The sequence below is a fragment of the Actibacterium sp. 188UL27-1 genome (genome assembly GCF_016901225.1).
Lineage (GTDB): Bacteria > Pseudomonadota > Alphaproteobacteria > Rhodobacterales > Rhodobacteraceae > 188UL27-1.
In genome coordinates, this window is the sequence record NZ_JAFEUL010000026.1 from 1 (window position 1) to 43,928 (window position 43,928).

The following is a 43,928-nucleotide window of genomic DNA, read 5'->3' on the forward strand; positions in this document are numbered from 1 at the left end:
ATCCTCGCAAACGCGCGCGTCTCCATCAAGGAATGGCACAGCTTCCTCGATGACTTCGTCGCCGAGCCAGACATCATCGCACGCCTCAAAAACCAGTCGCTGCGGTAAAAACCGGGCGCTTACCCTCTACCTGCACTCTTCATTTTTACATAAAATATGGGCGAAGCTCTCCTTGGCAGTAAAATACACTTAGCTGAGGTTGCGCACCCATCCAGCTCCGCTTCCGCACACACGAATTAGTGTGAGATAAGGATCAAATCTCGTAGCTCCTGTCGCGATTCATGACGGGGACGGATCCATTGAAATCGGCGTTTTCCATCAGGAACTCTGTTATCGACGATCCCACGATCTCCCATAGGTGATGTTCACATCATGGCTGGATGACCGCGGTGTTTGGGGGTGTTTTGGCGTCAGACGGTCTTTCCGTTTGCAACGGCGTCCTCCACTTCGGCGATGTCGGCTGAAATATAGCCGCGCGCAAGGTCGGGTTTGACCTGGTCATAAGGGCGTTCGGAGGGGTCACCATACCCGCACCACCGGGAAAGGCCATCACGACCCGCCCCTTCTGCCGGGACAAGATCTTGTCAAAGGCGTCATAGACCGCATCGGGCACGAAATGTCTCACGATATGGCGTAACGCCACGGGCGCAGGATGCATTGCATGTACGATGGAGTTTTCGGGCGCAACCACCTCAAATGGCGTAAGAGAGTCTGCGTTGTTGGGGATTTCCGGCGCAATCGCGACCTTCAAGGCGTAGCAGGCATAGGCTTTGGTATAGACCAAGGGGCAGCTGATCCCCTTCTTGTCCAGCGGCGATGTTCCAGAAAAATCGGTGACGATCCGGCCCCCGCAACGGACACCTTTACCTTCAGCGTGATCGCCACATCAAAGCCGTCCATCGTCATCTCGCCCAAAGCAGAGGTTTGCGGCAGCGCCGCGATCCGCGCGATGGTGGCACGGCGGGAGTCATCCAGGATAGAGGTGGCGATCCCGTCCAGATCGCTCAGGTCAAATTCGTTCATCATCGAGATCAAGCGACGGTGGCCGATCTCATTACAAGTGCTCAACGCATAGATATCTCCGATCAGTTGATCAGGCTCACGCACATTGCCGCGGATGATCCGCATCAGCGTTTCGTCGACCTTGACCCTGTCGGCGAATTTCATGATCGGGATATAAAGACCTTCTTCATAGACGCTGTGCGCATCCGCGCCAAAGCCGCATCCCCCGATATCCACGGCATGCGCCGTGCAAGCGAAAAACCCGACCAAAACGCCCCCTCGGAAGGACGGCGTGACCATGGTTATGTCATGCAGGTGGCCTGCCTCCTCCCAGGGGTCATTGGTGATGTAGACATCGCCTTCCGCGATATTGTCACGCCCGATCCGGCGGATGAAATGCGCCACGGCATCGGCCATCGCGTTCACATGGCCCGGCGTGCCCGTGACGGCTTGTGCAAGCATGTTGCCGTGGATGTCATAAACGCCCGCCGACAAATCGCCAGCCTCGCGGACCGAGGTTGAAAATGCGGTCCGCACCAGGGCCTGCGCTTGCTCCTCAATGACTGAAATCAGGCGGTTCCACATGATCTGAAAGGCGACATTCGAGTGCTCATTGGCCATCGGCTGATCCTTTTACCACCACGTCGATGCAGCCGTCGGGTTGGCGGATCGCATCACGACTGGCGGGGATGATAATTGTGGTTTCCGCCTCCGTTACTGCTGCTATGCCAAGCGCCCGTTGGCCGGGCTGCATGGCATCGCGCAGCACGATGGTCGCATCGGTATAGGCACCCTGCGCTGCGTCGAACAGCCGACGGGTTCCGTCCATCGATGCGGTACCTGTACCTTTATTGGTCTCGGTCCGCGCCACGTCCTCCGATGGTGTGGTGGCATTGACCGACCAGACGGTGATTTCGATGTCCATCCCCGCCACAGGCCGCGCGAAGAGCCTTGTATAGTCCTCCCCGAAACGTGCCTGGAAGGTGGCTGCATCAGGATCGATGGCCTGTGCCGTGGTAAGGTCGATGGGGATTTCCCATCCTTGCCCGCTATAGCGCATGTAGACCTTGAACTCTGACAAGACGGGACTGTCAGCGTCGCCGGCGCGCACAAACCCGGTGGCTTCGGCCTGCAGATCGCTCAGCAGGGACTTGATCCGCTCGGGGTCAAAGTCCGACAGTTTCATATAGACGGACTGGTTCGCCTCGAACTAAAACGGCGCGCGCAGGAACCCGACACCAGCCCCGGCCGGACCAACAAGCGGTCAACGCCCAGCTTTTCGCATAACCGCCCAGCATGGAGCGGGGCCGCCCCGCCAAAAGCAATCATTGTGTATTCTGACGGGTCCTCCCCATTTTCAACGGCATGAACCCGGGCCGCGTTGGCCATGTTCTCATCCATCACCTCCGCCACGCCAAAGGCTGCTTCTCAACCGCATCCATATCCAACGTGGTGCCCACATGGGTGGATAGCGCGGTCTTTGACTGCTCTGGATACAGCTTGATCGACCCACCGGCAAAGTTATCGGGGTCAAGTTTGCCCAAGACCAGATCGGCATCTGTCACGCCAGGCCGCGCGCCGCCGCGCCCATAACAGGCTGGGCCGGGCTCTGATCCCGCGCTCTCCGGACCAACCCGGATCTGGCGCAGCGCATCCACGTGCGCCAGGCTGCCGCCGCCTGCACCAATTTCGACCATGTCGATCACAGGGATCGAGATCGGCATTCCGGAACCTTTCTTGAACCGGTAGGTCCGTGCGACCTCGAAGACGCGGCTGATTTTAGGTGTTTGGTTCTTGATCCGGCAGATCTTGGCAGTGGTCCCACCCATGTCAAAGCTTAGCACCGTGTCTAACCCGTAACGTGCGGCGATGTCGGCCGCGAAAACAGCACCACCGGCAGGCCCCGGCTCAACCAAACGTCCAGGAAATTCAGCCGCGTTCTGGATAGAGATGATCCCGCCCCCGGAATGCATCAGGAAAACCCGGCAATCGACGCCGTCATCTTTTAGCCGGTCTTCCAGCCGCCCCAGATAAGACGCCATTAACGACTTGATATAGGCGTTCGCCACTACCGTGTTGAAGCGGTCATATTCCCGCATCTGGGGCGAAACCTCAGACGAGATCGAAACGGAAACACTGGGTGGTTTTTCGGTCAACACCTCACGCACAAGCTCCTCATGCGTCGGGTTCAGATAGGAATGGATCGGTCCCACCGCGACCGAGGCGAACCCAGCCTCCGCGATCCGGTCCACGATCGCCTCAACATCCGTGCGGTTCAGGGGCACAAGGATCTGCCCGTTTGCATCAACCCGCCCCGGACCCGTAAAACGCATTTGGTGGGGCAACAGGGGCTCAGGCAAGTTCAGGTTCAGATCGTATTGCTCAAACCGGCTTTCGGTCCGCATTTCGATAACATCGCGAAATCCTTCGGTCGTGATCAACGCCGTCTTTGCCCCGCGGCGTTCGATCAGCGCATTTCTGGCCAGGGTGGTACCGTGAATGATCTGATCAACTTCGGATGCTTGGATGCCGGCCTTCCGTCGATGATGGCTTTTTCCGGCGCGGCATAGGTGGTTAGCACCTTGGTTGAATAGGACCGGCCTTTCCGCTCCAAGACAACGTCGGTAAAGGTTACCCCGATATCAACACCCAGCCGCGTGTCCAAAGTTGCAATTGAGTTCCCCGTCACACATGAATTCCCAACACAGGATGGCTGTCTGGCTCAAAGATCAAATTGATTATCTTTGTCAGGTCGATCATTTTTCTGATGGCCACCCATCCGGCCCGCAGCGAACCATCGGCGCACGGCCCTAGAGCGAATTGGACTGTACGACCCGCCCCGCATCCATCCCTTACCCCTCGGCCATGTCATGCACGGCAAAGCCAGTCTGGATGTTGGGGATCCGTTGGCTAAGCTTCGTGTGACGGTGAGCTCGCGCTTGGATGCATAGTTCGGGTCGCACGTCGCCGCACATATGAAACAAGGGCTTGAACAATCGCGCTGAAGCATCGGACAGGCACACGCGATAACGGGAAAACGTCCCTCTCATGGTTTGCGATCAAACCATGAGAGGGCACTGGCTGGGCCGGTTCAAATCGCCTCGGCAGACGCAAATGCCTCTGTCTGTCCATGACCAAACCGTCGTTCTGTTGCGCCCAAACGTCACACGCTTCCTTCTGCATATCCCCGGTCAACCTGACAAAGCCCGTCATTGTGCCGTCGCTTGCAAAACAGATGTGGATTTACCGGATGACCATTATCCGCGTGATCCTGCTGATGTGTTCCCAAAAGTGTACACAATCGGCGATATCTGGACCAATGAACAACGCTGGAGAGGTCGCGCACATGACAATCGTAATTCCTTTTGATGAGGGTGAACGCTGCCTCGACTGGTTGGCGCTGATCGATGCCTTTGTGGCAGGGCACAAGCTGTCCAAAGCCGAAGTCGCGGACGTATTCCTGTACCAGGGCGACAACACGCTGCTCAACCGCTCTGCCTGGATCAAAGGGATGGGGTTGGCCGTCAAATGCGCGACGATCTTTCCCGGGAATGCCGCAACCGGCCAGCCCACGATTGGCGGGGCGGTGAACCTATTTTCGGACCGTGATGGCACGCTTGAGGCCATTGTCGATTTCCATCTGGTGACCAAGTGGAAGACCGCCGGGGACAGTCTGCTGGGTGCGCGCCAGTTGGCCCGTGCAGATAGCCGCCGCATCCTGATTGTCGGCGCGGGGACGGTAGGGCATTCGCTTGCTGCGGCCTATGGCGCCTTGTTTCCTGCTGCAGAGTTTTCGATCTGGAACCGAACCCTGGCCGGGGCGCAGGCCTTTGCGGAAACGCATCCCGGTATTTGGGTGGAACCCAGCCTGCCTGAGGCGGTCGCACAAGCCGACATCATCACCTGCGCCACCATGTCGACCGATCCGGTGATCAGGGGCGAATGGCTGCAGCCCGGTCAGCACGTTGATTTGATCGGTGCCTACCGGCCAGACATGCGCGAGGCGGACGATGATGTGTTGCGGCGGGGACGGTTGTTTGTCGACAGCCGCGCATCGACCATCGAGCATATTGGCGAACTCAAGACGCCCATCGCCAAGGAGGTGATCACCCCAGATGACGTGATCGCTGATTATTACCAGTTGGACCAGATGAAACGCCAAAGCGACGATGAGATAACCGTTTTCAAGAATGGCGGCGGCGCTCATCTGGATCTGATGACCAGCCGTTTCATACTGGATGCGTGGAAAGAAACGACGCCAGCTTAAATCCTTCGCGGAGTGGATGCTTGCAGCCTTAAACCGTCCCGTCGTCGCGATCCAAGTGGAGGACGCCAACCTTCGTCCTACAAGGGGCAGACAGGATCGGGCGTTGTGACAGGCAGTATGCAGGTCGTCACTTGCAGACAAGCGGTGACGTTTTGGGCGAAACAGAGCAGCGGTTTGACCATCGTCTCTAAGCGCACCCGCGAACTGCCCCAATCGGATTGTGATCTCGCACCTCTCGAACATTGAAACGGTTGCAAATGTCCGATTGGAGAAAGACGAGGCTTCGGGCCACCTAGACCAACATTCTGCCGTCAGTTCCGTTGGATCGTGATGCCCACATCGGCCAGGATCCGCACCAGCGTTTGCTCGTTGAGATAGCCGGTGATGTCCAGCGACCGATCCCGCTGAAACCGGCGGATCGCCTTGCGGGTATTGTCGTCGAAGGTCCCATCTGCAGGGCCAGGTTCCAGCCCAAGCTGGTCCAGCCGTTTTTCGATCAAAACGCGGGAGATGCCGGGCAGGTGTAGCGCGCTTTCACCCTTTTCGGCAGCTTGACGTTCCGAACTGTCATCCTGGCGCAAAGCGGCCAGGCTTGCCTGGGCGTCGGCCACAAACGCACCACGCGGGAAGGAATTGAGATAGCGTTGATAGGCGTCCTCGGTTCCAGCCTCGCGTGCGGCTTCCCAGGCTGCGCGCTCTTCCGCCTCGGCGGCGGCCCGTTTTTCCGCCTCGAACTTATCGAGCCCCTGTTGCGCCACGTCAGAGAACAGCCCGTCGGGATAGCGTTTCAGGTACGTGCGCAAGCCGGCCTCATCGCCAGCCCGCCCTGACGCATTCCAATAGGCCGTATCTTGGCGCTCCGCATCCAGGCGCCGGCGTTCGGCCTCTGCCTCCAGTTCCGCCGTGCGTTGCTCAGCCTGCAGTGACAGGCGGCGGATCTGCAGATCGTTCAGAAAGCCCGTCTTGGGAAAGCCGTTCTTGGTTTGAAAGCGCTCCACCGCGGCGCGGGTGCCGTTGCCAAAGATTCCATCGATGCCGCGCGGCTTGTAATTCAGGATGGTCAGGTCGCGCTGGATCTCGCGCCGTGCATCGCGGTTCAGGTTCAGCCCCTCTTCGGCCAACCGTTCCACGCGAAAGGGTTCCGCCTCAATCGCTGCAATCAGCTTGCGCGCTTCATCGGCGAATTGACCATTGGGGTAGCGGCGGACGTAACCCTCATAGGCTTCGACCGTATCCTGTGCCTGGGTCGCTTCCCAAATGGCGCGCTCCACTTCAGCCGCTTGGGGCGCCACCGGGGGGATCTCTCCGCCACTGATACCCGTCTCGGTAATGGCCACAACCCGGTCCGAAACAAAGCCACGCACCGTCAGGCCATCCGCGCCGTCAATCGCCGTTTTCAGCCCGACTTCGGCATCCAGCAACCCGTTCGAGGCAAAGCGCGCGATATCATCGGCGCGCCCTTGGATCACGCTAACCCCCTGCGGTATGTCAAACCGGGCAAAGCCTTCGACCAGCGCGTCGCCCAGATCCGGGGCATCCTCGGTATCGCCTAGCAGCACGATGGCGCCACCGGGGATGCGCGCCGCAATCTCAAGCACCGTATCCACGGACAGGCCATATCGGCCGATGGTGGCCAGATCGGGCCGGTCATTTGTATTGCCCGCGATCAGCCAGGTCTGGTTGCCCGACCGCACGAATGAACCGTTCAGGTAGAACAGCACACGCTGCTCGTCATCGATCCGGTTCAACATCCGGCTGAGCGTTTCATGCATGACATTGATCGAGCGTGCATCGGCCTCGATCACCGTGTAGCCCCCATCGCGCAACGTACCAGAGATGTCGCCAATGCGGGTGCCCAGCACGCGGGTCCGGTCTTCTGGTACGCCTAACAGCAGCGCCTTGTCGGCCAGCGCGGTTGTGCCCATCAGACTCGCCAGAGCGACGGTCGCCATAAGGTGTTTCAGGATCTGCATGGGCCTGTCCTTTCAGTCGTAGCTGCGCTGGTCGTCGATCACCTTACCATCACGGGGCAGGGAACCGGGGGCGGCCAGTTCGATGGCGCCTTTCAGTTTCAGCGTATCGATCACCGATTGCAAAAAGGCATCGGCATCGGTGGCATCGGTTTCGATCTGCACCGTCATGGCGTCCTGATCCCCGTCCCGGGTGGCGATGACCCGGGCACGGTCAATCTCGGGGTGGCGCGCGACGAGGGCCGCGACCTGTTCGGGGCGCACGAACATGCCCTTGATCTTGGTCGTCTGGTCGGCACGACCCATCCAGCCCCTGATGCGCATATTGGTGCGACCGCAGGGGCTGGTACCCGGCATGACGGCACTCAGGTCGCCGGTGGCAAAGCGGATCAGCGGGTAGTCGGGATTCAGCGTGGTCACCACGACCTCGCCCACCTCGCCCTCTGGCACGGGGTCACCGGTGCCGGGGGTCACAATCTCCACGATGACACCTTCATCAACGATCATCCCCTCCATCGCCGGGCTTTCATAGGCGATATTGCCCAGATCGGCGGTGGCATAGTTCTGCATGCATTGAATACCACGGTCTGCATAGGCCTGGCGTAGTGCGGGGAAGAGTGCGCCACCCCCAACCGTGGCCTTGGTAATGCCAAGCGCCACACCCATCTCGTCGGCCTTGTCGAGGATGACCTTCAGGTAATCCGGCGTACCCGCATAGGCCGTGGTGCCTATCGCCGCCGCGGCCTGGACCTGCATCTCTGTCTGGCCCGTCCCCGCAGGAACGACGGTAGCGCCCACCGCTCGCGCCCCGTTTTCAAAGATCATGCCAGCAGGTGTCAGATGATAGCTGAAACAGTTCTGAACGATATCCCCTTTTCCCACACCGGCGGCATGAAGAAACCGCCCCACCCGCCACCAGTCATGGGAGGCCATGCCAGGCTCGTAGATCGGCCCAGGCGACTGAAAAACATGGTCGAACCCCGTCACCGGAGGCACCGCAAAACCCCCCAGCGGGGCGGCCTTCCCCTGTGCCTCCCCCAACGCAGCTTTCCGCAGCACCGGCAACTGCGCCAAGGCCTCCATTCCGGTCACAACCGCAGGATCCACCTCAGCCAAAGTCGCCCCATACCCAGCCAAACCCTTGGCCGTCGAGACCTGAGCCGGAAGGCACTGCGCCAAGCTGTCCGCCCGCTCATCCGCGCTTCGTGTTTCCAGATTGTCGAAATAAGATGTCATCGTGCATGTCTTTCCAGGCTTAAGCTCAAATCACTATGGCGGAACTGCCGCGGTTATCCGATAGCCATCTGACAAGCGGGCCATGTTGGCCGGGTCTATGCCGAAAGTTGGCGGGCGAGACGGGTTTGAGGTTCCGCAACATTCGAGGTCGGCGGTTGGTTGCCAGATCATAAGCGCTTATCGACGCCCCGAACGATGTAATCCATGGCGACGGGACGCCACAGTTCCCCATTGTTGCGCAGGAAATCTGCCAGCCAGCGACGCTCTTCATCACTCTCAACCAAATCGTCGTAGAACTTAACGGCCAAGGCCTCGGCAAGTCTGGCCGCGCGCGCGGGATCGTCCCCAATCGCCGCTCGCAAGATGGGAAGCGGTGTAACCGCGATGATAAGGTCCTCATCTTGTATCATAAAAACTAAGCTCTCATCAGCGAACCACGCTTCTAGAAGCTCCAGGTCGATGTCAGGCAGGCTGTGACGAGAGAGTTTTGGCCTCTGACCGCAATGGGGACAGTGCGTGTCGATGTCCAAGCTGTCGAAAAAGGCCGCCTCATATTTCGAAAGCGCCCGCGTATATTCCGCGTGACAGGAGCCACAGGCCGCCGAGAATGTATATTCAGCCATTTTGTCTCACGCGCGCCCTTTGCGGGCTTAACCGATCAACTCAGCCAGCGTTTGCGGCGGCGGTAGCTGCGGACGTCTCGGAAGCTCTTGCGGCCCTCTTCGCTCATGCCGAGGTAGAACTCCTTGACGTCGGGGTTCTCGCGTAATTCGGCCGCCGGGCCGTCCATGACGATGCGGCCGGATTCAAGGATATACCCATAATGCGCAAACCGCAGGGCGACATTGGTGTTCTGCTCGGCCAGCAGGAATGACACGCCTTCGCGCTCGTTCAGATCCTTCACGATGCCAAAGATCTCTTCCACCAATTGCGGGGCCAGACCCATGCTGGGCTCATCCAGCAGAATGGTCTCGGGTTTGGACATCAGCGCGCGCCCGATGGCGCACATCTGCTGCTCTCCGCCCGATGTGTAGCCCGCCTGGCTTTTGCGCCGCTCTTTCAGGCGGGGAAAGTAGGTGTAGACCTTTTCCAGATCCTCGGCGACCGTCCCACCGCCCGCGCGCCGGGTATAGGCACCGGTCAGCAGGTTTTCCTCGACCGTCAGATGCTCAAAACAGTGTCGGCCCTCCATCACCTGAATGACCCCACGCTTCACCAGATCCGCCGGATTCTGCGCCGCAACAGGTTCACCGTGATAGAGGATCGATCCCTTGGTGACCTCGCCCCGCTCCGAATGCAGCAGGTTCGAGATAGCTTTCAGCGTCGTTGTCTTGCCCGCACCATTGCCACCCAAAAGCGCGGTTATCCCACCCTTGGGCACCTTCAGGCTGACGCCCTTCAGAACCAGGATCACGTGGTTGTAGATCACCTCGATATTGTTGACCTCCAGCAGGGTGTCGGTCTCTGTCCTGGCGTCAAGCATCGTCGCTCTCCTCTTGCGGAGGCCGGGCCCACCAAACGGGTCCAGCTCCCAGCGCACGGTCATGGATAACGGCCTGATCCAGCCGCGTGATCGAATACCCCCGCCACGCCCGGCGCGGCAGGGGAAAGGTCTTTACGAACACCCTTCGGCGATGTTGTTCTCCGCGGCAAAGGCCTGGCTGTCTTCTTCGACCAACGGATCGATTACCGATTTGTCGCTGTCGATCCAGTCGGTCACGACATTCCAGGTTTTGGCAGTGGCATCCCATTGCTGCACCTTGGCCTGTCCGGATCCGCCGTGGTTTTCACAGCTGACGGCGAAAGCCGGGCCAAAGTTTGGCATGCCCAATTCGGCCATCGTCTCCTCGGTGATCTCAAGCGCCTCCATACCGTCGCGCATCATCGCGGCGGTGATCTCCTCAACCCCGTGGATCTCTTGCGCCTTCTTGGCCGCCTCGGCCGCCAACATCGCCGCATAAAGGCCGCGGTTGTACAGAACCGTACCGGTCTGATCGCCGGAACCCGCAGCCTTACCCGCGTCAAAGACATGGGTTTTCAGGTCGTCATAGATCGGGAAATCGGCGCCGATATTGTGCATGTTCAGTGATTTATAGCCATCGGCGGCAGCCCCTGCAGGGATCACGTCATTCTCGGATCCGGCCCACCAATTGCCGATGAAGTTCTCCATGGGGAAGCGGATATTTGCAGCTTCCTGCACGGCGACCTGGTTCATCACGCCCCAGCCCCACATGACCACGTAATCCGGACGCTCGCGCCGGATCTGCAACCACTGGGATTTCTGCTCCTGGCCCGGGTGATCCACGGCGATGGCGGTGAACTCGTAACCATGCTTTTCCGACAGCTTCTCCAGCGTGCGGATCGGCTCCTTGCCATAGGCAGAGTTGTGGTAGATCAGCGCGATCTTCTTGCCGTCCAGGCTGCCACCATTCTGCTCCAACAGGTAATTCACGGTGATCGATGCCCCATCCCAATAGTTGGCGGGATAGTTGAAGACATTCGAAAAGATCTTGCCATTGGCGGCGGAGGTCCGGCCATAGCCCATCGTGTGAAGTGGGATACCATCAGCGGTGGCTTTCGGGATCAACTGATAGGTGATGCCGGTGGACAGCGGCTGATAGACCAGCGCGCCCTCACCCTTGGTGGATTCGTAGCATTCCACGCCTTTTTCAGTGTTATAGCCGGTTTCGCATTCCAGAACGCGCGCCGGAACGCCCCCGATGCCGCCGTCACGTTCGTTCAGCAACGTGAAATAATCGGCATAGCCATCGGCAAACGGAATACCGCCCGCCGCATAGGGGCCCGTCCGGTAACTGAGCGACGGAAAGACCAGGTCCGCCAGGACCGGCGTCGCCATCAAAAGGCCGGTCAGGGTCGCGGTTGCGAGTTTAAGTTTCATGCATGTTCTCCCTAGATATATTTGGTTTTTAGTGGGCCGCCGCCTAGTGCGGGAACGGCCAAAGGCGCAGTTTCTCCTTTGCCAACCGCCAAAGCTGCGCCAGGCCGTGGGGTTCGACGATCAGGAAAAAGATGATCAACGCGCCGATGATCACAAATTCCAGATGCGCCGCCAGATCCGTGGGCCAGCCCAAGCCGCCCACCAGAATGTTTTTCAGCAGCACAGGCAGCAGGACCAGGAATGCGGCACCGGCCAGGCTGCCAAAGATGCTGCCCAACCCGCCGATGATGATCATAAAGAGCACGAGGAAGGATTTCTGGATGCCAAAAACCTCCCCCACCTCGACCGCGCCCAGATAGACGGAAAAGAACAGCGCCCCCGCAATGCCGATGAAGAACGAGCTGACGGCGAAAGCGCTGAGTTTTGCGCGCAGGGGGTTCACCCCAATGATCTCGGCTGCGATGTCCATGTCGCGGATCGCCATCCAGGTCCGGCCCGTCGTGCCGCGGGTCAGATTGCGGGCAATCCAGGCTACCCCGATCAAGAAGATCAGGCAAAACAGGTAGCGCAGCCACGCATCGGCATTGGGCCCGGTCACTGCCATGCCCAGCAACGTGCGCTCTGGCGCGCTGATCTGGCCGGAGGCGGAATAGTTGTAAAACCACGGCACCCGGTTGAAGAGCCAAACCAGAAAGAACTGCGCCGCAAGCGTCGCCACAGCCAGGTAGAACCCCTTGATCCGCAGCGATGGCAGGCCAAACAGGATCCCCACACAGGCCGTCACGATCCCACCAGCCAGAACGTGGAACAGGATGTTCACATCCGGATAGGCCGTCATCAGCTTGTAACAGGCATAGGCGCCCACAGCCATGAACCCGCCGGTTCCCAGGCTGACCTGCCCGCAATATCCCGTCAGGATGTTCAGCCCGATCGCCGCGATCGAATAGATCAGGAACGGCAGGAACACAGCGTTTACATAGTAGTCGTTGATGAACAGCGGGATGATCGCCAGTGCCACCACCAGAACGGCATAGTACCTGTAGCGGTCAAACGCGATGGGAAAGGTCTGCCCGTCGGCGACATAGGATGTTTTGAAATCTCCGGCCTCACGGTACAGCATCAGTGCCACCCCACCCATTTGTCACGACAATCTGCGATTATTGCCATTTTTGTGTCATTGTCATTGCCCACCCTCACTGTGTTACGTCGAAGGGAGCGCCGCATGTCCATCCAGTCAGATCTCAAAACGTTGACCTCTTTGCATGAGGATGGAACGATTGATGATGCACAATTCGCACAAGCGCATGCGAAATTGATGCAGGACCAGGCCGAGGCCGAACATGTCCGCAAGTGGTGGATGTGGTACGTCGCCGAATACATCGTCACGCAGGTCTTCTTCCTGGCCGGTGCCGCTGTCGTCTTTGCGGGCTTGGCCCTCATGATGTTTGGCACGATGTCCGCCGTATATGTCGCGATTGGATGTGTTTCGATCGCAGCCGTTGCCGCCTCGTTCCGGCGGGGCCGAGCGTCGTAGCAATTAACCAAAGCCCTACTTTTCAGGGGGATTGCCACATTCGTACCCCAAAGCCGCGGCATGTTCATCATGCGAGGACAGGGGGTAGGGACCATGCCAACCATCGATGAACTACGCCGTCTGGCCCAATTGCGGGAAGACGGCGTACTAAGCCCGGACGCATTCGAGGTGACCCGAAACGCGATCCTGGAAGACATACCAGAAGCCGAAGAGGCCGAACCGCAAAGCCCCGCACGCGAGGGAGAGGCGCTGCCATTACTGACCGTCGTGGTCCTGTTTGCGCTGGTTCTGGGATGCCTCGGGATGCTGGTTTTTGGCCTTAGCCTGTTTACCGGCGCCGTGATCGGTGTGGTGGCCCTTGGGCTGATCACCCTCAAGCTCCATTCAGAGATCGAGGATACCCGATAAGCGACCTTACGTAACTCCCGGAAATGATCTGTTAACGAATTGACGCTCAATCGGGCCGCCCGGCGCCCCGTTTCTGCCTCAAAGCTCCAGCAATTTGTAGACAATTGTACACTGTTAAAAGGGTCCGCGGTATGGACATCAAACAACCACAGGCGGCGATCCTGTCCGCCACACGCGAAATCGCATTCTTTCAACGCATCGGAACCAGGATCGCCAAGGCGGTTCGCCCGGTCTACTGGTACATCATCGGTGGTCTGTGCCTGGTCGAGGTCGTGGCAACCCTCCTCGGTGTCAGCCCAATCCTGGCCCTGTTCCTCAGCTGTCTGGTCGTGGTGTGGTCGGCTGTGATCGCGGCGGCCAATTCCTGACCATCCGCAAGGTGATCGCCCGCCTTTTCGGTCAGACCCGTTCAATGATCTTCTCCCCAAACAGGCCTTGTGGGCGGAAAACAAGAAACAGCAGGGCCAGAACATAGGCAAACCAGTTCTCGGTGGCACCACCCACCAGGGGGCCCACCAGGAACTCGAACAGCTTTTCGCCAACCCCAATGATCAACCCGCCCACGATGGCACCGGGGATCGAGGTGAACCCACCCAGCATCAACACTGGCAGCGCCTTCAGCGCGATCAGGCTGAGGGAAAACTGAACACCCGATTTCGCCCCCCACATGATGCCCGCAACCAAGGCAACGAACCCGGCCAGCGACCAGACCAAGACCCAGATCACATTGAGAGAGATACCGACAGACAAGGCCGCCTGGTGATCGTCGGCCACAGCACGTAATGCGCGACCTTGCTTGGTATATTGCGAAAACAGGACCAGCGCGATCACAAGGATCGCGGCAACAACCGTGGCCACGATGTCCAACTGGTCGATGAAAAAGCCGTAAAAGCTCTCCCCGCCCAGCCAGGCTGTGTTTTCCTCAACCCAAAGGCTGGCACCCTGGGGCAGGCCCACATCCAGCTTCTTGATCTCGGACCCCCACATCAGGTCGCCGAACCCTTCCAGGAAATAGGCCAGACCGATGGTCGCCATGAACAGGATGATCGGTTCCTGATTGACCAGGTGCCGCATGACGAATTGCTGGACCGCCCAGGCCAGCGCGACCATCACCAATATCGTCAGAATGATCGCCGCCACGGCAGGGACGTGCCAGCCAAAATGGTGCACCTCCGTTCCAAAGATCGCGTTGATCAGATGGGCAAAGGGGACCTGACCTTCCATGATGCCCACCAGCGTCAAGGCGGCAAACAAGGCCATCACGCCCTGGGCGTAGTTAAAGATACCCGATGCCTTGAAAATCAGGACAAAGCCCAGCGCCACAAGGGCATAAAGCACCCCGGCCATCAGGCCGTTCAAGACGACCTCCACGCCATAAAGGAACTGGTCAGGCATGGGTCACCTCGATATCGGAAGGGTTGTGAGAAACGCGAGCGGATCGGTCTCGACAAAAGCCGGGCCCTGGGCATCCGTCCAATCCGCGGCCAAGGCCGGTGGGGCCGCCGGCGAAAGTGACGGGATGATCCAGCGCACCGTCATCACTGCATCGTCGCGCTCGGACGCAACTGATATCCAGCCGCCTCGACAGCGTTGCGGAACGGGGTCAGACCAGCCGTGATCATCTCAATCCGCCGGGGCGACAGCTTTGAGATCTGGCGGTCATTCATATTCGTCAGCGGTTGGGGCGCATAATCCTTCACCTTGACCCGGACCTCCTGTTCGATGCCGTCCAGGATCGGGCAGACCTTTTTTAACCGGTCGGCCGTGCCGGGCACATCTTCGATGATCCCCTCATAGGACAATGCCAGATCAACACGGTCGGACAAATGCTGCATAAACTTCAACCGGTAGCCGCATATCATGCCGACGGTCCAGTAAAACGCCTCATCCTCATTCAGCCCCTTTGGTTGCTGCGGCGGATCTATGATCCAGGAAGACTCAGTATTCATACCCGGATACCGCTTGGCCCAACTCGCGCAAATGGCGTAAGGATCGCGCGTCAGCGAAACGAGCGTGCATTGGGACGGCGCAAACCCCGCAATCATCTCTTTCATCCGCACGATATTGGTGGGTGACTTTTCCACCACCACACAAGGCTTTGGCGCCTTCTTGGCAATTCGGTTGGTCCACACGGCTTTGATCTGGTGATAGTTCAGCGGCAGATCGGGGTTGGATCGTTCCGGACCATGCAGCGCCGGGATCATCCACGCCCCCTCGCCATTGCTGGTCAGGGACACCGCTGCGGGGGCAGATGCCAAGAGCTGCGCCAGTGCGGTCGACCCCGAATTCGGCAACGTCGCGATGAAAAGCCAGTGAATGTGGTCTTCGTATCCCGTCGGCACCAAGCGAGATCGCAAATGGATCGCCTTGTTGCGCAGCTCGTTCAGCGTCGCTTTGACCGGGTGAATATTGTCCATCGAAGTCGTCCCACCAGTTGGTTGATGGCACAAACCTACCTCGGCAGCGCGTCTCGGCAATTGCAAAGGTGTGTGAACACCTCCCACAGCCTGGTTTGGGCAAGTCCATGCCAAACCGCAATCCGCCTGCACATCGCCTGCGCGGATCATGTCCGACACCCCCGTCACGCGTGGCGCGCCTCAGTCATGGGAGACACCCAGATAGGCATCGATGACATCCTGGTTGTTGCGCACCTCGTCCGGTGTGCCATCCCCGATCTTCTTGCCGTAATCCATAACCACCACCCGATCCGACAGATCCATGACCACGCCCATATCGTGCTCGATCAGGGCGACGGTGGTGCCAAATTCATCATTCACGTCAAGAATATAGCGGGACATGTCCTCTTTCTCCTCGACATTCATCCCAGCCATCGGCTCGTCCAGCAGCAGCAGCTTGGGTTCGGCTGCCAGGGCGCGCCCCAACTCGACCCGCTTTTTCAGGCCATAGGGCAGACGCCCCACCGGGGTCTTGCGGATGGCCTGGATCTCAAGAAAATCGATGATCCGCTCAACCCGCTCCCGGTTCGCGGTTTCTTCCTTTTCGGCAGCACCCCACCAGATCGCCTGCTGGATAATGTTGGATTTCATTTGGGTCAGGCGACCGGTCATGATGTTGTCCAGCACGCTCATCCCCTCAAACAAGGCGATGTTCTGGAATGTCCGGGCGATGCCCAGCCGGGCCACCTGATAGGGCCGCATCGACGGGCGCCTTTGCCCCCGAAACCAGACCTCCCCCTCCTGCGGATGGTAAAAGCCGCTGATCACGTTCAACATGCTGGACTTGCCCGCACCATTCGGGCCGATGATCGCGCGGATCTCCCCCTCGCGGATGTCAAAGCTGATATCCTTGATCGCGACCACCCCGCCAAAGCGCAGGGTGATGTTCTTCATCTCCATCATCACACCGCCAATGGTCCGTCCATCCGCAGTCACATAACTGTCGACCGTATCCTTCATGCGGTGCTCCCCGGCGATAACCCAGCGTGGCTTGTCGTAACCTCGACCTGGTTCAACCCCAGGATCTCCCGCACAACCGGGCGGACAACCAGCAAAACGGCCAACAGCAAAACCGTGACCAGCGCCAGTAATCTGTGCCCGCCCATCGGTGCGCCTGCGGGCCCGGCATTCACAAAATACCATCCCAGCGAGGCGCGCATGCGGTCCGCGGTGAACCGCCCGTCTTCCAACCAGAACAACAAACCAATGGCCGTGACAAACAAAACCACCATCACGATCAAGGCTACGAGTGCTGCCGCGTTGTACTCCCCGGCGATGACGGCCAGCGCGATCAAGGCCGCGCCGGTCTGCCACAGCCGCCGTCGGATCGACGCGCGGGCCAATAGCGGCACATCGCCCGGCACCGGCAGGGCAAGGGCCAGCAGACCAACCCCTATCGCAAAGACATAGATCACTCTGCCGCCATCCGTTGGGCAACCTGGTGGGTCTTGGCATCGCGCAGCTCCAGGGTTGCCTTGATTGCCCCCTTGCGTCCGTCCTCATAGGTGACCTCGGTCACCGTCGAAACGCTGCTCGACCCATCATAAAGCGCGGCGATCAGGTCGGCGAACTTCTCCTCAACGATCCGGCGACGCACCTTGCGAGTGCGGGTCATTTCGCCGTCATCGGGGTCCAATTCCTTGTGCAGCACCAAAAACCGGTGGATCTGGCAGCCCGACAGCATCTCATCCTCGGCCACGCTGACATTCACCTCTTCGACATGGGCCTGGATGGTGGACAGGACCTGCGGATGGCCGGCCAGTTCCTGATAACTGCCATAGGCAATGTTGTTACGCTCCGCCCAGTTGCCCACCGCCGTCAGATCGATGTTGATGAAGGCCGTGCACATGTCGCGGCCATTGCCAAACACCACGACCTCCAGAATGTTGGGAAAGAATTTCAGCTTGTTCTCAACATATTTCGGGGCAAACAGGCTGCCATCGGCCATTTTGCCGACATCCTTCGCCCGGTCGATGATGCGCAAATGGCCCGTATCAGCCTCAATGAACCCCGCATCGCCGGTAGCGACCCAGCCGTCGGCATCTTTGGTCCCGGCGGTGCTGTCGGCATTCTTGAAATATTCCTGGAACACCCCGGGGGAGCGGTAAAAAACCTCTCCATTCTCGGCGATCTTCAGTTCAACACCGGGGGTCGGAGTGCCCACCGTGTCCGGCCGCACCTCGTGATCCTTTTGTTGGGTGATAAACACGCTGGCCTCGGTCTGGCCATAGAGCTGCTTCAGATTGATCCCAAGGCTGCGGTAAAAATCAAAGATTTCGGGCCCGATCGCCTCACCCGCCGTGTAGCCCACGCGCACCTTGCTCAGGCCAAGGGTGTTTTTCAGCGGGCCATAGACCAGGATCTCCCCCAAACGGTACAGCAATTTGTCAGAGCCGCTGACCGCCTTGCCATCCAGCAATGCGGGCCCAACCCGCTTCGCCACATCCATGAAGTAGTGGAACATGCGCCGCTTCAGGCCACCCGCATCCTCCATCCGGATCATCACATGGGTCAGCTGCGTTTCAAAAATCCGCGGCGGTGCAAAGTAATAGGTCGGCCCGATCTCTCGCAGATCGGTCATCATCGTGTCGGCGCTTTCGGGGCAGTTCACGCAGAACCCGTTCCAATAGGCCTGCCCGATGGAAAAGATGAAATCCCCAACCCAGGCCATGGGCAAATAGGCCAAGACCTCTTCCCCCTGCCCCAGATGGTCGAAGTCACTGGAATTGCGGGAGGTTTCAATGATGTTGTGATTGCTCAGCACCACGCCTTTGGGCTTACCGGTGGTGCCAGAGGTATACAGCATAACGCAGGTGGATTGCATGTCCAGCGCCGCTCCGCGCGACTGCAACACCGGCTTCAGATCGGCTGCGGCTTTGCCTTTCGCGATCAGATCTTTCAACGAATGCAGATGGGTATGGTCGTATTTCCGCAAGCCGCGCGTATCAAGGTAGATCATCTGTTCGATCCCGGTGACGCGCTCGCGCACCTCCAGCACCTTGTCGACCTGCTCCTGGTCCCCGGCGATGACGATCCGTGCACCGCAATGGTCCAGCACATAGGTCATCTCTTCGGCGACGGCGTCCTGGTACAGCGGCACCGGCACGCCGCCCGCCATCTGCACCCCAACCATCGACATATACAGCTCAGGCCGGTTGCGCCCGATGATGGCAACATGCTCGCCCGGCTGCAGGTCAAGCGACAGCAGACCAAGGGCGATCCCCTCGACCTCATCCAGCGCCTCGGCCCAGGTCCAGGCCTGCCAGATGCCAAACTCTTTTTCGCGATAGGCCGGTTGGTCGCCGAATGATTGCGCATTGCGACGCAACAAAGCCGGTATCGAACCCATGTCTGGCACCGTCACAGCATCCTCCCCTGCAGCGCTTCATTGTTGAGCACTGTCGATTTCTTAACGAATATAATCGGCGACAGATCGGAATCGTCAAATAATTTTTGAACACCTGTTCAAATAAAATCGATTGACGTCTCAAAACAGCGGCATGCTACCGGTCCGTGGCGGCGTGTCAGCCGGCCATGATCTGTGGAATCGGCTCCAGGATCTCCCGTCCATCGTCAGTCAGATGCCAAACCGCGTTGCCTTCGATCACGATGGCCGTCAGGGGCCCGCCATAGGCCGCACCGCTATCGATGTTCACGCGGTTGCCGTAATGCGTGACCTGCCGGATCGGTGTATGACCATGGACGATCAACGCGCCGTGGTCCCGCATATCCATCAAAAAGGCATCGCGGATCCAGACCAGATCATCTTCATCCTGCCGATCCAGCGGAAGGCCCGGGCGAATGCCAGCGTGGCACAGGAAAACGTCACCCAGGTGCAAACTGTTCTGCAAACCCTCCAAAAACGTGATGTGGTGTTCAGATACCGCTTCGCGGGCATCGGCATGGATAGCGGCCCTGTCCCGCCTTGGGGAGACATCAACCCCATAGGATGCCAGGGTCGTCTTGCCCCCCATGTTGTCCTGCAGCCAATGGAGGTCGTCGCGCAGTTGGTCTCGCTTGCGCTCCGGCTCCAGAAAGCGGCGCATCATGCGGTCATGGTTGCCCTTCATGAAATGCCACGGGGCCCCCGCCGCTTGCCCGGCAATCAGGTAATCCAGCAGACCCGCCACGTTGGGGCCGCGGTCGCAATAATCGCCGATATGTATCACCGGGGCGTCGTAGTCACCCGTCAGGTCCCGATCCCGGTCGATCCGGTCGTGGGCCGCGCGCGCCAGGTCGAGATGTCCGTGAATGTCGCCGATTGCGTAAAGCCGCATAGGATGTCCTATTTATGGGTCGGATGGCATATAAACAGCATTCCCAGCTTAACACCCCCCATCGGCAAAAAGGCACTGTCCCCGCGGGGACAGTGCCTTTTTCATGTCAGGCCACGTCAAAGATGAGGGGTCGCACCGATTGGAACATGCCGGTCTGGGACAGCTTGTCCAAGACAGGGGTCGGGATCGGATCATCGACGTATAGCAGGGCAATCGCCTCTTTCCCGCGATCGGCACGGCCCAAGGTAAAGTTGGCGATATTGACGCCGTTTTCGCCCATGGTCTGGCCCAACGTGCCGATAATGCCGGGCATATCGGTGTTGGTCGTATAGAGCATATGGCCGCCGATCTCGGCATCGATGTTGATGCCCTTGATCTGGATAAACCGTGGTTTTCCATCGGAAAACACGGTGCCCGCAATGGAACGTTCGCGGTCTTCGGTCACGACGGTCAGTTTGATATAGGCCTCAAAGATGCCGGTCCGTCCCTGGGTGGTGCGACTGACCTTGATCCCACGATCCTTGGCCAGGACGGGGGCGGAGACCATGTTGACCTCGGGGTTGGTGGCCTTCATGAGACCAGCGATGGTGGCGCAGTTCAGCGCCTCAAGATTTAGGTCAGCCACCGTGCCGTCATACAAGATATTGATGGCCTTAACCGGCTCATCGGTCAACTGTCCGACAAAAGCGCCGAGGTGCTCGGCCAGTTTGACCCAGGGGGTCATGACCTTGGCCTCCTCCGCCTTGACAGAGGGCATATTTAGCGCATTGGTGACCGCACCCGTCAACAGGTAGTCCGACATCTGTTCAGCCACCTGAAGTGCGACGTTCTCCTGCGCCTCCGTCGTGGCGGCACCCAGGTGGGGCGTTACCACGACATTATCGAGGTTAAAGAGCGGTGACTCGGTTGCAGGTTCCACGGCAAAGACATCGAAAGCGGCCCCGGCGACACGACCGTCTTTCAGGGCTTCGGCCAGGGCCTCTTCGTCCACCAGACCACCGCGAGCGCAGTTGACGATGCGGACACCCGGCTTGAGTTTGGCGATGTTTTCGCGCGACAGGATGTTCTTGGTCTTTTCGGTCAGCGGGACGTGAAGCGTGATAAAGTCAGCTTTTTCAAGGAGTTCATCCAGTTCAACCTTGCGGACGCCCAGCTTGTCGGCGCGTTCTTCACTAAGGAACGGATCAAAGGCGATCACCTTCATTTTCAGGCCAAGGGCGCGTTCGGCGGCGATGGATCCGATATTGCCGCACCCGATCACGCCCAGAGTCTTGGCCGTCAGCTCAACCCCCATGAAGCGCGATTTTTCCCATTTACCGGAATGGGTTGAGGCATTGGCCTCGGGGATTTGCCGGGCCACGGCCATCATCATCGCGATGGCATGTTCGGCGGTGGTGATGGAATTGCCGAAGGGGGTGTTCATGACGATCACCCCTTGCTGCGACGCCTTTGGAATATCGACGTTATCGACGCCGATGCCGGCGCGACCAATCACCTTGAGGTTGGTCGCGGCTGCCAGCACCTTTTCAGTGACTTTAGTGGCGGAGCGGATGGCGAGGCCATCGTAATTTCCGATGATTTCCAGCAGCTTATCCTTGTCCTTGCCAAGGGCGGGCTGGAAATCGACATCGATGCCACGGTCACGAAAGATCTGAACGGCGGTTTCACTGAGCTTGTCAGAGACGAGAACTTTGGGGGCCATTTTGGGCTCCTATTTACGGATGTGCGGCGGATGCAGAACCGATGCACAAGGCATGCATACGGCATACATACGCGGTTAGCGCACGATAGGGGGTTAAGCGACGGCTTTCTGTGCGGAAATCTCGGCCTCGAACGCCCAGGCGAGCCAAGGCAGCATGGCCGAGATGTCTGATGTCTCGACAGTGGCGCCGCACCAGATCCGCAGGCCCGGAGGGGCATCGCGGTAGCCGCCGATATCCAGGGCCACGCCTTCGGCTTCCAACCGTTTGGCGATGGCTTTGGCAAAGGCCGCGCCGTCATCAATCCGATCATCGGTGAATTTCAGACAGACGGAGGTGTTGGACCGGGTCGCCGGATCCGTCGCCAGATGGTCGATCCATGGGGTCGCGGCCACGAAATCTGCGACCGCCTTGGCATTGGCATCAGCGCGGGCGATCAGGCCCGGGAGCCCGCCGACGGACTCCGCCCAATCGAGGGCCTGCAGGTAGTCTTCGACGCAAAGCATGGAGGGGGTGTTGATGGTCTCCCCCCGGAAAATGCCCTCGTTCAGCTTGCCGCCTTTGGTCAGGCGGAAGATCTTGGGCAGGGGCCAGGGCGGCGTGTAAGTTTCCAACCGGTCCACCGCGCGGGGAGAGAGGATGAGCATGCCATGGGCCGCCTCGCCCCCCAGCACCTTTTGCCAACTATAGGTGACGACATCGAGCTTGTCCCAAGGCAGGTCCATGGCGAAGGCGGCGGAGGTCGCGTCACACAAGGTCAGGCCCGCGCGGTCTGCCGAAATGGCGTCCCCGTTGGCCATGCGGACACCGGATGTGGTACCATTCCAGGTGAAACAGACGTCTTTGTCATAGTCGAGCGCGGCCATGTCGACGATCTGGCCATAGGGCGCGTCATGCACCTGCGCGTCGAGTTTCAACTGTTTGACCGCGTCGGTGACCCAGCCTGCGCCGAAGCTTTCCCAGGCGACCATTTCCACGGGGCGCTGGCCCAGCATGGTCCACATGGCCATTTCATAGGCACCCGTATCCGAGGCGGGCACGATGCCGATTTTGTAATCGGCGGGAATGCCGAGGATCGTGCGCGTGCGTTCGATGGCTGCTTTCAGCTTGTCCTTACCGATGGCGGCGCGGTGGGAGCGACCCAAAGCGGCATCCGACAGCTTGCTGAGTGCGAAGGTTGGAGGTTTGGCGCAAGGACCGGAGGAGAAACGCGGGTTGGCCGGAATGTCCACAGGTTTTATGCCCGGCTGCGTGGCCGGTTGAGGTGTCGTCATTGGTGGTATCCTTACAGATAAGCGCCCTTCGTTGGGGAAGGGTGTCCCACCTGCGGGGATAGCCGCTGACCATGAGTCGCTGCAACCAGGAAATCGATTGCTTTTGAGATGTGAGGCGATTTTGACGGCGCGGCAGGGGCGTATCGGAAACTTGCGTGACTTGGTCTGGCAGCGCGGTGGAAGGCGTGGTTAGTCACAGGTGTCGTTGGGAAGGGAAGCTGCGCGTGTATGTTGTTACCTTGATTGCCGGGCCGGACGGTGGCCCGTCGACCGCAGGATCTGTCGATGCGCTGCATCGGTCATGGGGCGCGAAGGGCGGAATCACGTGGCTGGCCCCGGACGCGGCGGCACGGTTCGTGGTCCCGGATGTACCGCCGGATTTTCAGCAGGCTTGGGAGCGCCGGGATGCGGAGGGCATCGATCTGGTGATCACCCCTGTTGCGGCGGGCAGTGTGAAGAAGCTGCTGCTGGCCGATATGGATTCGACCATGATCGGGCAGGAATGCATTGATGAATTGGCGGATGAGGCCGGGGTCGGTGACCGGGTTGCCGGTATCACGGCGCGCGCGATGAACGGCGAGCTGGATTTCGATGCGGCCCTGCGGGAGCGGGTCGGGTTGCTGAAGGGGCTGGATGTAGACGTGATCGCACGGGTTCTGGCGGAGCGGATCACCTTGGCCCCCGGGGCTGCGACCTTGATCGCGACGATGCGGGCGCGGGGATGCCACACGGCGCTGGTTTCCGGCGGGTTCACGGCGTTTACCGAGGCGATTGCCGGGCGTTTGGGCATGGATGAACACCGCGCCAACATCCTGGTCGCGGCCGATGGCGTGCTGACCGGAAAGGTGGGTGCGCCGATCCTGGGGGCCGATGCTAAGGTGCGGGCGCTGGCAGAGATCCGCGACAGGCTGGGTTTGGAACCGGTGGACGTGATCGCCGTGGGCGACGGGGCCAATGACCTGCCGATGCTGAAGATTGCGGGGCTGGGCGTGGCGGCCCATGCCAAACCGGCGGTGCGGGCGCAGTCACCCATTCAGATCAACCACGCCGATCTGACCGCGCTTTTGTACCTGCAGGGCATTCCGAAGGCCGCGTTCGTCGAGATGTAGCACCGACGCAGACATCTGGTCAGACGGCGGCGGGGCGGAATTTGAGGCTGGCACCGTTGATGCAATGGAGGACCTGGCCCTTGAGCGGGACGAGGTGGCCAAGATGGCTGCCGCAGCGGCGACAATGGGCCTCCATCGCGGTGAGGGATTTGAATTCATCCATCATTTCAGAGCCTTCGGGCCATTCGATACCGGTCATCACGGTGTTGGGGATCGAATGCTGGAAGAAGACCCAACCGATTTCCAGCACGGTCTTCCACTTGGCCTCGTAGATCTCAAGGTCGCAGCCCTTGCAGCTGTAGATCCCCGCCTCTTCGCTGGTTTTCTCCCAATAGGGGTGGGATTTCTTGGCCTCGGTATGGCCTTCGCGGAGGATCATGTATTCGTCATCCGTCAGCGTGGCGCGCCATTCGGCTTCGGTCCGGGTGACCTCGTAGGGGAAGGTATCATCGCCGCTGACCCAGCGCGCCCTGGCCGGTGACGTGGAGACCGTCAGGGCCGCGGCACCGGCGGTTGCATAAAGGAAATGTCGACGTGTCACGGGAGAAATCATCATATCCTCGATGCGTTGGATCGTGGCGAATGTGGTGTGGGGTGCCGCCATGTGACGGCACCCCGGTGATATCGGAACCGGGATCAGTCGCGCTCGCGGGCCCGCTCCAGGATCAGGTTGGCTTGGCCGACCTTGTCGTTCCGCTCGGCGTCGGAGTGGATCAGGTTGTTGAGGCGGGCAACTTCGCTGAGCGTCAGCTTTTCGATGCCATCCGTGGTGATCCCTTCGGAGGTCAGGCTGTTGAACAGCGCGCCGATCATCATGCTTTGGCCGTTGTTGATCGAGGCGGCGTTGTCCTGCGCGAAGGCGCCAGTGGTTGCCGAAAGAGCCAGGCCAGCAGCAAGCGCGATAGCAGTCAGTTTTCTCATGAGTCCATCCTTTGGAAGCTAGTGTTATTTGCGTTCAGTTTCAGGGAGTTGCGATGTCTTCCCGGTCCGCCCTGGCACCCTCTTAATAGCAAGGCGGCCGATCACACGCGCCCAACGAGCCCGTGTAGGGTTTCGTGATCCGCATACTGTCGCATGCCATCTTTGAGGAGTGTCACGCTGGCAAAAACCGCCAGATGCCAAGCGGTTACCCAACCTGTAACATCATCACGGAGTTGCGTGAACGACTGAAATACGCTGTCACATGGCCGTGTTTCGCGGAAACATGCTGCCCTGACGGAAAGACGCGGACCGCATTTCGCCGGTTTTCAGCGCGGGGCGACCCGTGATTTGTGCCGTCACGGACCCTGCCGAACGGCTGCGATTCGAGATCTCAGGGAAATTCGACCCGAATATGGCCCGTGACGAGGTCGCGCCGGTTCAGGATCGGCGCATTCACCCGGCGCAGCACTGCCGGATCATCGGGCGCCAGAACCCCAAGGCGCACCAGCAGGGCCGCCACGACGGCTTCGGCAGCGCGGGTTGTGCCACAAAGCGCCTTGAGCGCGATGCCCTTGCCCAAGCCCGGCAGGATCGCGACGAACACCCCCTCTGCCCCCGTTTTCAATGCGGCCTGCCCCTGGGCGGCGCGCATCAACTCGGTACAGGCCCGTCCTTCACCGGCGACGAGGGCCGGATACGCCATCATGGCATTGCGCAACCGCGCCGGCGCGCTGCCATCCTTGGCGGTCGCGAACCGGGCCATGGCCGTGGCGAGACCCCGCAAGGAGACGGAGAGGTTGGGCGCCGAGCAGCCATCGATCGCGTGATCGGCCACATCCTCCCCCGTGATATCCTCCTGCGCGGCCCGCACGGCGATCTGCACGGGATGATCGGGATCGATGTAGTCAGGCCCGGCACCCAGATGCTGCCCCAGGGTCAGAAAGCCCGTATGCTTGCCCGAACAGTTGTTGTGATATTGGCACGGGCTGTGATCGGCGCGGATCAATCCGGTGCGGGCCGGTTTGTCCGTCGGCAATTGCGGGCCACAGCGCAGGTCGCCATCGCCCAGCGCCAGATCAGCCAGCCAGCGTCGCACCCGGTCGGTATGGATCGCAGCACCTTTATGGGAGGCGCAGGCCAGTGCCAGATGTTCATCCGTAAGACCGCGTTGATCGGCAGCGCCACTATTTACCAGCGGCAATGCCTGGATCATCTTGGAGGAGGAGCGGGGCAGGATCACCGTATCATGGGCGCCCCAGGCCTGTTCCACCGTGCCATCCGCGGCGCAAACCACCGCCTGCACCTGGTGCACGCTTTCCCGATACGCACCGCGCCACACCACAACCTGCGCCAAACTGCCCATAGCCCTTGGCCCCCTTCGATCTTGTTTCATTATTATGCACCATCGGGGGCTTTCCCCATTGGGCGCTTTTGCGTTATTGTCCATGGCAGACTAGGACAGCAATCCCGTTGCCAGACAAGATGCCATTGAAGGCCCGCTGGGGGAACGCGTCGAGGCAGAGACAGCAGAAGGCGTAAATTGTATGATGTCATGGATGAAAGCTGGGATCGTGGCCAGCATCTGTTTGGCGGCCAGTTGGGCCGTTGCACAGGAAAGCACCAACCGCGTGTCAGAGAACACCGATTGGAGCGTGTTTGCCGAACCGGCAGATGGACCCAAGGAATGCTGGGGTGTTTCGGCCCCGAAAGAGACGGTGAACACGCGCGATGGCCGTGTGGTGGCCGTGCGGCGCAGCGATATCCTGCTTTTCGTGACCTACCGTCCCGGCAATGGTGGATCACCTGAAGTGTCGTTTACCGGCGGATATCCTTTTGCTGACGGCTCCACCGTGTCGATGCAAGTGGGCGACAGCACGTTCGAGCTGTTCACCGAAGGTGAGTTTGCCTGGCCCGCACCGGAAGATGACGCCAAGATCGTGGCAGCGATGAAACGTGGCGCCGATTCCGTGCTGACGGCACGTTCTGCCCGCGGAACCCAGACGAAAGATACGTTTTCGTTGCTGGGCTTCACGGCGGCACAGGAAGATGCGGCCAAACGCTGTTCGGGTTGATCGAAGCGGCCGCGCCCACCGGGCAGGTCGAGGTCAGGATATCATCGAAGGCTATTGGTATAGATGATACGGGTCTTGCCCTTGGCAGCCCTGTCATGTGTCATCGTGCTGTAAGCGAGGAAGTCGGATAGAGTATGCGGGGTTTGGATGATGCGGCCTTCCGCCGAATCCGGTGTTGTATCGGTTAACGTGCCGGTCGTCTCAACCCGGACCCGCAGGATCGCATCCGCCAAGGTCAGTTTGAACCGGCTGGTCACCGTGACCCCTGCCATCCGCGTGATCCGTGTCACCATTCGGACATTGGCGGGAGAGGTCTGGAGATCGGCCAGCCACGGCTGGGATGGCGGCGCATCGGATAGGTCGGACGAGACTGCGGGATGCAGTATCCGACCGGTCGGGACATCGATGATCATCAACCCGGTCCGAAGCTCTGCAAAGCCCTGCGCGGTGACCCTATCGCGCTGTCCATTGACCTGCAGGCTGTGGTCAAACGCGATATCGATGATCTGCCGATCTTGTGCCGGAGCGGGCAGTGCAGCCGCAACCCATGCAGTTGTCAGGGTGGTGCAGAAACATCGGCGATCCATTGCGCCTTTCCCGAGAGTGGTTCGACAGGCCGTGCTGCCAGGTCTATCGTTTGACCATGACTATTCCAAAGCGCCTGAGCGAGGCAATGCAGACCACCCCCCAGCTTGAGGTCCTGTGCCTGGCTGGCAGTCTGGGCCGCGGGGCTGGCGACGATTTCAGCGATTATGACTTTGTCGGCGTCGTCGATCCGGCGGAGCGTGCGGAGGTTGCCAAACGGTTTCGCACGGCCTGCGAGATTTTGCAGCCGGTTGTCCTGTGGCGGCAGATGGGGCGCCCGCCCGCCCTGATCAACGCGATCCTGCAGGATTGGACACGAATCGACCTGTTCATGACGGATCGCGCGGCGTTCGAGCGACGCGCACAAACTGATCTGCTGGTGTTGCACGACCCCGACAACATCGTTGCGACCCTGCCGCAGGTGGTGCCCGCGCCTGATCCAAAGGGACGCGTGGCCTATGCGATTGAGGAGTTCATTCGCGTTCTTGGCCTGATCTCGGTCGTGATCGGGCGGGGGGAGTTGCATACGGCGATATGGGGCGTGGCGCTAGAAAAGGATCAGCTGATCACCATCATGCAGGTTACGGGCGGGTTGGATAGTGCAGGCGGCGCGCTGCATCTGTCAAAGACGCTGTTGCCCGCGGATATGGAGGCGTTGATGGCCTTGCCGTATCCCGGTCCCGACCCGGACGAGATTTTGGCGTCCCATTTCGCCATGGCGCGCGCCTTTTTCCCGCGCGCCCGTGCCCTTGCCGCAGAGTTGGACCTGACTTGGCCCACGGCGTTTGAGGCGGCCACCCGCGATCTGCTGGTGGCCCGGTTCGGCCCCGAGGCGGGGGCGTGTTTCGTTACCTGACCTTGTGGAAGGTGCCCAATTCCTCGATCCGGTAACCTTCCGGGTAGGTCGGGCGGGGGACCTGTGTCAGGTACCGGGGTTTGCGTCGCAGCGGGAGCCGCTTGAGAAGGCCAGACCGAAGACGGAGTGCGGCCATGAGCATGCCCCGGACCCAGCTTGGCGCGGGCGCCAATCCCATACTGTCTAATAGCCGCTGATCCAGAAAGGCGCGCACGGCGGGCCGCCCCATCCAGAACAGCCAGCTTGGCACATAAAAGCCCAGCAGCAGAACAGTCGTGGCATCGGCGATCCGCCGGTTCGTGTCGGCAAAACGAAAGTGGGTGGCCTCATATTCGACGTTGAAACGCATCATATCGGTCAGGTCGGTGGGGATCTGTTCAATCCCCATCCGTTCGCCCAAACCGCGGTAGTACAGGAACCAGGCGCGTTTTTCCCGGTTGGTCATGGACCTGCGCCCGAAACGGTCCAGCCAGCGGATCGGTTCGCAGATAAAGGTCGACAAGACGTAAAGCATGTCACCGTTACCGATCCTGAACCGCCCATGCATGGCGTTCATGCGTGCGATGGAACGCTGCCCCTCGGTACTGTCCAACCCATTTTCGATGGTTTCGGCCAGGATCAGTTCGGTATCGTCATAGCGTTTGCGGGGGCGGGTCTCAAACTCTCCGGTTTTTGCCAAAAGGCCCGAGATCGCGGGCACGGCATAGGTACGAAACAGAGCGAATTCCAACGCGCGTTCGATATCCCACGAGAATTCATAGGCGTAGAGCAGGCGGGCAATCTCCTCATAGCTGGCCTCCGGGTCGAGCGCTGCGATCTGATCGGCAGCAGATGGGGGTCTGCTTGGTGCGGTGGTGTCCGTCATAATAAGCGGCCTTTGGTCCATATCGGGCCCGGCTTTTGTAATCACGCCGGGTCCAAGTTGATTGAAATTGGGTCTATGCCGGGCTGCCACCGGCCAAAAGGATCGTGTCTGCACCAATGTCGATGCTGTAAGGGTTACGCGCCAGTGGCCGACTTATTCGCACCTTTTTTCGTGTCGACGGGATTTTGGTGGATTTGCGCCGTGGGTCACCTTTTCTCCTTGCGTCACAGGGACTGTTTTTTGCGGGCCGATTGTCCTATATCGCCGCTTAACCCATTCAATGGATACCGCCATGCCCGCCCCGATCACGCAGGATCTGCTGACCATTCCCCGCAAGCTGCCCGAGGGCGGCCCGATTAATCTGGTCGGGCTCACCCGTGCGCAATTGCGCGACACGCTGGTCGCCGCTGGCACGCCCGAGAAACAGGCCAAGATGCGGGTCGGCCAGGTTTGGCAGTGGATCTACGAAAAGGGTGTTCGGTCCTTCGATGAAATGACCAACCTTGCCAAACCTTACCGGGCCTTGTTGTCGGAGCGGTTTGTGATCGAATTGCCGGAGGTTGTCACCCGGCAGGTCAGCAGTGACGGTACCCGCAAATATCTGGTCCGCATCGCTGGCGGGCACGAGGTTGAGACGGTGTATATCCCCGAAGAGGGACGCGGCACGTTGTGTATCTCAAGCCAGGTGGGCTGCACACTGACCTGTTCGTTCTGCCATACCGGAACGCAAAAGCTGGTCCGCAACCTGACCGCGGGGGAGATTATCGGCCAGGTGATGCTGGCCCGCGATGATCTGGGCGAATGGCCTGAACCGGGGCGGAACCCAAAGGATGAAAGCCGCCTTTTGAGCAATATCGTCCTGATGGGGATGGGCGAGCCTCTCTACAATTTCGAGGCCGTCCGCGATGCGATGAAAATTGCGATGGATCCGGAAGGGATCAGCTTGAGCCGTCGCCGGATCACCCTGTCGACCTCTGGCGTGGTGCCTGAGATTGCACGCACGGCCGAAGAGATCGGATGTCTGCTGGCCGTTAGCTTCCATGCCACGACGGATGATGTGCGTGACCGGTTGGTCCCGATCAACAGGAAGTGGAACATCGCAGACTTGTTGGATGCGCTGCGCGCTTATCCCAAGTTGAGCAATTCCGAGCGGATCACGTTCGAATACGTGATGCTGCGGGACGTCAATGATAGCGATGACGATGCCCGCCGTTTGATCAAATTGATCGAGGGCATCCCGGCCAAGATCAATCTGATCCCGTTCAACCCCTGGCCGGGGGCCCCCTATGAACGCTCCTCAAACAACCGGATCCGGGCGTTTGCCGACATTATCTACAAGGCGGGTTATGCCTCGCCCATCCGGACGCCGCGGGGCGAGGATATCATGGCCGCCTGTGGACAGCTGAAATCAGCGACGGAACGGGCCCGCAAAAGCCGCGCCCAGATCGCGGCCGAGGCCGGGATGTGACCTCATATTCCATCGTCTGCGGATGGCTGGTCACAGTTGGGGGCCAGCCCCCAAACCCCCGGAGTATTTTTACCAATAAGAATGAGGAATGCGGTTTTCCGGGACGACCCCCCTCACTGCCGTTCAAAGATCAGCTGACGTCCGCTTTCATCTGTCAGGATTAGAATGTCACCGCTTACCTCGGCCAATGCCATGGCTTCGAGTGCTTCGAAAAAGATGGTTTCGGCGGGCAGATCGGGGCAGGCCCGGCGGGCGGCGGCGATATCCCGGACCTCGATCCAGGGATAAGGAGCGGTCTGGCGGGCCGTAAAGGTGTTGCAGGGGCCCGCGCCGGTTACTTCTCCCTCTTCTGGAAAAAGCAGGTCAGCGGATGCCTCAAAGGGTTGATCATCGATGCTCACCAAACGCCATTGGCTACCTGTGCCAGCATAGGCCGAGATGGTTTCATCGGGTTGGCAAAAGCTCAGCAATAGGAGGGATATCAAACAGATCGTGCGCATGACTTAGGAATGGCCAATCAGATGCCCCTCTGCAAGCCGATGATCGCAGGCGCAACAATTGCTAAAAAGGCGGCGGCGTCCCGGTCCGCAGGACCCGGCGCCGCCGCCGGGCCCAACGCTTTTAGACGCATCCGTGATGCGGGCAAAAGGGGCGGGAGCGCTCCCTTCGCGGAGGCGCGGCGGATCAGCCTATCGCGACGGCTTTCACATCTTCGTCGATATGGGCGGTGTATTGCGCAAAGTTATTCGCAAACATCTCCACCAGTTTGGCCGCCTGCGCATCATATGCTGCAGGGTCGGCCCAGGTTTGGCGCGGATCCAGCAGTTGGTCGTCGATACCTGCAAGCGCGACAGGGACTTCGAAGCCAAAGTTCGGATCCTTGCGGAACGTGCCTTCGCCCAGCGTTCCGTTCAGCGCTGCGGTCAGCAGGGCCCGGGTCGCTTTGATCGGCATCCGGCTGCCTATGCCATAGGCGCCGCCGGTCCAGCCGGTATTCACCAACCAGCAGGTTGCGCCATGGGCCGAGATCTTGTCGCGTAGCAAGTTGCCATAAACCTCAGGCCGGCGCGGCATGAAGGGCGCGCCAAAGCAGGTGGAGAATGTGGGCTCCGGCTCGGTCACACCACGTTCGGTGCCCGCCACCTTTGACGTGAAACCGGACAGGAAGTGATACATGGCCTGGGCCGGTGTCAGCCGCGCAATGGGAGGCAGCACGCCAAAGGCATCACAAGTGAGCATCACGATATTCTTCGGATGACCGCCCAGCCCGTTCTCGGATGCATTGGGGATGTAATGCAGCGGATAGGCGCAGCGCATGTTGGCGGTGAGGGAGCTATCTTCGAAATCCAGCTCGAAGGTCTCTGGATCGAACACCATATTTTCGATCACAGTGCCGAACATGTCCGTCGTGGCAAAGATCTCCGGCTCAGCCTCTGCCGATAAGGAGATCGTCTTGGCGTAGCAGCCCCCTTCAAAATTGAAGGTGCCGCGATCAGACCAACCGTGTTCGTCATCCCCCAGCAAGGTCCGGTCGGGGTCGGCTGACAGAGTCGTTTTGCCCGTCCCGGACAAACCAAAGAACACTGCGGCATCAACCGGATTGCCGTCCACATGGTTGGCCGAGCAATGCATCGGCATGATGCCTTTCTCAGGCAGCAGATAATTTAGCAGGCTGAAGACCGACTTCTTGTTCTCGCCCGCATATTCCGTATTGCCGATCAGGATCAGCTTGCGGTCAAAATTCATGGCGATCACGGTCTCTGACCGGCAGCCATGCTTGGCGGGATCGGCTTTGAAGCTGGGGCAGTTGATGACGGTGAATTCCGGGATATAGCCATCCAGTTCGGCGCGTTCGGGGCGGCGGAACATGTGGCGGATGAAAAGGTTGTGCCAGGCCAGTTCGGTGACCAGGCGCACATCCAGACGCTGCGCAGGATCGGCGCCCGCATACATATCCTGGACGAAATAGTTCCGCCCCTTCATATGATCGATCATGTCGGCATAAAGCTGATCGAAGGCCGCTTCGGTCATCGGCGCGTTATTCTCCCACCAGATCGTGTCTTCGGTGCTGGCAGACCGCACGACATGTTTGTCCTTGGGAGAGCGGCCGGTGAATTGGCCGGTGGTCACCAGAAAAGCGCCCCCTTTGCCAAGTGTGCCTTCATCCCGCTTCAGGGCTTCCTGAATAATGGCGGGCTCCAGCAGGTTGTAATATACGGTGCCAAGCCCCGTGATACCTTGGTGTTCAAGTGTCTGGGCTGGGTTCACGCGTCCCGTTGTCATGGGGGAATACTCCTTTTGCCGCCTCTGCCGATTGAGGCGATTGTGTCAAAAACCGAACTAATATCCTGCGGTTGCCCCCACACCGTCAGGGACTTTGTAACCTTATCATGCTGCAACATGACGAGAACAGGGCGCGTACAAACGTTAGCGCAACCAAGAGGAACTGTTAGCGACACCAGTGTCTGATTAGCGCCGATGCGCTTATGCCACGTCACGGTAACCAAGGGTAATGTGATGCAAAATCGCCATTTTTTTGCCAGATACCCGGTATGGTCTGCGGTCTGGGCACATCGATTCGTACTTATGAGTTGATTCATTGTGCGCAAAACCGGAAACTATCGAAGCTTTACGCGACGATAATAAACAGTGTGGGGAATACGCGGATGTCAAGAATTGCTCTTGTTGACGACGACCGGAACATTCTGACGTCGGTTTCGATGACGCTTGAGGCGGAGGGTTTCGAGGTCGAGACATATAATGACGGCCAGTCAGCCTTGGATGCCTTTAACAAGAGCATGCCCGACATGGCGGTGCTGGATATAAAGATGCCGCGCATGGACGGGATGGACCTGCTGCAGCGGTTGCGCCAGAAAACTTCCATGCCGGTGATCTTTCTGACTTCCAAGGATGATGAGATCGACGAGGTGCTGGGCCTGCGCATGGGTGCCGATGATTACGTGAAAAAACCCTTTAGCCAGCGTCTGTTGGTCGAACGGATCCGCGCCCTGTTGCGCCGTCAGGAAGTGATGGTCAGCGATGAGGCCGGGGAGGTCGAGACGGCACAGGTGTTGGTCCGGGGCGAATTGTCGATGGATCCGCTACGCCATGCGGTGACATGGAAGGGCAAGGATGTGGCCCTGACCGTCACGGAATTTCTGCTGCTGCAGGCCCTTGCCCAACGGCCCGGTTTTGTCAAAAGTCGCGACCAATTGATGGATGTGGCCTATGACGATCAGGTTTATGTCGATGACCGCACCATCGACAGCCACATCAAACGTCTGCGGAAAAAGATGCGGAGTGTGGATGATGATTTTTCGGCCATCGAAACGCTTTACGGCATCGGATATCGGTATAACGAAGAGTAATCCTCTTTGAAGGGAGCCTGACCGTGCGCGACACGGAGGCAACATATGACGGGGATGTCGTCCTAGGGGAGGACTGGGTCAGCCCCGATGGCTTCGACCGAGAGATGCGCGCAACCCGCGAGCGTCGCGGATATCTCACGCTCAACAGGTCCCCGCTTGCCCGGAAAATCATCACCTTCAATCTGATCGGCCTGTTGATCTTGGCCGCGGGTGTCTTCTACCTCAACCCCTTTCGGGACAGTCTGGCCTCCCAGCGCGAAGCGGCGCTGAAAACCGAAGCTGAATTGATCGCTAAGATCTTTGAGGTCCAGATACCCCCCAACACCGCACCTGTGACCCTGGCCAGCGATGACGGGCTGGATGTGGCCAGCACCCTGGAACGCCTGAACCTGTCCGGCGGTGTGGCCGTTTATGTATTTGATCCCGAACAGGGGTTGGTCGGGCAAATGCTCGCCCCGCGGACCGGCCCCCTGGCGGATGCCAGCAGCACGATCGTGACCAATTTCCTGAACACAGTGTGGGAGGTCATGTCTGCCGTCTTTTATGTCGGAGCAGATGATCCGCCCAGCCTGGACCGGGAAGCGCTGGCCCGCGCCTTGGTCGAGCCAGCCATCGCCGGTCAGACCCTTGTTCGCAGCGGAACGGACCCCGCAGGCAATACGTTGTTTTCGGTCGCGACTCCTATTGTGAAAGACGACAAGGTCGTGGGCATCGTCGCCTTGACTAGTGCCGCTGGTGAGATCGATTTGCTGGTGCGGAGCGAGCGCGAGCAGGTTTTGCAGATGTTCGTGATCGCCATGTTGGTGTCGATCGGGTTGAGTTTGCTGTTGGCCTCCACCATTGCCAACCCGCTAGCCGATCTGGCGGCTGCTGCCGAGATCGGGCGCGACAAGAATTCCCGCAAAGTGGCGCCAAGCCGCGTGCGGATCCCTGACCTTTCGGGCCGCCCGGACGAAATCGGACGGCTGTCTTCGGCACTGCGCGGCATGGTGGCGGCACTTTATGATCGGATCGATGCAAACGAACAGTTTGCTGCTGACGTCGCCCATGAGATCAAGAACCCCCTGGCCTCGCTCCGATCCGCTGTCGTGACCCTGCGGATCGCCAAGCGGGATGATCAACGGGAAAAGTTGCTAGACGTGCTGGACCATGACGTGCGCCGTTTGGACCGGCTTGTTAGCGACATCTCGAACGCATCCCGGTTGGACAGCGAACTGGTGAAGGAGGAGGAGGAGAGCTTTGACCTGATCAAGATGATCGGCAACGTGACCTCCTATCTGGGTGAACAGGCCGAAAAGAAAGGGGTCGAGTTCATCACCGACATGCCCAAGACGCCCATCAGCACCTATGGGTTGGAGGCGCGTCTGGCGCAGGTTTTCGTCAATCTGGTGACAAACGCGATTTCCTTTTGCGAAGACGGTGACGCTGTCCGCGTCTGGGTGCGTAAACGTGAAAACCGGGTGTTGGTCGTGGTCGAAGATACCGGGCCAGGCATCCCCGATCAGGCGTTGACCAAGATTTTTAACCGCTTTTATTCGGAACGGCCCGCAGGCCAGTTCGGTGACCATTCGGGCCTTGGTCTTGCGATCTCGAAACAGATCGTCGAGGCCCATGGCGGTGTGATCTGGGCGGAGAATATCCGCCCGACCGATGTGGATATAACGTCAGAACCTTTGGGCGCGCGGTTCGTGGTGGGTCTGCCTGTCTGATATCGAACGCGAGACCGTTTTGCATGCCAGCACCGTCGCGGTGGCGGGCAAGGGTTTGTTGATCTTGGGTGCATCGGGCGCCGGGAAATCCGCCTTGGCCATCGAGATGTTGGCATTGGGTGCCGCTTTGGTTGCGGATGATCGTACAATTGTGGAACGCTGCGATACGACCCTGATGGCACGGGCGCCTGGACCCATCCGCAATCTGCTCGAAATGCGTGGGATAGGCCTGTTGACGGTGCCGTCGATGGATCAAGTGGTGGTCCACCGGGCCATAGATTTGGACCAGATTGAGGTGGCGCGTTTACCTCAAACTTACGCGATTGAGCTATTAGGAGTGCAATTGCCCTTGTTTCGGCGGCCGGAAGGCTCACATCTGGCGTCAGCTTTGATGCTTTGCATGCAACACGGTCTTTGTGATGGCTCAACCCGCGACCACAATCCCAGCGACTGAACGGCCCGCCGCCACGGCGCCTGCGCGTCGGCTTGTTTTGGTCACAGGACCGTCAGGGGCAGGCCGATCCACAGCGATCCGGGCGCTGGAAGATCTGGATTACGAGACCATCGATAACCTGCCACTCTCCCTGATACCGCGGCTGTTTGACGGGCCGCCCCATGGCCGGTCCCTGGCCCTGGCCCTGGGTGTCGATACCCGGAATCGTGAGTTCAGCGTACAGGGATTTCTGGACTTCCTTGACGGCCCTCTTGGACGTGCGCGGGCCGAGGTGTTCTACGTGGATTGCCGTCCGGATATCCTGTTGCGCCGATATTCCGAAACGCGGCGGCGGCATCCGATGGCTCCGGCGGAGTCGCCCGAGGATGGCATCGCCCGGGAATTGGACCTGTTGGCTCCGATCCGCGAGCGGGCAGAGGTCTTGATCGATACAAGCGAGTTGAGCCAGCACGACCTGCGAGCCGAAATCGACCGCTGGTTCAGCTATGCCACAGCCGTGCGCATGGCGCTGTCAGTGCATTCCTTCAGCTACAAACGCGGGCTGCCCCGCGGCTTGGATATGGTGTTTGACTGCCGATTCTTGCGCAACCCATACTGGGATGATACCCTGCGCACTGGTGATGGCCGCGACAAAGACGTCATCAGCTACATTGCGGCGGATGCTCGCTATTCTGAATTTCTGAACAAAGTCACAGATTTAACCGAATTGTTGCTACCAGCCCATGTGGATGAGGGCAAATCCCACCTAACCATCGGCTTTGGCTGCACGGGTGGGCAACACCGGTCTGTTTGCGTGGCCGAGGCGATTGTGAATCGTCTTGCGGCGGCCAATTGGCAGGTGTCTATTCGACATAGGGAGCTTGAACGGCGCCGGGGGGGCGCAGATGGGCAGGCATCAGGGTTACGGGTTTGATAGGCATAGTCATTGTCGCACATGGCGGATTGGCACAGGAATATCTGTCTGCCGTGGAGCATGTCGTAGGTGCTCAGGAAGGGATAAAGGCGATTGCTATCGCCCCCGACCATGATCGCGCGAAAAAGCAGAACGAGATTTGTGCGGCCGCCGACGAGGTTGATGCCGGGGATGGTGTTGTGGTCGTGACCGACATGTTTGGCGGGTCCCCCTCCAACCTGTCATTGCGTGCATGCAGCCCACAGGACCGCAAGATTGTGTATGGCGCCAATCTTCCGCTGTTGATTAAATTGGCAAAGTCGCGCCAAATGTCGGTCACGGCCGCGGTAGAGCACGCTTTGACCGCCGGTCGGAAATATATCAACAGCTTTGACGGGGGCTAACCCCCGCGGCAGACCGGACAGTGACGACACAAAAAACGCTCGACATAATCAACGAGAAGGGCCTGCATGCCCGTGCCTCAGCCAAATTCGTGGAAACGGTGGAGCGCTTTGACGCAACGGCGCAGGTCCGGCGTGACGGTTTGGAGGCGGGGGGTGACAGTATAATGGGGCTTTTAATGTTGGCAGCCTCAAAGGGAACCTCTATTGAAGTTGAAACCTGCGGATCAGAGGCACACGCGCTTTTGGACGCATTGGAAGCCTTGGTGGCCGACCGGTTCGGTGAGGACTTCTAAGGTAATGTTAAAGAGGGCCAGCTAGCTTGGTAGAAAGCACGCACTACCGCCATACCCCCGTTCGCATTCGTCAGCGGTTGGGCACACAAGGCGATGGCGGAAAATTGGGTGACGAAGCCTATGATCGGCGACGCCTGAGTTATGCCGGCACATTCACTCGTCCGCTTCAAGCCAACATCATTAAAACGATGGAGTTGTTCACCGGCAAGCTGCATTTGCTGCGCCTGATCCGTCGGTTCGAGGCATTGGGGGTACCCGATGGCCAGGGCTTCTGGAAACAGGCGCTGGACGTGATGGGGATCGAGTTGAAAACCCCCCAGGAACAGTCCGACCGCATTCCCGAAGAGGGCCCGCTGGTGATTGTAGCCAATCACCCCCACGGGTTGGTCGATGGCATGGTTCTGGCAGAATTGATCGGACGGCGGCGGCAGGATTACAAGATCCTGACGCGGTCCCTATTGACCGGTGTGGGGGAGATCGAACGGTTCATGATCCCCGTGCCATTCCCCCATGAACATGATGCGCGCGAACAGAATTTGGAAATGCGCCGTTGCGCCATGGAGCATCTCAAAAATGGCGGTGCCACTGTCCTGTTCCCATCCGGTGTGGTGGCATCAGCCGACACCATGTTTGGCCCCGCGATTGAGAAAGAGTGGAACCCGTTCACGGCCAAAATGATCCAGCGGTCCGGCGCGCGGGTCGTACCCATCTTCTTTCCTGGCCAGAATTCGCGTTTGTATCAGATCGCGGATCGCCTTTCGCCAACGATCCGCCAGGGATTGCTGTTGTATGAAGTTGTGCATGCCCTGAACCGGCCCCAGGCCCCCGTTGTCGGACATCCGATCGCGCGTACCGCCATTGAAGAATGGTCAAGCAATCCGCGCGGCTTTGTAAACTGGCTGCGAGAGCAGACCCTCTCCCTCAGGGCGGAAGCGGTGGTCTGACAGTCATCTGTCAACAAAACGTCATCAATCAGTAAGCGAACTGTCAGGTAGGCCTTTTAATAAAGGCATGTTTACCGACAGGGAGCGTTTCGCGATGAAACAAATCATGCTGACAACCACCGCGCTGGTACTGGCCCAGATGGCCTATGCGAAGGACACGACATATATCGGGTCGGTTGAGTTGATTACCGGCGATACGGCGGCGGATGCCGCACGCGGCACGGTCTTTATCGATGAAAACCGCAATTCCAAGCTGGATGACGACGAGGTTGGTCTGGCTGGGGTCCAGGTCTCGAACGGGCGCGAGGTTGTTCTGACAGGAGAAGATGGCACCTATGAGCTGCCAGCCTATGATGACATGAACCTTTTCGTGACCAAACCCGCTGGCCACGCAACGCCAGTTGACGCCGACATGATCCCGCAATTCGCCTATGTCCACAAAGTCGACGGCTCCCCCGATCTGCGGTTTGGCGGCATCGAACCCACCGGCCCGCTGCCCCAGGCCATCAACTTTCCGCTGATCGAAGACGGATCAGGGGATCAGTTCAACTGCCTGATCTTTGGCGATACGCAACCCTATACCAACCGCGAGATCGGATATGTGCGGGACACCGCGGGCAAGATGCTGGCCGCGCGTGACAACTCCAATACGGAATGCTTGATCTTTGCCGGTGACGTGATGGGGGATGACCTGTCGCTTTATCCCCGGTTCAAGAAAATCATCGCCGTCGGGGGTGTGCCGCAATATTATGTTGGTGGTAACCATGACGTGGATTTCGACGCTGCTGATGATGAGGATAGCTTTGACACGTTCCGCCGCGAATGGGGGCCGGAATACTGGTCAGCCGATATCGGAAACGTGCATTTCGTCGGCCTAGACAATGTCAGATATCCTTGCAACGGCGTGGACCCACATCCCTTTTGCGCCGCCAATGAGGACCTGACCTATAACGGTGTCGTCTCGGGGCGCCAGTTGGAATGGCTGAAAAACGACCTGGCCAACGTGCCCCAGGACAAACTGATCGTGATGACAGCGCATATTCCGTTTCAGACTTTCACCGATAATGATGCGGCCAAGCACCAGACAGACAACTTGGATGAACTGGTTGCGGTTCTGGGGGATCGCCCGGTTCTGGGACTGTCGGGCCATACCCACACGACGGAAAACATCGAAAAAGGTGAGTCATTCGATGGATGGGAAGCCAACACCAATCTGGCCGAAGCGCCCTTCCACCAAATCGTAACCGGTGCCGTTTCGGGCAGTTGGTGGGCCGGAGATCTGAATGATCAGGGTGTGCCCCATGCCACACAGCGATTGGGGGCGCCGCGGGGCTACTATCAGCTCGATTTCGATGGGTCGGATTATGTCGATACCTACAAGACGTTCCACCTGAGCGAGGATAATCAACTCCATGCCTCGTTCAGCACACCGCGGTTCCGCGAATGGGCGGAACGGTTGATTGCCTACCGGGAACTATATCAGCGGACCTTTGACCAGAAGCCGCCGGTGGTGCTGCGGGATCTTGGCGATATGTACATGCTGACGCAAGAAGATCTGGCTGACGGCAGCTGGGTTGCTGTCAATGTCTGGAACGGATCGCAGCAAAGCCAAGTCAGTATTTCGATCAATGGCGAGACCCCCATTGAGGCCGCCCGCACCCAGGATGGCACGGGTGAGGCCAAGCTGGAGGGCGTGGACTATGCCGATCCGTTGGCCTTGGCCAAGCAGTCGACACAAGGATCCGTCGCCGCGATCTCGGTCGATGGTGGAGAGGAAACCGCAGGGTTCACCACATGGAAAGGCACGTCCTGGGCGGGCCATGCAGGGCCGTTTCAGAACTGGATGTTGACCGATAGCAGCCATCACCTGTGGCGTGCCGATCTACCCCAAAGCCTGCCCACCGGACTGCACAAGATGCAGGTCACGACAACGGATCGCCACGGACGGACATTTTCGGAAACCTACGCATTTGAGGTGGTGGAAGAGTTGCCGAACCCAGAATGGCAAGACGATTTCTGGAACTGATCCCCGCAAAATTCCGGGCGCAAGTATGTGCGCCCAGGATGCTACGGCAAATGTAACATTTTTTCGAAGCCCCCCTTGCGACTCCCCGATAGACCCTCTACGTCATTTCAATGTTGGCGCGGGATGGAGCAGCCCGGTAGCTCGTCAGGCTCATAACCTGAAGGTCGTAGGTTCAAATCCTACTCCCGCAACCAACGAAAAGTGCAAGGCGCCCCCCGGGGCGTTTTTGTGTTTTTATGATCTGCTGACATGTTTTGTACGTTCCCCGGCGCCTTTTTATGGCGAAAGGTGTCACGAAAACTGGATCGTATCTCCCGGGGCCAGGGTTTGATCACCATGTCGTAGGGTCACCCGTAATTCCCCTTTGCCCATCTCTTCCCCTAAAGGCCGATAGGATGGCCAAAAAGCTGTCCGTCACTGGTCGAGAGCGGGATTTCGTATACCGCACCGCCATCAAACTGTACGGCAGGTTTCCCATCCAGATCGACAACCTTTGCCCCCTGCCCCTGATCGGTCGTCCAGGATGCCAAACCATGACTATGGGGAGACCTTGAATTCCATGATCGTCCGATCTGCCAGTCGAAGTTCAAGCAGGGCATCGCCGCGGAACCTGATTGTAGATGATGCCAGCAATGCCAATGCGGTTTCGTCAGACGGTTCCAACCGCTCGCCCAGGGGCGCCAGATCCGCGTTGATCAAACCGGAAGCCACAGCTTCCAGCATTTGGTCCATCAATCGGACATCGCTCAACTGCAACTGAAACTTCAGATCCAGTTTGAACCGCGTGGCATCGATAATAAGCGATTGCAGGCGACCTGCATCGAGGGCGCCTCCGACAATCGCGAACTTTGAACTTATGTCGGATCGTCAATCCAGATATTGCGCTGGCAGATATTATTGAATCGGCGGATATCGATAGCGCTGCCCATCGGTGCAACTTGACCATCATGGCGCGATGCATCCAGCAAAAGGCAAGGACGCCAGCCTATATCCTGACCGCCAATGATGACGGTTGCCAGTGGCACAAGAGCCGCGGGCCTGGGTATTCGCCATATCGATTTTGACTGCGGTGTCGCGCAGGATACCCCGCATCTGTAACCCTTTGAGCGCGGGATTGGCAGACAGAATTAAGGCCGCAACGCCACCAGCCGTGGGGGCGGCATGGCTGGTGGTGCCAAATGCGACATCGTAGTCTTCTTCCAAACCGGGTGTGGCGATGCCGCTCCAGGAGCCGTTACCGACCCGGACAGCTGACATGATTTATCAATGTCGCCGCCTCAGATTTTGGCCGTGCGGCTGGGGCGACCAGATCCATTTCCGGCCCTTACGGTGAATAAAAACCACGTGTGTCTGTCAGCGCCACTAAGTCTTCGGCGTCACCGTTCGGATCGGCATGGAACGATCTGGTCGGATCGGGGCCGATGCTGGCGCCCACTGCAACGGTACGCTCTTGCATGGCATAGCGTCGAACGGCGCTGAATGGCACGAAGCCAAGATTGCCAACGGAAAAGATCACAACACAGCCGCGGCCCCTGCATCCGTAAGTAGTGAGAAAATCAAAGAAATCGCATCAAACGTGGGATAGTGGGCTGTTTCCTGATCCCCATGAATTGATAATCATATCGGCGAGTTGGCCCGGAAATGCAGGAAAAGCCGGATCGGTATTCCCAGCATCCAGACCCGCCGTCCAAAGTATCACGTCGGCTGACTCCAGATCGTCGGGGCTAAAGGGCAAGCGAGCGCCAATGACGTGACAATTTGGGGCGACACCCGCGATGCCGCGATTATTGTCAAAGGCAGCCGTTGCCATACCGGCGACTTGGGTGCCGTGGTGATCCAGGAAACCATCTGTCGGATTTTCCGGGAACATGGATGCGAAATTAACTGACATCAGCACCTTTTGTGACCCGCCGGTCAAGGGCGCCGGAAGGTCGGGATGGTTCGGCGTCACCCCGTCGATGTCCAGCACTGCGATACAAATCTCCGGTGTTCCGCCGCGCAGGTTCACGTTGGTATTGTCCAGGGTATCCCAAGCCGCGTCCCAATCGATCAACGGGAGATAGGTCTGATGGCTGTAAAGCAGATCGTCGGGGGTATAGACATCCTGCTCAAGCACGCTGAGCATCCGCGGCTCGGCATATACAACCTCTGCCATCTCGTTGAGTTTGTTGGCCAACCTCAGCATACTGTAATCCGGCAGGCCGGGCCGTATCCGCTTTAACAAAGCTTTCGAAACGAATGACTATGCGGTTTGTCAGACCGCGTGGCAGGGCTGTTTCACCATGCTGGATGATAGCGCCAAATATGATATGAACACTGCGACGATCCGCGATCTGCTTGAGCCGGGTAAGCTGCGATCCGGCCTCTGCAAGCCCGCCCGGCATGGAAATTAGGCTCGGATCACGGGGGAAGGCAGGTTGGTCATCCTTTTGATCAAGGCGTTCCAGTCCGAGTTCGTTCAATACGTCCTCAAGCTGGAACACGCTTTTCCGTGTTGGCCGCACGGAGGCCAGAATTGCATCCTTCCGTTGCCGGTGATGTAGGGGGCCGTCAGCCGAAGGGTAAGGTGGGTTCATCCCTCTGACCGACAGACGCGACCACAGAGTTCGGCCCAGGCGTCAGGACAATCTCGCGTGTGACCGGCTGACGGGAACCTGTTCGAGGTTCAACTGTTAACGTCTACATACCTAGTGCCAGGCGGGAGGCTTTGAACTGCCCACCCCCAGCAAGCTCCAGATCAAGTGCCGTATCGTTCACGACAATCCGGACATTTGCATCATCAACCGGTGCCGCATCGCGGTCGCTTACAAAGACATCTAGTTGTTCAGTCCCGGCATCTGGTGGATCGGATTTAGGATGAATGGCTCTGGCTCAGATGTCCAGATTTTGCAGATGTATTCGTAGGGTGTGAGGCCGCTGAGCGTTTTGAGACGGCGTGC

General features: G+C 59.1%; 40 protein-coding genes, 1 tRNA gene and 3 pseudogenes. 17 read left to right on the forward strand and 27 right to left on the reverse strand.

Annotated features, from left to right (window positions below; genetic code table 11):
* Positions 1–574 precede the first annotated feature (574 nt).
* Positions 575–1,623 (reverse strand): annotated as a pseudogene (locus IU397_RS23680) (hydantoinase B/oxoprolinase family protein); the annotation flags it as partial.
* Positions 1,613–3,676: pseudogene (locus IU397_RS21190) on the reverse strand (hydantoinase/oxoprolinase family protein). The pseudogenes IU397_RS21190 and IU397_RS23680, both read right to left, overlap by 11 nt.
* Before the next feature lie 672 nt (positions 3,677–4,348).
* Between IU397_RS21190 and IU397_RS21195 the strand changes: the two are divergent.
* On the forward strand, positions 4,349–5,269 hold the full coding sequence (locus IU397_RS21195; protein WP_204417476.1) for an ornithine cyclodeaminase family protein: 921 nt from the start codon (positions 4,349–4,351) through the stop codon (positions 5,267–5,269).
* 311 nt (positions 5,270–5,580) lie between these two features.
* On the opposite strand, the gene IU397_RS21200 is transcribed toward IU397_RS21195, so the two are convergent.
* The 6 genes from IU397_RS21200 to IU397_RS21225 form a co-directional block, all read right to left on the reverse strand.
* The gene (locus IU397_RS21200; RefSeq protein ID WP_204417477.1) at positions 5,581–7,242 is read right to left on the reverse strand and encodes a peptidoglycan-binding domain-containing protein; all 1,662 of its coding nucleotides are present in this window, start codon (positions 7,240–7,242) and stop codon (positions 5,581–5,583) included.
* Between the two features lie 12 nt (positions 7,243–7,254).
* On the reverse strand, positions 7,255–8,475 hold the full coding sequence (locus IU397_RS21205; RefSeq protein ID WP_204417479.1) for a phenylacetate--CoA ligase family protein: 1,221 nt from the start codon (positions 8,473–8,475) through the stop codon (positions 7,255–7,257).
* Positions 8,476–8,642: 167 nt separating this feature from the next.
* Entirely contained in the window at positions 8,643–9,098 is a 456-nt protein-coding gene (locus IU397_RS21210; protein WP_204417480.1) for a hypothetical protein, read from the reverse strand.
* A 35-nt stretch (positions 9,099–9,133) separates the two neighbouring features.
* Entirely contained in the window at positions 9,134–9,958 is an 825-nt protein-coding gene (locus IU397_RS21215; protein ID WP_204417481.1) for an ABC transporter ATP-binding protein, read from the reverse strand.
* 132 nt (positions 9,959–10,090) lie between these two features.
* On the reverse strand, positions 10,091–11,374 hold the full coding sequence (locus IU397_RS21220) for an ABC transporter substrate-binding protein (RefSeq protein WP_204417482.1): 1,284 nt from the start codon (positions 11,372–11,374) through the stop codon (positions 10,091–10,093).
* Positions 11,375–11,417: 43 nt separating this feature from the next.
* Positions 11,418–12,494: a branched-chain amino acid ABC transporter permease gene (locus IU397_RS21225; protein ID WP_204417483.1), complete on the reverse strand. Its 1,077-nt coding sequence runs from the start codon at positions 12,492–12,494 to the stop codon at positions 11,418–11,420.
* Positions 12,495–12,596: 102 nt separating this feature from the next.
* Here IU397_RS21225 and IU397_RS21230 point away from each other — a divergent pair, with 102 nt between their 5' ends.
* The 3 genes from IU397_RS21230 (at position 12,597) to IU397_RS21240 (ending at position 13,684) form a co-directional block, all read left to right on the forward strand.
* The gene (locus IU397_RS21230) at positions 12,597–12,908 is read left to right on the forward strand and encodes a hypothetical protein (RefSeq protein ID WP_204417484.1); all 312 of its coding nucleotides are present in this window, start codon (positions 12,597–12,599) and stop codon (positions 12,906–12,908) included.
* A 93-nt stretch (positions 12,909–13,001) separates the two neighbouring features.
* Positions 13,002–13,316: a hypothetical protein gene (locus IU397_RS21235; RefSeq protein WP_204417485.1), complete on the forward strand. Its 315-nt coding sequence runs from the start codon at positions 13,002–13,004 to the stop codon at positions 13,314–13,316.
* 131 nt (positions 13,317–13,447) lie between these two features.
* Entirely contained in the window at positions 13,448–13,684 is a 237-nt protein-coding gene (locus tag IU397_RS21240) for a hypothetical protein (protein WP_204417486.1), read from the forward strand.
* Between the two features lie 31 nt (positions 13,685–13,715).
* Here IU397_RS21240 and IU397_RS21245 read toward each other — a convergent pair whose 3' ends face one another.
* The 8 genes from IU397_RS21245 to IU397_RS21280 all read right to left on the reverse strand — a co-directional run bounded on the left by IU397_RS21245 (position 13,716) and on the right by IU397_RS21280 (position 23,023).
* Positions 13,716–14,711, reverse strand: coding sequence for a branched-chain amino acid ABC transporter permease (locus IU397_RS21245; RefSeq protein WP_204417488.1), 996 nt, complete (start codon positions 14,709–14,711; stop codon positions 13,716–13,718).
* A gap of 143 nt (positions 14,712–14,854) precedes the next feature.
* Positions 14,855–15,733, reverse strand: a complete 879-nt coding sequence (locus IU397_RS21250; RefSeq protein WP_204417489.1) for a sulfotransferase — start codon at positions 15,731–15,733, stop codon at positions 14,855–14,857.
* Positions 15,734–15,913: 180 nt separating this feature from the next.
* On the reverse strand, positions 15,914–16,732 hold the full coding sequence (locus tag IU397_RS21255) for an ABC transporter ATP-binding protein (RefSeq protein WP_204417490.1): 819 nt from the start codon (positions 16,730–16,732) through the stop codon (positions 15,914–15,916).
* Positions 16,729–17,187, reverse strand: a complete 459-nt coding sequence (locus IU397_RS21260; protein ID WP_204417491.1) for a hypothetical protein — start codon at positions 17,185–17,187, stop codon at positions 16,729–16,731. The genes IU397_RS21255 and IU397_RS21260 overlap by 4 nt, the downstream gene beginning before the upstream one ends.
* Positions 17,184–19,121, reverse strand: coding sequence for an AMP-binding protein (locus IU397_RS21265; RefSeq protein ID WP_204417492.1), 1,938 nt, complete (start codon positions 19,119–19,121; stop codon positions 17,184–17,186). Before IU397_RS21265 ends, IU397_RS21260 begins: the two co-directional genes overlap by 4 nt.
* A gap of 175 nt (positions 19,122–19,296) precedes the next feature.
* Positions 19,297–20,049 (reverse strand): metallophosphoesterase, encoded by a 753-nt coding sequence (locus tag IU397_RS21270; protein WP_204417493.1) that lies wholly within the window; start codon positions 20,047–20,049, stop codon positions 19,297–19,299.
* A 106-nt stretch (positions 20,050–20,155) separates the two neighbouring features.
* Positions 20,156–21,751 carry a phosphoglycerate dehydrogenase gene (gene serA, locus IU397_RS21275; protein ID WP_204417494.1) on the reverse strand — a complete coding sequence of 532 codons (1,596 nt, stop codon included), beginning with the start codon at positions 21,749–21,751 and terminating at the stop codon, positions 20,156–20,158.
* A 93-nt stretch (positions 21,752–21,844) separates the two neighbouring features.
* Positions 21,845–23,023 carry a phosphoserine transaminase gene (locus tag IU397_RS21280; protein WP_204417496.1) on the reverse strand — a complete coding sequence of 393 codons (1,179 nt, stop codon included), beginning with the start codon at positions 23,021–23,023 and terminating at the stop codon, positions 21,845–21,847.
* 224 nt (positions 23,024–23,247) lie between these two features.
* On the opposite strand from IU397_RS21280, the gene serB reads away from it, so the two are divergent.
* On the forward strand, positions 23,248–24,132 hold the full coding sequence (serB, locus tag IU397_RS21285) for a phosphoserine phosphatase SerB (RefSeq protein ID WP_204417497.1): 885 nt from the start codon (positions 23,248–23,250) through the stop codon (positions 24,130–24,132).
* Between the two features lie 19 nt (positions 24,133–24,151).
* On the opposite strand, the gene IU397_RS21290 is transcribed toward serB, so the two are convergent.
* From IU397_RS21290 to IU397_RS21300, 3 genes are all read right to left on the reverse strand, one after another.
* Entirely contained in the window at positions 24,152–24,736 is a 585-nt protein-coding gene (locus IU397_RS21290; RefSeq protein ID WP_204417498.1) for a peptide-methionine (R)-S-oxide reductase, read from the reverse strand.
* A 32-nt stretch (positions 24,737–24,768) separates the two neighbouring features.
* Positions 24,769–25,053: a hypothetical protein gene (locus IU397_RS21295; RefSeq protein ID WP_204417499.1), complete on the reverse strand. Its 285-nt coding sequence runs from the start codon at positions 25,051–25,053 to the stop codon at positions 24,769–24,771.
* A 391-nt stretch (positions 25,054–25,444) separates the two neighbouring features.
* Positions 25,445–26,416, reverse strand: coding sequence for an asparaginase (locus tag IU397_RS21300; RefSeq protein ID WP_204417500.1), 972 nt, complete (start codon positions 26,414–26,416; stop codon positions 25,445–25,447).
* A 193-nt stretch (positions 26,417–26,609) separates the two neighbouring features.
* On the opposite strand from IU397_RS21300, the gene IU397_RS21305 reads away from it, so the two are divergent.
* Positions 26,610–27,125, forward strand: coding sequence for an invasion associated locus B family protein (locus IU397_RS21305; RefSeq protein ID WP_370541753.1), 516 nt, complete (start codon positions 26,610–26,612; stop codon positions 27,123–27,125).
* A 41-nt stretch (positions 27,126–27,166) separates the two neighbouring features.
* Here IU397_RS21305 and IU397_RS21310 read toward each other — a convergent pair whose 3' ends face one another.
* Positions 27,167–27,712 carry a hypothetical protein gene (locus IU397_RS21310; RefSeq protein ID WP_204417502.1) on the reverse strand — a complete coding sequence of 182 codons (546 nt, stop codon included), beginning with the start codon at positions 27,710–27,712 and terminating at the stop codon, positions 27,167–27,169.
* A gap of 86 nt (positions 27,713–27,798) precedes the next feature.
* Between IU397_RS21310 and IU397_RS21315 the strand changes: the two genes are divergently transcribed.
* Positions 27,799–28,566: an aminoglycoside 6-adenylyltransferase gene (locus IU397_RS21315; protein WP_204417503.1), complete on the forward strand. Its 768-nt coding sequence runs from the start codon at positions 27,799–27,801 to the stop codon at positions 28,564–28,566.
* On the opposite strand, the gene IU397_RS21320 is transcribed toward IU397_RS21315, so the two are convergent.
* Complete coding sequence (locus IU397_RS21320) at positions 28,559–29,431, reverse strand: oxygenase MpaB family protein (protein ID WP_204417505.1); 873 nt, start codon at positions 29,429–29,431, stop codon at positions 28,559–28,561. The two genes, IU397_RS21315 and IU397_RS21320, sit on opposite strands and share 8 nt — an antisense overlap.
* Before the next feature lie 292 nt (positions 29,432–29,723).
* On the opposite strand from IU397_RS21320, the gene rlmN reads away from it, so the two are divergent.
* Entirely contained in the window at positions 29,724–30,899 is a 1,176-nt protein-coding gene (gene rlmN, locus IU397_RS21325) for a 23S rRNA (adenine(2503)-C(2))-methyltransferase RlmN (protein WP_204417507.1), read from the forward strand.
* A 113-nt stretch (positions 30,900–31,012) separates the two neighbouring features.
* On the opposite strand, the gene IU397_RS21330 is transcribed toward rlmN, so the two are convergent.
* Together IU397_RS21330 and IU397_RS21335 are read right to left on the reverse strand one after the other, a co-directional pair.
* On the reverse strand, positions 31,013–31,399 hold the full coding sequence (locus IU397_RS21330; protein ID WP_204417509.1) for an META domain-containing protein: 387 nt from the start codon (positions 31,397–31,399) through the stop codon (positions 31,013–31,015).
* Positions 31,400–31,583: 184 nt separating this feature from the next.
* Positions 31,584–33,182, reverse strand: coding sequence for a phosphoenolpyruvate carboxykinase (locus IU397_RS21335; RefSeq protein WP_204417511.1), 1,599 nt, complete (start codon positions 33,180–33,182; stop codon positions 31,584–31,586).
* 383 nt (positions 33,183–33,565) lie between these two features.
* On the opposite strand from IU397_RS21335, the gene IU397_RS21340 reads away from it, so the two are divergent.
* The 9 genes from IU397_RS21340 to IU397_RS21380 all read left to right on the forward strand — a co-directional run bounded on the left by IU397_RS21340 (position 33,566) and on the right by IU397_RS21380 (position 41,183).
* Positions 33,566–34,267, forward strand: coding sequence for a response regulator transcription factor (locus IU397_RS21340; RefSeq protein ID WP_204417512.1), 702 nt, complete (start codon positions 33,566–33,568; stop codon positions 34,265–34,267).
* A 104-nt stretch (positions 34,268–34,371) separates the two neighbouring features.
* Positions 34,372–35,976, forward strand: a complete 1,605-nt coding sequence (locus IU397_RS21345) for a sensor histidine kinase (RefSeq protein WP_204417524.1) — start codon at positions 34,372–34,374, stop codon at positions 35,974–35,976.
* A gap of 19 nt (positions 35,977–35,995) precedes the next feature.
* Positions 35,996–36,430 carry an HPr kinase/phosphorylase gene (locus IU397_RS21350; protein WP_255569841.1) on the forward strand — a complete coding sequence of 145 codons (435 nt, stop codon included), beginning with the start codon at positions 35,996–35,998 and terminating at the stop codon, positions 36,428–36,430.
* Positions 36,396–37,343 carry an RNase adapter RapZ gene (gene rapZ / locus IU397_RS21355; protein ID WP_204417513.1) on the forward strand — a complete coding sequence of 316 codons (948 nt, stop codon included), beginning with the start codon at positions 36,396–36,398 and terminating at the stop codon, positions 37,341–37,343. The genes IU397_RS21350 and rapZ overlap by 35 nt, the downstream gene beginning before the upstream one ends.
* A complete protein-coding gene (locus tag IU397_RS21360; RefSeq protein WP_204417514.1) occupies positions 37,340–37,726 on the forward strand; it encodes a PTS sugar transporter subunit IIA in 387 nt (128 codons plus the stop codon). Before rapZ ends, IU397_RS21360 begins: the two co-directional genes overlap by 4 nt.
* A 20-nt stretch (positions 37,727–37,746) precedes the next feature.
* Positions 37,747–38,019 carry an HPr family phosphocarrier protein gene (locus IU397_RS21365; protein WP_204417515.1) on the forward strand — a complete coding sequence of 91 codons (273 nt, stop codon included), beginning with the start codon at positions 37,747–37,749 and terminating at the stop codon, positions 38,017–38,019.
* A gap of 26 nt (positions 38,020–38,045) precedes the next feature.
* On the forward strand, positions 38,046–38,963 hold the full coding sequence (locus IU397_RS21370) for a lysophospholipid acyltransferase family protein (protein ID WP_370541754.1): 918 nt from the start codon (positions 38,046–38,048) through the stop codon (positions 38,961–38,963).
* Positions 38,964–39,057: 94 nt separating this feature from the next.
* Complete coding sequence (locus IU397_RS21375; protein ID WP_204417516.1) at positions 39,058–40,989, forward strand: calcineurin-like phosphoesterase C-terminal domain-containing protein; 1,932 nt, start codon at positions 39,058–39,060, stop codon at positions 40,987–40,989.
* A gap of 117 nt (positions 40,990–41,106) precedes the next feature.
* A tRNA-Met gene (locus IU397_RS21380) sits at positions 41,107–41,183 on the forward strand.
* 343 nt (positions 41,184–41,526) lie between these two features.
* Here the strand turns inward: IU397_RS21380 and IU397_RS21385 are convergent.
* The 4 genes and pseudogenes from IU397_RS21385 to IU397_RS21400 form a co-directional block, all read right to left on the reverse strand.
* A complete protein-coding gene (locus tag IU397_RS21385) occupies positions 41,527–41,721 on the reverse strand; it encodes a hypothetical protein (RefSeq protein WP_204417517.1) in 195 nt (64 codons plus the stop codon).
* 213 nt (positions 41,722–41,934) lie between these two features.
* Positions 41,935–42,246: a S8 family serine peptidase gene (locus IU397_RS21390; RefSeq protein ID WP_204417520.1), complete on the reverse strand. Its 312-nt coding sequence runs from the start codon at positions 42,244–42,246 to the stop codon at positions 41,935–41,937.
* 313 nt (positions 42,247–42,559) lie between these two features.
* Positions 42,560–43,174, reverse strand: a complete 615-nt coding sequence (locus tag IU397_RS21395; RefSeq protein ID WP_204417522.1) for a S8 family serine peptidase — start codon at positions 43,172–43,174, stop codon at positions 42,560–42,562.
* 631 nt (positions 43,175–43,805) lie between these two features.
* Positions 43,806–43,928, reverse strand: a pseudogene (locus IU397_RS21400) (IS481 family transposase); the annotation flags it as partial.

Coding starts and splice junctions, on each gene's coding strand:
- IU397_RS21195 (WP_204417476.1), top strand. CDS start 4,349: ATGACAATCGTAATTCCTTTTGATGAGGGTGAACGCTGCCTCGACTGG.
- IU397_RS21200 (WP_204417477.1), bottom strand. CDS start 7,242: ATGCAGATCCTGAAACACCTTATGGCGACCGTCGCTCTGGCGAGTCTG.
- IU397_RS21205 (WP_204417479.1), bottom strand. CDS start 8,475: ATGACATCTTATTTCGACAATCTGGAAACACGAAGCGCGGATGAGCGG.
- IU397_RS21210 (WP_204417480.1), bottom strand. CDS start 9,098: ATGGCTGAATATACATTCTCGGCGGCCTGTGGCTCCTGTCACGCGGAA.
- IU397_RS21215 (WP_204417481.1), bottom strand. CDS start 9,958: ATGCTTGACGCCAGGACAGAGACCGACACCCTGCTGGAGGTCAACAAT.
- IU397_RS21220 (WP_204417482.1), bottom strand. CDS start 11,374: ATGAAACTTAAACTCGCAACCGCGACCCTGACCGGCCTTTTGATGGCG.
- IU397_RS21225 (WP_204417483.1), bottom strand. CDS start 12,494: ATGCTGTACCGTGAGGCCGGAGATTTCAAAACATCCTATGTCGCCGAC.
- IU397_RS21230 (WP_204417484.1), top strand. CDS start 12,597: ATGTCCATCCAGTCAGATCTCAAAACGTTGACCTCTTTGCATGAGGAT.
- IU397_RS21235 (WP_204417485.1), top strand. CDS start 13,002: ATGCCAACCATCGATGAACTACGCCGTCTGGCCCAATTGCGGGAAGAC.
- IU397_RS21240 (WP_204417486.1), top strand. CDS start 13,448: ATGGACATCAAACAACCACAGGCGGCGATCCTGTCCGCCACACGCGAA.
- IU397_RS21245 (WP_204417488.1), bottom strand. CDS start 14,711: ATGCCTGACCAGTTCCTTTATGGCGTGGAGGTCGTCTTGAACGGCCTG.
- IU397_RS21250 (WP_204417489.1), bottom strand. CDS start 15,733: ATGGACAATATTCACCCGGTCAAAGCGACGCTGAACGAGCTGCGCAAC.
- IU397_RS21255 (WP_204417490.1), bottom strand. CDS start 16,732: ATGAAGGATACGGTCGACAGTTATGTGACTGCGGATGGACGGACCATT.
- IU397_RS21265 (WP_204417492.1), bottom strand. CDS start 19,121: ATGGGTTCGATACCGGCTTTGTTGCGTCGCAATGCGCAATCATTCGGC.
- IU397_RS21270 (WP_204417493.1), bottom strand. CDS start 20,049: ATGCGGCTTTACGCAATCGGCGACATTCACGGACATCTCGACCTGGCG.
- serA (WP_204417494.1), bottom strand. CDS start 21,751: ATGGCCCCCAAAGTTCTCGTCTCTGACAAGCTCAGTGAAACCGCCGTT.
- IU397_RS21280 (WP_204417496.1), bottom strand. CDS start 23,023: ATGACGACACCTCAACCGGCCACGCAGCCGGGCATAAAACCTGTGGAC.
- IU397_RS21290 (WP_204417498.1), bottom strand. CDS start 24,736: ATGGCGGCACCCCACACCACATTCGCCACGATCCAACGCATCGAGGAT.
- IU397_RS21295 (WP_204417499.1), bottom strand. CDS start 25,053: ATGAGAAAACTGACTGCTATCGCGCTTGCTGCTGGCCTGGCTCTTTCG.
- IU397_RS21300 (WP_204417500.1), bottom strand. CDS start 26,416: ATGGGCAGTTTGGCGCAGGTTGTGGTGTGGCGCGGTGCGTATCGGGAA.
- IU397_RS21305 (WP_370541753.1), top strand. CDS start 26,610: ATGAAAGCTGGGATCGTGGCCAGCATCTGTTTGGCGGCCAGTTGGGCC.
- IU397_RS21310 (WP_204417502.1), bottom strand. CDS start 27,712: ATGGATCGCCGATGTTTCTGCACCACCCTGACAACTGCATGGGTTGCG.
- IU397_RS21315 (WP_204417503.1), top strand. CDS start 27,799: ATGCAGACCACCCCCCAGCTTGAGGTCCTGTGCCTGGCTGGCAGTCTG.
- IU397_RS21320 (WP_204417505.1), bottom strand. CDS start 29,431: ATGACGGACACCACCGCACCAAGCAGACCCCCATCTGCTGCCGATCAG.
- rlmN (WP_204417507.1), top strand. CDS start 29,724: ATGCCCGCCCCGATCACGCAGGATCTGCTGACCATTCCCCGCAAGCTG.
- IU397_RS21330 (WP_204417509.1), bottom strand. CDS start 31,399: ATGCGCACGATCTGTTTGATATCCCTCCTATTGCTGAGCTTTTGCCAA.
- IU397_RS21335 (WP_204417511.1), bottom strand. CDS start 33,182: ATGACAACGGGACGCGTGAACCCAGCCCAGACACTTGAACACCAAGGT.
- IU397_RS21340 (WP_204417512.1), top strand. CDS start 33,566: ATGTCAAGAATTGCTCTTGTTGACGACGACCGGAACATTCTGACGTCG.
- IU397_RS21345 (WP_204417524.1), top strand. CDS start 34,372: ATGCGCGCAACCCGCGAGCGTCGCGGATATCTCACGCTCAACAGGTCC.
- rapZ (WP_204417513.1), top strand. CDS start 36,396: ATGGCTCAACCCGCGACCACAATCCCAGCGACTGAACGGCCCGCCGCC.
- IU397_RS21375 (WP_204417516.1), top strand. CDS start 39,058: ATGAAACAAATCATGCTGACAACCACCGCGCTGGTACTGGCCCAGATG.
- IU397_RS21385 (WP_204417517.1), bottom strand. CDS start 41,721: ATGGACCAAATGCTGGAAGCTGTGGCTTCCGGTTTGATCAACGCGGAT.
- IU397_RS21390 (WP_204417520.1), bottom strand. CDS start 42,246: ATGTCAGCTGTCCGGGTCGGTAACGGCTCCTGGAGCGGCATCGCCACA.
- IU397_RS21395 (WP_204417522.1), bottom strand. CDS start 43,174: ATGCTGAGGTTGGCCAACAAACTCAACGAGATGGCAGAGGTTGTATAT.